This window comes from Streptococcus pseudopneumoniae (assembly GCF_001073085.1).
GTDB classification, from domain to species: Bacteria; Bacillota; Bacilli; order Lactobacillales; family Streptococcaceae; genus Streptococcus; species Streptococcus pseudopneumoniae_M.
The window spans coordinates 57672-114847 of record NZ_JVFV01000008.1 but is presented as its reverse complement, the minus strand read 5'-3'; the positions used below and the strand labels follow the sequence as shown (position 1 = coordinate 114847).

Sequence of the window (57176 nt, the reverse complement as noted above, 5' to 3'; positions counted from 1 at the left end):
GTTCTATAGCTGCTTCAATGCTTTCCTTGTTAAATCGGACCTGAATAACCTTAGAATCTTCTAGAACCACGTCCTTATCTTCTGCCCCGTAAAAGGAAATACTCCCAAGAACTATGCCATCTTTTGCAAAGAGATAGGGAGCGTAGGGAACAGCATTACTATCAAGCTTGAAGCCTTTTTCAATGGTGACTGTTTTATTGCCTGCATACTTTTGGAAATTGCCATCTGTCAGGAGGTATTCGTAGTCGCTAGCACCATCACCTTGTCTTACATAGATATCAAATCCAGCTTTCATCAGATCACTTGCTTTGGTTTCTGCTAACGTGATTTTACTTTCATTAATTTGCAAAATTGGTGTTTGAGGTGGCAAACCAATCGTGAGATTAAACATAACTCCTACTAGAAATACCATAAAGGTTATAAGGAGGGCAAGTAAAGACTTTCCAGTCCTTTTTCTTGCATTGAAAAGAGCCATTATAGCTGGGAGGAGGATCATTTTAGCTAAAATAGAATTCCCAACACCACCTCGATTTAAGGTTTGAAAAGCAAACATCCCCGCAATTGCAATCAGGGACAGGTAGACCAAAATCTCACCTAGTTCCAGTTTTTCTGTTCGAGTTTGTTGATTTACAGGAGTTTCGTACAATGACTGCCCATTCTCTTTCCTCTTTTTTAGAAAGAGATAAAAGCCCAGACCGAGTAGCAAATTAAAGATTGCGAAAACTATTAAAGTACCTATAATCACCGTTCTACCCATTGCTCTCTACTCCTTTATGTTCTCTCTCAAATCTTATCTTTCTCTTTAATTCCCAATTCCCAACTAATAAAACCAGCAAGAAGAAGGGGCCGCCTTCTATGACCACAATAGGCATAGCCAAAATAGCAATCATCAAAAAACTAGCTTTCTTTTGACGCCAACTAACGCCCCATTCTCCGTTTATCAGTCCACCCAAATAGTCTATGTAGTCAGTAAACCAAGTAAATAAAGGTGGGTGAAAATCACTTATCCTTAGGTAAATGAAGAGGGCTGAATTTAAAAGGATGTAGAGAATTCCAAGAACTAGAATAATCTTTTGACTAGTTCGAGTAGCCTCTAGAACGATTTTTTCTCTCTTCTCTGGCTTTATTTTCTTTAGACTTGGATTCTTACAAGAGAGTTTTTCAAATCTAAATTCCAGAAATCGGTAGAGATAATACTTCTTTATATCACGCTTCATAAAACCACCAATCTAGGAAGGACACTCAATTATAAATCATGGTTTAAACATCTAATTTTAAGGAATTACCTTCTAGAAAGACTGCTTTTGACTCAGTGATTTTGATTTTTTGATCTTCTGAAAAGCCAATAGTTTCACCGTCCTTTAAGGTGACATCACTGCCTAAAACATACTGAAGAATAGACAAGAGAAAATAATATAGGTCATCGCTATTCATAGGAGACTCGATAATTTCAATCTCAGTTTTTCCAAACTCTTTCAAACCATAAGTGTAAATACTAGTTTTATCTCCCTGGTTGAAGAGTTGAAGGGGAAGCATTTCTTCTTTCAAAAGGTCAGCCAGGTCTAGATAAAGATCTTTGGGTAAGAGCAAGGTGGTAGAACCCTGATAAATACCAATAGATGATTGACTAGTTTTTAGGATAGAGGCATTGACTTTAGTTAATAGGGAATAAGTTTCTACTGGCGAAAGATTGTCAGACAAAATAGAAACAATGGCGTGTTGTGTGTGCTCCTGTGTTTCCTTCTCAACATCCTGCCAGAGGTAAGAATAGGCATACAATTCTTCAAATTCTTGACTTGGGATAGGCAAATCCATTAAAGCCAGCGCAACGAGAGCACCATCAATCACAAAGGTTGCACTAGAATCATCCCCAGAAACTTCAGAAATTTCAAGCGCCCAGTGAGATTTTAAATCCTGAACGACCTGGTCTAAAGAATAGGCCTGCTTGCCTTTGAAGAGGGGCATGGACTAGGTAAGGGTCTTTTTCTTCTCTGACTTTTCTTTTTTACTAGCAAATAGATTTTTCAAAAATTTCATAGGACTTCTCCTTTTTTACATATCAGTTGGGAAGCAAAGCTATCTTGGTCAAAGTGAGTCGAGATACCAAGTTTCCTCATCCTCAAAACTGTAAAATTTCTCATCAAGTAGCCAATTTCCATCCACCAATCTAAGTACAAACTGATGCTTCATTTCTAAAGCTTCTTGATAATGGGTGATGACTCTTGCTTCTTCAGCTTTTGTCATGATAAAATCGACAGAAAAATCATTCGTTTGAACATAGTTATACTCACTTGGGGAGCCATAAGAATTCCGAACTCCTCCTTCCAAGTATTTTTGAGTCACTCGTCCAGTTAGAAGTTGCATTTGCCTCTGAAAATAGTCATCCATAAGTTCATTCCACTTGGGATGAACTTGATTTGCTGGGATACCAAGGCCTTCTTTTTCCTTATCCAGTGCTCTGTTACGCTCAAAAATTTCCTCTTCTAACAAGGTTAAACTTTTGAGTAAATTAAGCAAGGGTGGGATGATTATTTCTGCCAGAGTTTGATTTTTTTCAGGGGTATTTTTATAGTTTACTCTCATGATAAACCTCTTAATTTTTCTGGATTAATTGGTTTAATTCTAGGTCTGAAAGAAAGCCTTCCATGTAAAGTTTCCTAAGTAAATCTTTATCTACGGTAATTTCATAATAGTCAGTCACAAACTCATGAAATCTCTCAAAGCTATCAAAAAGGTAAGAGAGCAACCATTCTCCGCCATCCTGCTCTTGGTAAGTGTGTTGATGCGCATGACCGTCATACCAGATAAAGAAGGTTGTTTCATCTTTTTGGTCTTCTGAATAAAGTGAGAGATACTTTTCATCCAGTCCTTTATAAAAACTATCAATGACGTCTTGATTCCACTCGTCAGCAGCAAACTGGCTTAAACTACTTTCATGATCAAAACCTTTTATGAGGATCATTTTAGCAGTCAAAATCACATCTAAAGAATCACCAGAGCCATTGTCAATAAGGTAGCGAACTCCATAGTCTTCCTCAGTTTTAAACACGAGTCTGAGCCAATCCTCACTCGGATCTGTCAGATATTCGTCAATGACTAGCAAGGCATCTAAACGAGTCTTTATATTGTCCCAATCAATCTTTCTCATCTCTAAAAACCTCCATCTTATCCTTGCGATTTATCAAGATCACAAGCCCTATAACGAGCTGTTAGATAGCCTGAAAAGCTAATCTGAGGGATATTCCACTCATTAGGCAAATAAATCGAACAATCTACCTGATCACCTAGAGGGGAACTTGCTGAGAAGACATATCTTCCCAAATCTTCATTATTAGAATTTCTTTCAACTTGATTCAACCTGCTAGCATTGAACCAGTCTTTAAACAGTAGCCAGATTTGCTCGGCATCTTCGTTTAATAGGGAGACTTTCAAGTTGTAGCTGATTCCGACCCTACATCTTTTTTTGAATCCTGACTCATCAGCCTTACAAACCTTTATCGATCCCTTATCATACTTCCAGTTATCACTATCAAATAGGGAAAATTGAGCAGATAGATTGTCTTTAAATCCCTGCATAGTATCTAATAAATCTTTGGAGGCGGCTTCGAATAATTCTAGTTCTTCCATAGTCTTCTCTTTAATTTTCATAGCAAATCACAATCCGATTTAATCTGCATCAACCCAGATCTGGTATTTTTGACAATGTAGGCATCTGAAAAGGTAACCACAGATAGGCCCGTCTTTGACCAAGTAGTCTTCTACCTCTTGATATTCTTCACGCGCTTCATAGTCTGCCAAGACTTGCTCAGCGATTCCCATGTCCTTCAATTCTCGTGTTCCAACTGTACCTAAGTAAGCGCAGTAATCTTGACAACAAGATAACCAATATTCACCCTGCCAACTAGAGTAGCCTGGGGTCTGACAAAAAAGTAGCTGATTCTTTTCTGGATCCAATTCACCCTGCCACTCGGCATCTTGGATAAATTCCGCATCGAATTTTTTGGCCGCTTGACCGTTTGCAATACAAAATGGGCAAAGGTATTCTATGTTGTCAATACAGTAAGGAATCAAGTCATAATAAACAGTGCTTTCTTTCCCACAAGATGGACAAATCTTGGCTTCTCCCTCTACAAAAGCTCCCGTTGCTAGAGGATCTGGATGGTAAATAAAATGTGGCAAAGAGTGTGATAGCTCTTTTCTCTGCTTCTTCTCTTCTTTTCTTAGAGGACGAGGAAGGGCAAAACGATCGCCATGACTCTGACTCATTTCTTGTAAACGGCTCAGTTTCTTTATCTGTTTTCGATCAGGTTTGTCTAAGATTTCAGTAAATAAGCTATAGGCCCTAGTGTAGAGACCCAATTGTTCATAGAGGTCAACTAAGACTTTCTTCGCTTCTAAATCATCAGATTTAGCTAATTCATCAGCCAAATCATAAAGGGCTGCAACACTTGAAGGATTTCCATCTTGGTCTAGGTATTGCTTTTTTAAAGTAATATACTTTTCTAGAAATGGATTCATGGGAATACCTTTCTAATGGAATATAAAAACCTTAACAAATAGTCACTAAGACATTCCCCTTATGGTTTAAGATTTCCTTGTAAAAGTCTTTCATTTTGACAAAGCAGGTTAAAATATCATCCTTGATTTCTTCCTCTTCCTCAAGATAATCCCAAATATCAGGATACAAGTCAGCTTTCTTGCATGCTTCCATACTAAAGTCTGCCAAGGCTCTGTGCATATCAAAACTTTCTAGAGCTTTTACGATCTCGGCTATCTTGTTTTTTTCAGTATAGGCTATGTACTCAGACACTTCTTCTAAAGGAGTTACTCCTAAGACCGCTTCTCTCAAGGGATTATCGTCCAAAAATTCTGAACTACTAAATCCTGTCATGACAAAGACCAAGGCATCCCACATTTTGTCAATATCTATTAAGATATCATGACTATCAGCGGAATCCTCAGCAAAATCTAACAAGTCATCTCCTTGATTGGAAAGACCTTTTATTTGTTTTAATTTATCGTCCGGTAAATATTGATAATTGGCAATCATTCCCATGATTTTACTCCTTTGAATCAGTTAGTATCATTCGGATATTTCTAGCTCTATTTCCCAAGAAAGTGCTATAATGGAGCTAACAAAAATGTTCTGTATTCATTGGAAAATAAGAGGAAACAGTCATGTTCACTAGTATTATTTTGGGTTTTTATGCTCTTTTCTTTCTATCCTTGTCCTTTACTATCTATCTCTATATTAGACTTGTAGTTGCGGTTAAAAAAGGCAAAGACATTCCCAAATGGATTTATAAACTTGGCCATGCTGTTCAAGGAAGAATTCATGTTGACTATGAAGAAATCACTGATGCTAATGCCCTTAAAGAGATTCATTGGTTCTTGCTGATCTATTTAATCGTAAATCTACTCCTATTGGCTGGCTTCTACTATCATGGCAATAGCTTCCCGCAAGCAGTTTATGAATGTTTGAAAAAACAATTTTTCATCGTACTTGTTAGTATGGTTTTAAAAAGTATTGGCAAATTTGTTGTACTAGCTATAAGAAAAAACTTTCATAACAGTCATGCCTATGCATCAACCAACGCTGTTATTGGGACAGCTTTTTTAACGAGTTATGTTTTTATGTTTTGCATGATGATGAGTGGTCTTCCAGCTCAACCTGTTCCAGTAACCATTCAAGATACTACTGTCATTATCGGAGAAACCAAGGCTTCCGAGCTTTTGGACCAAGGCTTTACCTTGGGAGATAAAGGCGCAGAGAGCTTGATTACCAATCCCAAAAACGACCACTTCTACTACGGTCAGCTTCTCGAAGTCAAGCGGGATGATCAGTCCTATGGCTTTATGAGCCTTACTCCTACGGGAAGAGATACCGATCAGCTCAAAAACTGCGTCATCACCTATTACAGAACACCTAAGGATAGCAAGCAACTAGAAAAAATTTCCATCAATCATGTCAAGCTAGCAAATCTCAAACTCCAAGATTTTCAAACACGAAAGTTAATCGATATCTTTCAACTAAATCCTGCTGATTATAATGTCTCTGATAAGGATACCAACTTTATCCTAACCATCCAAACAGCAGATTACGACCTCTGGAAAAGGTACAGGATTGAAGCCAAGTTCAATTCAGATGGTTCCCTAGACAGCTATGGTGTCAGAGCCCAACACAGTCAATGGGAATGATTGACCATTTCTCCCTTTATCACATAAGCATTAAACTGGAAAAATATCGTCAACAAGTTTATAGGTTTCGATGAACCGAAGGCCAGAGGAACCTTTATCTCTAGTGATTTCTTGATAAATATCTTCTAAATTTTGGGCAGGTGCCAGCATCCAAAGACTGAAAGGTCTAAGTTTCACCTGTCCAATTTTTTCAATATTTTCTAATAATTGCCCTAAATCTTTGTGATTGAACCAGCAATCTGTAACGAGAGCAAACTTTGTATTATCCATCTTACAGGAGATATGACTGGTCAAAAAATCATCGATGGTGGGCTTTTTTGTTTGTAAGAGGCGCGTGCAAGCCAAATGATACTCAAGCTTTCTAGGACTCTGCTCAACCATAGATACAAAGACAAGACCATACTCATCTTGGAACTTAACAGCAAGGATATCTCCTTCTTCAAAATAAGGTTTACGTTTAGTTTTGGCTTTAGTGACCTTTAGAGGCCTAGGATTTTCAGTTTGCAACTGGATAGCAAGTTTATCCAAGACCTTTTGCCTTTGTTTCAAAGCCTTTGAATCTATTTCCAACCAAAATGGATCAGCCCCTTTTTTGATAAGCACCAAGGTTTTATCTCTGATATCGTCTGTCAGGTGACCAATCTTCCACAGTGAGTAGGCAAGAGCAGTCCAATAAATTTCTGTAAAAAAGTCAGTTTGACAGTAATCTTTCTCTGCATCGAGGATATCCTTGATAATATTGGACACATGATCACCGTCTCTATAGCGACCAACTACCTCATTGTAAATGTCATACCCTTGATCACTGTCAATGATTTTAACGCCATCAATAGCCATTCTCAACTCCTAATGCTCAATCGACATCTTATTGATAAATCTCAAAACTTATTTAATCTTATGCTTGTTCATTTTTTCTTGGAAAATATCTGTAAGAATTTGGCGCAATTCTTGAGCTTCCTTTTCAGGAAGTTGGCCTTCTCGTTCAGCAACGGCATACAACTCTGGATACTCGATCGAGATTCTCTTAACAGTACGTGTAATGGCATGTTTTCTAACAAAAAATGGAATTCGTTTAATCATATCTTGAGGAATTAAAGCGATAATCTTATCGGCAGTTTCCTTGTCGTTCAGCTTAGAGAAAGTTAGTCCCTTTTTAATCATTTCTTGTTCTTTTTCTGTAAAATCTTTAATATCCATTGTGTCTCCTTATGACTATTTTATTTACTACTATTATACTATTTTTTTAATTGGTCGAATGAAAAATCTCTATAAATCACTTCTTTGCCAAGAACGGAATCTGTCGTAACAGGTAGTTTTTTCAGCAACTCTTGGATATGAATATCTTTGGGAAGAGGATTCAATTCTCTCAGACTATTTTCTTGAAGATGTGCTGCAAAGATAAACTCCCCCTTTTCCCAATCCATAGCACAATCATTGATAACATCTACTGGAGAGAGGTCTAGCAGTTCTTGCTCTTGCGCTATAAACGTTTCGTAGATCAACTCAAAAATAGCTTCCTTATCAATTTTTACAACTCTTAATGTATGTTCATCCATGCTTGCTGTCCTCTAATCATATCAATTTAGCTATCATTCGATTGGTAACTTCTTATCCCACTCTTTAAGCAAATCATCCTTTTAGAGTTGAACCCATTTATCATTGTCCATAATAAATGGCTTAGCTAGACCTTCACCTGTATAGTTTTCGTATTTTGTATCTAAATATTTGTAACAATCTTCCTTGGTCGCAAATTTGATGGCTTGATAAGGTTCCTCAAAGGTTAACTTTTCGACAAAGAGATAGCCATCCTCGCTTGGTACAAGAATACCAACATGGCCGATAAAGAGAGATTGCCCATCCAGATCATCATGAACGACTACGGAGAGCATTCTTGCATTTTCATTAAACTTGAATTGAGAAAGGAACTGTTCCATCTTAGCAACATGAACCTTGACATCGGTGGTTGCTTCGGTCTTGACTCTTGAGAATAGAATATCAAAGGCATCCTTGTCTTCTGAACCAAAGACTTTTCCCTTATCAATAGCATCATTATCGACAAACAAGAGGGAATCATCTTTCTCTAACTTCGGAATTTCGATAGAATTTTTCAATAAACAATAACTGTTAATCCGACAGTTGGTACCTACAAAATCACCTTTTTTGGGAGTCCAAAGATTGCTTATCTTTTCTACGTCATACTCGGTTTTGGTAAATGTAGAAAAATCTCCAACTAATCCAACTGAACCGACAGTATTGTTATAATCATTTACAAGGTTGAAAAAAGCATCCACACTGTCCTTATCTAAATGCGAAGCTAAGGCTTTTCGAACTTCTTCTTCACTTTCCTTGCTATTGAGATTGCTATAGGTTCCTTTGTAGCTCTCTTTATCTGAGCTAACCAACTTAGTAGTTGAACTATTCTGTTTTTCCATAGATTGGTTTTGGTTTGTACCACAGGCAGCTAAAGTAAAGATAGCTAAAGCACAACAGCTCATTAATCTGATTTTTTTAGATACTTTCATAAAATGTTTCCTTTTTAACTAAGATTTTTCAGGTAGATTAGCTTCTCTTATATTATAGTTCAATTTTATTTTAAGTCCAAGCATTTTCTAAGTAAAGTAGATTTTAAATCATTAAAAAGGAAGCTGGCACACAGCACGCTCCCTAATAAGTGAAATATCTATGAAACATTTAATTTTAGTCACCTTTTAGTTGTACCTGTGTATGAGCTATAAGATCACCTAGATGTCGCTTATCTTTCCTGAAAACCATCATTGCTAGTAAGGCAACTGCGAGGAGAGTAGCTAAAAACGAGAGGATAATAGATAAGAAATCAAACTCACTATAGAAACTATGTATCGTGCCCATATGACCTATTTGCCAAGGTAAAAATTTAATAGTGTTTCTAAGCAAGCTAGCTTGCACAGTTTTTTTCTTGTAAACCAATTGAAGTCCTGCTTTCGCCTTCCCAAAACTCCCATTTTTTGTATAATCTAAGAATGTAAAAAGTAGAGTGATTGGCAAAACAGAGGTAAAAAATACAAGACACTGCGACTGAATTTCTGTAAACTCTGGGATACCATTAAAAAAAATAATGTAAAAAAGCATAGAACCTAAAAACAGAAGTGCTAAATAAGCTAGTATGAAAAGATAATCAAATAGTAATTCAATCATTCTTTTTTTAAACGAAATAGAATTGATTGCTAAAATCTTCATCATCATCGCCTCCTTTATTATCAACTATTCTTTTCAAAAGTTTATTATTCTTTCGGTTGAGAATAGACTTGGATATGCTGACCTAGCACCTTAATTTCTACTGGTAAATTATCGGATTTGTCACCATCAACATCCGTTTCTAACTCAGTGTCTGAAGAGATTTTGATATGACGAGCTTTTATGTACTCGATGTGATCATTTTCAACGACATCACCTTTTAATAAATCAGGGATAACTGACAATTTAGTAAGGATTGACGCATCTTTTAGTATCAAAATATTGGCATAATCATTCTTATCTTCTTCAAAAATCTTCTTGTCAGCGAAATAATTTGTAAGAAGAACTAAAACATGACTTGCTGGGCCCATGTAATTACCATTTTCAGTCTCAACTGTAATGTTAAATGCTTGATCTGTAACCACAGACTTTACAGTATTAACCGCATAGGCTAGCATACCAAACTTTGTTTTATCTTCAATTCCAACGTTATGAATGGCTTCTGGTAGTGAGCCAATACTAAAAATATAGCCAAAATAGTACCCATTGGATTTTCCGATATCAATCTTATTTGTAGAATTGAAATCAAGCTCGTCGATAGCACCGTCAATATCTTGATTGATTTCTAATAACTTTGTAATAAGATTTCCAGTTCCTCCAGGTATAATTGCTAGTTTAGGAATATAGTCTCTTTCAGCGATACCTGAGATCACTTCATTGACGGTCCCATCTCCACCAAAAACAAGAACAGCATCATAATGATCTTTAGAAGCTTCTGTGGCGAAGTTGGTTGCGTCTTGAGCTTTTTGTGTAATTCTGGTATCGACTTGCTCGAAGTAATTTTTAGCCTTATTTTCCAACTTTTCCTTATAATCTAAAGCCTTTTCTCCACCAGAGGTTGGGTTGATGATTACCATAATTTTATTCATTCATTTTCTCCTCAATATCTATTTACTCTCTTAGGATGTCAATATAAATTTTTAATACACTTTATTATATAATGAAATTTCTAAAAACAAAAATTGAAAGTAGTAAACTAAAATAGATACAATCATGAACTGTCTAAGAATTATTCTCTCAAAATTGGAAAAATAGATTTGTGGAAAAAATTCTATCAAGTTACAAAATGAAGAAATCATCTCATTTACTTTTTTTCATATACATCAGTTTTTAATTTACTTTAAAAAAATCTATACTTCTATTATTTTTTTAGCCACAAATGTTGTAAAAAACTAATATCTTTATAGGGTTTTAAATCACATACTGCAAGTTCAATCTTTGTCATTTCTTCTAACCAGTTTTCTTTGCTCTTAAATTCATTTGGTTGTAGACTGTAAAATGTTCGAATCCCCAAATAGTTTTCTAATTTAAGACCAGACAAAGCTAATATTTCCTCAATCGTATAAGTAGAACCACTTGCAAAAGATAGGCTCTCAAAATTTTCACCATTGAGTAAGCTAAATGCTTGATTGATGTCATTAGCAAAAACAACACTTTGTAGAACTTTTCCAACGTGATTATGCTTGATAATTGAAATCAATCCATCATCTTTTAAAATTCTTTTGAACTCCAGAAGATAGTCTTTTCGGTCATTAGGATCTATATATTCTAAAACATTATGGCAAAGGACAAGATCAAAGGATTTATCCGTAAAACGAGCGAGTTGGGCAATACTTCCCCACAATTTTTCATAGGATGTGGAAGAGTTGGCATAGAGCATTTCCTCATTAGGTTCAACAGAAGTAACTTGATTCTTGCGAGAGAGAAATTCACTGACCAAACCAAATCCAGATCCAAAATCAAGAATATTCTTACCTTCCAGATGAGCAAGTTGGGCAAAGGTTATTTCATATTGAATCTTTCCCCAAGGTTGTTTTAACATATTTCTATAATGTTCAAGATCAGATTTTTTACTTGTCATGTCTTACCTCATTAAAACTGATATTTTCTTTACAATCATTTCTTCTAATAATTTACAGTAAACTACCGGATTTTCAGTGATCTTGCGACAGTGATCATATCCTTGCCAAATGTGACATGTGGCATGAGGATACTTTTTGGGGAGAACTTTTTTAGCAGCTATCAAGTCGAATTCTTTTGATCCATAAAAGAAAACACAACTTTTTTGTTCCTCTGGCGTAAGGTTAGGCAAAGCCACAAATGCACAATCATGGGAAATATGTTTGATGCTTTCTTCATCCATAGCAATGAAAGAATCCGCCATCATCTCTCCTTTTTCTCCATAAAGTGAAACCATCTTATGAACAGCTATATCTCTATTTCGCAAGGCTTTTCTATGATTTATTAACAATAAATACCTAGTAAAGACATCAAGCAAGGGCGCATTTGTCCATAAACTAACCCCTTCAAAAACAAGTTTCTCAAACTTGATGTCCTTGTAATTCAACAATTGCAGTAACACAACACCACCCAAGGACGCGCCAAAGGCTAAACGCAAGTCTTTTATATGGTGTTCCTTTAGATAGTCATAGATCATCTGGCTTTCCTTAAGAGCTGACTCGTAAGTATCCGAAGCTGATTGCCCATGTGCAGACAAATCCGGAATGATATATCTAAACTCTTGCCCCATCTGATCTGCAATGAGGGACTTCATCCCTTGAGCCGATGATAACATCGGGTGGATTAACAATATCGTATCTTTCTGATTAGAATTAAGATCAAGAATGTTCATTATCTATCACCAGATTTCTTTCCTTTTTAGCCCTTATCCTTAAAGAACTTATACCATTCATTTATGATTTATTCAGATAAATGCAACAATTATAATACCTTCACTTGAACCCCTTGCTTGTCGAAGGTTTTTTTGACATGTTCAAAATTACTGCTTATGATAGTCGCTTGCTTCAGATTTGGAAACTGTTGCAGTTCTTTAAGACTAACTTCATTTAAATCGAAACTATCATCTTCACCGTCCCACTGAGGTATCAAATTCAGATAAATTTCATTTCCTCCATCCATATAGATTTCTTGAACTTGTTCAGCATATTTCTTAGGTATAGGAAGATTCATCATATATTCAAGGGCCGGCTGAATTATCTCCATACTTTCTGTGTCGATGTTCAACTCACTGGCTTCCTCTGCAAAATCAAAAATATTAAAAACAGGTTTCAAAATCTCTAAATCATACATTAAAACCTGGATAATGGCTAGTTTAAAATTTATATTGTCAAAGCGTAACACTTCTTCGTCAGTTTCTTTTAACTTGTAACTTTCCCGTTCGTGTTTGACCTCTGGAAAGTAGGAAATAGAAAGTGTGTCAGTGATGGTCTCTGCAATTCCATTAAAATTCGTTCCATAAGGAGTCCATAAAATCAGGTTAAAATCCCCTACTCTATGCCTATCAGAAAAGAAATAAGGAGATTTTCCATCTGATAATACCACAGCTTGACATGGTTGCTTTGGCAATTCTTTCTCTCCAGTCATAGATTTTACAACATCGCCATAGTAGAGGAAAACAGTAGAAATCAAATGTTCCTCATCAATGTAGGTATTACATTTTTTTAAATGATTATTAATTGAGAAAGAATGTTCAAATACAATACCAATATTGTCATAAATGTATTTGATAAACTTCCCATCTTTTTTGACAACCTGTTCAGGCTTTCCCAATACAGCTTCAATATCTTTCAAGGACAAAGGAAAAGCTAAGCTGGTTCCGTTAATAATCATTGAATTGTTTTGAAGATTGATTTCAAGTTTTTTGTGTGTCGCTTTCTTAAAAAAATGAAACATATTACTACCTTTTCTTAAGTTTCTTCCAGATAAATCTTGACCGCTTGGTATTCCTGCTCTTTAGCATAGGCAAACACCTCTGAAGCTCTAATGTAATCAAAGATATTTTCCTCTAAATCTTCATCCCAGGTTGATTCACTAAATATTTGATTGTCTTGACTTGCTTCATAGAAAATATCAAGGTGAACTTGATAAAACTCTTCATCTTCATTTGGAGCTTGTCTTACTAAGGATAGTTGAAACATTGGCTTATCAGATATAGCTGTAAATGTCCCTGTTTCAAATAAAATCATCTCATCCTCAATAGGCTGACGACACAAGTCTTCAAAGATTGCTACCATTTCCTCTAAGGGCATCTTATCGGTGATTCTTTCTCTTAAAAATTCAAGTGATTGCTTCATATTTTTTCTCTTTCTAGATGGTTTTCGTTCTTAGAATAATCCTATTAAAAAATAGAATTCCTACACCCTTTATTATACTACATTAACAGAAAAAAAGACTGAACCAGATGGCTTTCAGCTTGGTTTCAGTCTAGATCTTTTTGATAATCGGAATAGCCACTGTAAGGACGTCTATCCCAAAATTAATTCCCTGTAAAAGGGTTAATAAATACATATGCTAGGAAGCTATGGAAATCATAAAATCTCCTAAGAACTAACCTGGCTCATCTTTTAATCCAACTTGATAGTTTCAGATAGGATAATTGCCCCAGTACCACTGACATCAAAAAATCCCACATCATGTTTTGAGGCTAACATGAGCATTGTCTTATAGGCTGTTTCTGCTTGTGACCATGCAAATCCTGCATAGATAAGATTCTTACCAATACTATAGTCAGTAAAACGACTTTCCAGCTCTTGGTCACTCTCTAAAGCATCATCCATATCAAAGTCACCATTCATAGGAGGAAATAGTTTTATCATGTCCAGAAACCAACTTTTTAGTTTGCTTGAACTAACTTCAATTGAATCATAATCGTGGTCTTCCTTCCACTCCACTTGCTCCTCATACCATTCTAAAAATTCAGCTTTACTAGCTGGTGCGATTGATTTCTCAAATACTACTAAATCATAAGACATAGCTATACCTTTCTCTTTTATTATCATTACGCATATTTTCTCAATATCCTATACAGCTTCTCTCAGCTATGCAAACTTTCAATCATGATTAAAACTAGAGATTGGGGATTGATTTCAAAGCCATCAGCAGTAATTCTGTCATTAGAAAACTTGACCGCTTGATCATGATCAAGAAAGCGATTGCTACTAAGATACTGTTCAATCTCATCCAAGAGAAAAGCACTTTCTTTTAAAGATTTATCTTCAAAACCATTCGCATAATGGATGCTCTTCATCATTCGTTTGAGCTTAGTTTTAGGATAGCATTCTTTAAGTTTATCCCTTAAAGAAAGAACAAGATCCTCAAAGGATTAACTATCTATATCATCCTCTAACAAACCTGATATTATATTCTTTTCGTACATATCTTCGATTAGTTCTTTCAAAGCCTGTTTCAGGACAAGATTGCTTTCTTCAGAATTTGGTGTCATATAAAATTCTTTATCCATTAACTTTCTCACTAAATATATTAAAAATTATGATTTCCCACAAAAATATTTCAGTAAACTTTTTAAAAGCGAGCATTTTCAATTTGCAGCTCACCTTCTTCAGAAATTCTCACGAGCGACTTCTTCAAAATAGTCAGCCAGATGATGGTAAATAGGCATATTTTCTTCTGAACCATCTTGCAAAACTGCAAATACCTTCACTTTATCATCATTGACAAATACGAAATTATGTTCCCCAAAATAAGCCTGATACCCCTTGTCAACTAAGGTCCAGAGTTCATTTTTTTTTAAACCGAAAATATCATTTTTCACTAGGTAGGTTTTCCCGATTTCCATTTTCATGATACCCTTTCTCCTTAAGAAACCAGATAGTGCTAAATGTTTCTCTTTACTGTTCAAGCCGTCTACGCAAGCAGTAGCACAAACTCACAAGGAACTTTGGTTGACTATTACATATCTTCCATCGCTTCTTTCACATATCCTTCTACATTTTCTATCTCTAAAAATGAAGGATCCAGGTGACACAAGAAGTGCCAATCTTCGGAACCGTGTTTTCTGTAGACAATCGCTTCCCCGTCTTCACTTCCGAAAAAACTTCTATCAACTTCAAATCCATTGCCTTCTAAAAAGTCTTTTGCCTTTCGAAAGTTTCCTTCTCTTGCTTCGACATAAGCTTTGACTTCATCGTTGTTAACGACATAGGCATCTATTTTTGAATACCCTTCGATTACTTTATCATTTTTAACGGATAGATTCGAAATCTCTTTCCAAATAATATCCACATTTTCCTCAGAATTAAACGAAAATCTAGATAAAGGGACAATATTTCCATTGAAGACAATTTCCATATAATCCGGCAAGTGTTTTGGATTCACATACTCCACTTCAAACCCATCTTCATTTTCTAAAGTATAACCAGGAATTTGAGCTACAAAAGCTTTACCCTCATCTAAAGAATCAAAAGCAACCAAATCTTTTGAATAATGATTTTGATACAATTCCAATATAAGCATCTATCATCCTCTAATTTTAACTGTTTCTATTAATTCTCATCATTTTTACGTTATTACTATCTCAGCCTGTGGTACTTCTGTTGAAAAATAAAAATAAGACATTAAATTTTGTCAATCTACTTCTTAAACTTTAATTCAAGTATTTTATTATAACCTTCATAAAAACGATCTCTTGTTACCACTTCACCTGGCTATTTCTCTTCTAGAAGTTCATAAATTTCAATTGGTCTAATCCCTTCTTCCGCCAAATCTTGAAGGAATAGACTGCATAGCCTCATCTCACCTTTACTCGATTGTTTTAATAAAACTCCGTATATAGGAATCTTAGTTAATAGATTATAGGTACTCTTTTTCATAATATTTATCTCCCACATAAATTCTGATTAATTAGCAAGCCTACTTGACAAAATGATGCTGCTCATAGCTTGACTTAATTTTAGAAAAGAGGCCAGTAACAAACTTAAGCCCAGCCTCTTAGATAATCATTTTTCTTTGTAGCAAATAATGTATGCTTTGATGAAATCACTACCCACGACAATGGTTAACGGAACACTCAAAACAACTTCATCAGTTTTGCCATTCTCATACTCTTGTCTTTCTTCAGGAGAGTATAGGTACATAGCTATTGAATAGGTGTTCCCAGCCTCCAAGTCAAGATCCATACTGATATTTTCTGATTTGATATTGATTGTTTGATTCAGTCGAGTCTCAGTCGTTTTATAAACGCCCTCAATTGTATATCTCCCTGGAACTAAAGCAACTACCTTTTCTAGGTTTTCTCCAGTTATTGGATTAAAGTCAGCAAGATTCTGTCCATTAATTTTAGTTTTTGAACAGTATAAATGAACAATAGCTTTATCACTATTATCACTAACAAAGCTAACAGCTTTTTTCTTTCTATTGCTATATACAATCATAAATCCAACAAAAAGCAAGAGCCAAAGGACAAGAAAAAATACAATAATATAAGTTGAGTTCATCATCTATCTCCTATATTTTCTTTACTTTTTAACTACATTATAGCACCAATCATTGAACAAAGCAAAAAGATATACTAAGTCCAAGTAATTGTTTTTGGACTTCTCTTTCATCCCCTTTTTGTCACCTTAAAATAGGTGTTTCTACAAGCATTTTTAATTATATTAACTGTATGAGGTAGATAGATAAATCTTTAATCAATAATTTTTATAAAGCGCTTGCTCATGACCTTACGTCATGATGTATAATATATATTAGGAGGTGAGAATGATGGCAAAATTCAGAGCAATTCCAGAAGGTTTTATGACAGTTGGGGAAGTCGCAAAGAAAATGGGAGTTACAGTCCGAACTCTACAATACTACGATAAAGAGGGACTACTTTCCCCATCAGCAGAAAGTGAGGGAGGACGTAGACTTTATACTGATAAAGATCTAGTTATGCTTCATCAGATTATATCCTTGAAATCACTTGGTTTTTCTCTCAAGGACATAAAGGGGCGTTTGAACTCTTTGAAAACTCCAGCTGAAGTTGCAAATGCTCTTACAGAGCAAGCAGATGATATTCGACAGAAAATAGAACAACTTCAGGCATCATTGTCAGAAATAGAGCAGTTAAAAGTTGAAGTTTTACAAATACAGACGGTTGACTTTAAAAAGTATGCAGATATTATTGTCAATTTACAAATGAAGAATGAATCTTACTCTCTGATTAAACGTTTTGATGATGATACGCTGGACCGCATACGCAGTCGATTTGACAAGAAAAGCGGAGTAGACTTTATGGACAGATTTAATCGCCTAAGTGATGAGATTGTGCGGCTCCAAAAAGAAAAGGTGCCAGCTGAAAGTGAACAATGCCAACAAGTTGTACAAGAATACTGGAGCTTGATCATGGAGTTTACAAATGGAGATATGACTATGCTTCCGAAGTTGATGGAAGTCGGTAATATTGATACCGCTACTAACGCTTGGGAGGAAAAGCAAAAGATCGTTAACTCATATTTAGAGCCCGCTTTGCAAGTTTATTTTTCAAGACTTGGAACCAATCCCTTTGAGGAGGTGTAGCCATGAAATACGCAATAGAGGTTCGTGGATTAGAGAAAAAATACGGAAGTAAGATTGTCCTAAAAGGTCTTAATTTTCAAATCGTAAAGGGAGAAATTTTCGCTTTACTTGGTGTGAATGGTGCTGGGAAAACAACAACGCTTGAATGTATTGAAGGTCTGAGAAAATATGATGGAGGCACTATTGTTGTAAACGGCAAAATGGGAATTCAACTGCAGTCATCTTCTTTGCCAGCTCATATCAAACCTATGGAGGCGATAAAGCTCTTTGCAAAATGGAATCAGACAAGCATTAATAATGCCATGCTGAAGGCTCTTGGAATAAAAGAAATTGAGAAGTCACAATATCTGCAATTATCTACGGGACAAAAAAGAAGACTACATCTCGCTCTTGCACTTATCGGCAATCCCGATATTATTTTCCTCGATGAACCGACAGCGGGACTTGATGTTGAAGCAAGACTATCCCTCCACGAACAAATACGGAATCTCAAATCACAAGGGAAAACAATCATTTTGGCAAGTCATGATATGGCTGAAGTTGAAACCTTATGTGACCGCATTGCTATCTTAAACAGTGGAAAGATTGTCTTTTGTGGCACTCCTTCAGAACTGACAGACAAGGTTGGAAGAAGATATTATATCCATTTGAAGACTCAAGAAGCAGAGAAGTCTTTTGAAACGACCAATATTGAGGATACCTTAATTTCATTATTGAATGAATGCAAGCAGAAAAAAATTCAGATATTGGATATTAAGGTTGATCGTGGCAGCTTGGAACAGCATTTCATAAAAATGGCAAGGAGGTAATCAGAATGAACTGTTATTTATATAGTCTAGTATTACAGTGGAAATTAGATATACGAAGCAAATCTCTCTTGGTTACTTTCTATATTGTACCGCTTATTTTCTTTCTCATCATGGGTGGTATTTTTACTTCTGTTATGCCTGAAATGGGAAGCACGCTCATACAATCTATGATAGTCATGAGTGTCTCAATGGGTGCCTTTCTTGGCTTGCCATCTTCATTGGTCGAAATTTATGGAAGCGACATTAAAAAGATTTATAATGCTAATGGTGTCCCTATTTATTTAGGATTGGTGAGCATACTTCTCTCTGCCTTTGTTCATCTGATGATGACCTGCATTGTAATCCTGCTACTGGCCCCTATTTTATTTGAAGCAAGTCTGCCGACACAACTTCCCTTATTCTTTCTTGCGCTGTCCATCTACATGATTGTGTCATTATGTATTGGTAGTTTACTAGGGCTTACTTTAAAAAACCAAGCAAAGCTGACCATGATAGCGCAACTTGTATTTTTACCTTCAATTATGCTTTCGGGGATTATGTTTCCTATTAGCTTACTACCCGATTTTCTCCAAATATTAGGGCGAGTTTTCCCAGCTTATTGGGGATACAGATTGATGCTAGAGAATGATTTTAGTCTTGAAAACCTGTGGTATCTAATTCTTGTATCTTGTATTGCAGTAATGACTTGTATCCTCCTCTTGAATAAACAAAAATCTGAGTAAATACCTGAATAGTGCAACATGAATCCATGGCAACATTAACTTTAAATAAAGAAAAAGCGACGAGATTGTTTCTTATCTCGTCGCTTTGCTATTTTTCAGTTGTCAAGCTCATGTCTTTGTCAAGTTTGTTTCCAACTTTTCTTCTAGTAAAACGATAACTCTTTACCCAAGGATTTGCTCAACTTCCTTAACCTTATCTTTCATAGTTTGATATTGACTAGTTAGTATTCATTATGATATTGAAACTTCTTTATCCCATTGTCTAAGAACATCTTTTAAAGGCTCATCTAGATAGGAATAAGCCTTTTCCTTAATCCACTCAGGAATTCCATAAGCAGCCTCTGCTATACTTCCTGTGATGGCAGCAAGAGTATCACTATCCCCACCAAGGGAAATCGCATTTCGAATCGCATCTTCAAAATCTGTACTTTCTAGAAAGGCAATGATCGCCTGAGGTACTGTATCCTGGCACGTTTCATTGAAACGATACGTAGAACGAATTTCATCTAGTGATTGAGAAAGGTTATACCCATACTCTTGCTCTATGTGTTCCTTGATGCGTCTCTTGCACTCTATAGGGTTATCATTGATTGGTTGCTCGTAATCCCCACTGTAGCCTCCAAAGTAATAACGACACATAAAGATAGCATCAGCGGTTGCCATAGCTCCCTTGATGCCTTCTGGATGGTTATGAGTCACTTCTGCAGAAATTCTCGCAAGAGCTCTACTAGATGGCCAAGTGCCTGTTCTTGCACAGAAACCACAATCCATGATCCAAGCACAGGGAGAAACGCGCATGGCAGAACCATTTCCAAAACTATTATATGGTTCTCGATCGTTGCCCTCAACCCAATTACTAAATCTTGCACCGTAACCTGCATCAGGATACATCCTACCATATTTCTTCATGGCGTCAATAAAGTTATCCTTCTGACCGCCATTCATAATGGCTTCTGCAACAGCACAGGCCATAACCGTATCATCAGTGAAAAAACAATCATCACGAAATAATGGAAAATCTTTCGTTTTAATATTGTCCCATTCGTAAACAGAACCAACAATATCTCCAACTATTGCTCCTGGCATATATACCTCCTTCTAAATTTTTAATTCTCATCTTCTCTAATATTCTTTTTTCTCCATAATTAAAATAGATATTTTTATAGCCATTCCTATGATAACAATACTGACAAAGACTATTCCAAGAAAAATCATTCCCCTCGAATTGTTTAAGAAGAACTCCACAACATTAGTCAGTAAATCTGATTTTGCTTTTAAAAGACTAGATAGAGCAAATATTATAAAGTAGGTTAAAACCATAATCAGCCTACCTTTTTCAGCACCATATTTAAGGATAAACGGAAGTTGAATAGCTGATATCAGAATACTAGCAACTAATGTAATTAGTGAGATAAATATGATATTATCTATCGACATCTCACTTTTAATCACTAATTGAAGAAATAAACATACTGAACCGAATAATCCAAACACAAATGCAAAAAACAATTTACTCAATACAAAGCTACTCTTTTTAATAGGCATTGAAAAGGCAAATTGTTCAAACTTCGATTTCGTATCATAGCCAAAAGCGATAGCAGTTAAAATTAACGGTATCATTGTACAAATAAGCGGTATCATAAAAATTTCATTTTCATATACCCCATACACAACGAGTACAATACAGAGAGTGATCGATAATAGTAGTGTTTTCTTTAAAGTAGCTATATCTTTTAATATCAATGCAGTCATTACCTTTTATCTCCTTTCACAAAATATATCATAATATCTTCGATAGACGGTTTTTGTAATCTGATTCCATCTGGAACAAGATTTCTTTTAACAAGTAACTCTTGTCCAAATGAGTGTATCCTTCTCCCAATTATAGCTTCCTCATCAAGGTTTTCAACTTCTTCATTAGATAAAGTACAGATGCCATAGTTTTCTTTGAGTTCATCCTTTGGTTCAACAAAAAGAACTTTACCATCATTGATAAAAGCAATATAATCTGCCACCTTCTCTAAATCTGATAGGATATGTGACGATATTAAAATTGTATGATTTTCATCTTGCATAAAGTCAAGAAGAAAATCTAAAATTTCTTCCCTAACTATCGGATCCAAACCACTCGTAGCTTCATCCAATATAAGAATTTCTGCATTATGAGATAAAGCTATTGCCATCGATAATTTCATTCTCATTCCACGAGAATAACTTTTAATAGCCTGTTTTTCAGATAAATTAAATTTCTTTTTTAGTTGATAAAAAAAATCTCTATCCCACTTTGAATAAACCCTGGAACAAAATTTTTCCAAATCAACAAGTGTCATCTCTTCTGGTACTAGTAAATCATCAAACACTACTCCGATTTTATCTTTCAATTCAATACTGTTAGGATTATCATAACCTAAAATTTTAATTTCTCCTGAATCTTTCTTAAGTAATCCTAACAATAATTTTATAGTTGTACTTTTACCTGCTCCGTTTTGACCAATGTATCCGACGATAGTCCCTTTAGGAATAGACAAATCTATCGGTCCTAATGTAAAGCCATCAAACTTTTTAACTAAGTTTTTAATTTCAATAGCATAATCACTCATATTTCCCCTCCATGTAACTACTAAACATCTCTACCAACTCATTATCGGATATACCTGCAATTGCTGAAAGCTCAACAATATCTTGCAACTTTGATTCAATTTGTTTCAAATATTCCTCACGAATAAGCTCTTTGTTCTGAGCCGCAACAAAATTACCTTTACCTTGAACTGAATTAATGAAACCATCAAGTTCCAGTTCATCAAAAGCTCTTTTAGCAGTTATCATACTCACTCGTAGTTCTTTTGCTAAAAATCTGATTGATGGCAATTGCTCGCCAACCTTTAATTCTCCCGAAATAATCTGAGCTTTTATTTGATTTTTTATCTGCAAATAAATCGGATCATCATTTGAATTATTAATTTGTATATTCACACTCCATATCCTCCTAATCATCCAACTGTTATCTCTGTTTTATCTGTTTATATTATACCATAACAGTTGTACGAGTTCAAGATTTAATAATGAATAGAAACTATTTTATAGTTTAAAATAATCATTTTTCATTTACAATTTTTAATATAACAAAAAGCCTTGAGAACAAGGCTTTTATAAATTTTTTTCTACAAAGTTTTAACGTTTTTACCAGCAACAGCACAGGTCATAACCGTATCGTCTGTGAAAAAACAATCCTCCCGAAATAATGGAAAGTATTTCGTATTAATATTGTCCCATTCATAAACAGAACCTACATTGTCTCCAACTATTGCTCCTGGCATCCGTTTCCTCCTTATGGCATATCAGATTCATTACACATTTCCGATGAATCACTCTTTAAAAATGGAACCACCAAATCAATCCATTCTTGAGGCAGGTAAGCTGATAGATAGCCATGGTTATACCCCTTTGCTTCATACAGGATCGTATTAGGATGTAGCTGCTGAAATAATTTCGCCGATGCTTTCACACAGTTCAATTCTTTTTCACCATAGATATACAGAACCTGAGTCTTGCTAGCAGAAATCGTCTTCTTCAGCTTGTAACGCCCCATATAGGTTTTGTAAATGGTCACCAATGTTTTGATAGGTATCCTTGGCATATCCTCCAAATAATAAGCTTTTATTTCCTCTGGATAAGCCAGTTTAGGATAGAGTTTGTTCATCATGCTTAATTGAAGTTTGCAAGAAAATTTACTGAACATCAGTTTACCAAATAGAGCTACTAGAAAAATGCTGATTTTAGCTAACCTTGGTTGAGAAATACAGAGGCTTCCGTCTATGATGGCCTTCTCAGCTATCTCGCTGTCTAATGACAAAAGCTCCATGGCAATTTGACCACCGAGCGAAACACCACCGAGCGCAAACAATTTCCCACCACAATTTGCTTTGACATAGTCTAGGATCTCCAAAGCAGAATCTTCCGTAGAAACATAATCGAGTTGATATTCTTCGCCGTGGCCATTCAAAGTGGGTAGAATAACACGGTAGTCTTTTGATAATATCCGTGCTTGACGAAGATAATTCCACCAAGAACTGCCACCGCCATGTATCAGTAAGATAGGAGGCAAATTCTTATCACCAAATTCATGGAATTTCATATTTAAACTCCTTACTGTGAGACTTTCAATAGATACATCCTTGTCCAATCAGTTTAAACAAGCAGTGATGTCTCTTCAAATAGAAAGCTCTCTATAAAATCCTCTAAATAGCCAATCATTACTTTCAATAATGTATGTCCAGTACTAAAATTCAAGATATTTTTTCCTTACTAATTCTATTACTTGCTAATATTGTATAAATTAAATAAGCTATAAAAATGATAATAAAAGTAAGATTAATCTTCAACACAAAATAGAGATTTAACAAATTTGCGAACGCATGAAATAAAATACAATACCCCACAGATTTCGTTTGACGGTAAAGAAGCCCTAAAACAAAACTTAAAAATAACGTATATATAAAAAATAAAATAAAAGGAAATCCTTGATGACTTTCTCCTACTATAAACCATAAAGGCAGATGCCAAATCCCCCAAATTGATCCTACAATCAAATTAGATTGCCAATATGTATATTTTTTATCAAGTAAGGGTTGTAGTATACCTCTCCACCCTAATTCTTCATGTCCACCACCAAAAAATATTAATTGAATAAAGAATAGTGGCATCAGATAAATGGATACTTGATTTAATTCTAAGGAAGAAATAGAAAATAGTATCAAAATTGCTAACAAATGAATAATAAAATAAATACTACTATTTTCTTCCTTACTAAATACAAAATGTTTAAATTTTATATTATTCCTTTTCAAATAAAAGCCACTTGCAATAGCTGGTCCAAGTGCACCTACTATATGTAATGTTCTACCTATAATCGTTTCTAATCCAAAAATATGTGATTGAGTAAAGATGGCAAGAAGCCCCCAAGATATATAAGTAATTCCAAATGTAATATAAAGATAATTTTTTAAATTCCTTTTATCAATTTCTGTCATTTTATCTCCATATCTTGATTATTTTACAAATAACATTTTTTACTGCTTCTTAGTTAGTTTCGCTATATAACTACCTATATTCTATCACAAAAACATAAAAAAGCCTTACATTCAAGGCTTTTCATATTCCCTTTCGTTCAAAGGTTTTAAGATTTTATCAGCAAAGCTACACATTTAGCGATTCGAACTTACCGTATCATTTCGTCGTAAACTCCTTACTCTACGACAGCTATACCTCAGGGCACCTTCTCGACCTTCGGTCTCACCTTGTCGCATGGGCAGATCGTCTGCTTCTACTTCTCTGATGCCTCAGCTCGTACAAGCAGTGATACCGCCTCAACATGGTGCATTTGTGGACTCAAAAGGTTCGGGGAACCTTTTGAGGATTATCTGCATTTTACCAACAAGCTTACTGCCTCAATATGTGGTGCTAGCAAACTTCTATATTAAAGAACGAAAGTATGTAAAAGTGATTTTGGAATAATACTATAGAACGGAACTATTAAAATTTATTTAGTAAGGAAATCCCCTAACTCACTGACCAATCCTTGCTTTATAGAACAGAAATCAATACTCTGAACTTTCGTCGCACGTAATGTAATTTTTTCTGCAGTAGTATAAAAATCTAATTCATCTTGAGTGAAGAAATCTAGTGCATCATATCGACGTATAGGTATAAGTTTTTCATTATAATAAACCAGGATTTTAATCGGATTGACTCGTAATACCTCAGCCACCCCAGAATCCGCAGTTGCGAAATAATGGAGATAAATCACATCTGAGTTTTCAATACAATTGAATAAAGTACTTTGTTCCAATAGTCTTATATGAAAAATATCCCATGCTGTATTATGTATTTTATCAATTAACTTCTTAGCCCCTAGCTGCAACTTTTTGAATATTTCTTGAACAGCACTATCATTTTTCAAAAAAAGTATTAATAAAGTCATTTCCAATTCTAAAAATACGCATAAATCCTCAAAACAATAGCGTTTAAACTCAGCGACTTTAGCTTTTGTAGAAAGATTTTTTGTATTTTTCAAAATGAATGCTTTCAATATATAGCAACACACTGCCTCGTACTGTTGTATCACCTCATCATTGCTTAGGTAGTTTTCTGCATCTTCCCAGATTTCTTTCATCCAAATATATTTATCTGGTTTTAGAGTCTGAGGCATATTAGATTGAAATACTTCAAAATTAGTGCTATCAAAATAAACATAACTTTCAATCATTTTGGCTAATAATTCACGATTTATTGGGGTGGTATATCTTTCCATTAAAGCATTTGAAATATTATTTGTTAGACGCAACGATTTAATCTCGTGTAAAAATTTAATTAAATTCTCCTTATCTGGGACATTTCTTCCTCTATATAAATCATGTATGTAGGTAAAAATGTTTAAGTCATAATTGACAATTCTGGCAACGGGTAAGAAATTATCCTTATCATTCACAGTATTTTTATCAATAACCCAAATTTTTTGGTAATCTCCCAAACCAATCAGATTAAACTTTCCATAGCTAAATGATTTGCCTATATTACTAAAATTTGACTTTTCTTCATCAAATAGAAAAACTCTACACTCATGAAGGTTCCATCTATTGAAAACTTCTATTTTCTGTATGGTCGTTTCACACTTAACTAGTTCCTGAATAAAAGGATATATTTCAAGCATAGGTGTTTAACCTCCAAAAATACTTAGTTGTCTTGTTCATAACCAATAACTTCTTTCCAATAATCATACTCATCACAAATATACAACATTGCATTAAATAACTTCAAAAACTCTTGTTCTTCGATTTCTTTCTCCCACCGACCATGACTAATCATATGTCGATTTGGTTCATCAAGTGTAAATCTATTAGTATCTTTGAAGAAACTATACAGCCAATGCATCAGTCCTACATCGCTAAACGACTTATCAATAAATATATTATCAATTTCTTTAATCGCTCGGTGACCTACTGGTATTTTTTTCTCTAATGAAGTCATTTCTGAAATTCTATTTAGTGCACCATCAATTGCCAAACTTCCCAGAGTATATGCTGCATAAAAGTTTCGATTAAAGTAGCAATCAACCATTGATTTTACAAGAGGAGCTGAATAACACGGCGAACTTTGTAAGTCAATAATAAAATCCTCATTTTTTAGTTTATCCCTAAGCAGCTCTAACCATTCGTCCTCCAAGGTATTCCATTCCTCAGCAAGTAAACGTTGATAAACATTTCTATCACGAAAATAAATAACCCATCCATTTTCTGCCAGCAGTTGAACTCGAGAAATAATCTGCTCAATTTCTTCTTTTGTATAAACCGAAGGCAGTGATTTTAAAAGTTCATTGATGCCACTAAAAAACTTTGAATAATCAATTTGATAGCTAGCAATTAAATTTTTTGCAGAATCTGCAATGTTTTGAATTGCTTGCAAGTGTGTACTTGATAACGTTTTATTGTACGACGCAACCACTTCTGACATGACATTAATAGCGCTTTTTTCCACTTGAATTAATGAAGGCAGACTTACTAAAGGAGTCGTCAAATTAGCAAAATTTACTAATTTAGCTGAACTTAATACATTTGAAGTTGCAATTAATTCTGAAATAATGTTAGCATTTACAGTTGCTTGAAAGTTACTAAAGGTATCAGCCAAAACAGAAATAGATGTAGTATTTTGTCCCAATTTTATCTTCTCAGAGACGTTTGTTGAGCTGTCTAAGGGAATTTTTTTAGAGTCTATTTCAACTTTCTTCACTTTAATACTATCAGTCATTTCGTCCTCCCAAAACAGCTTATTCATATTGTTTATTATACCACTAAAACTACAAAAAGACCTTAACCATTAAGAAGTTCAACTCGAACAACCACTTTGATACTAATTTCTCCTGAACAATAAAAATTTTATTTTCATAAAATCTTACTATTTTGATTTATAGAAAGATTTTAGAATTTAACAAGCAGTGATAGTGACTAAACATAGTGCCAGAAATCTTCTAAATTATAGAACGAAAGTATATAATATACTGCCTTTTATTAAAGACCTATTTATAATAAATGTGTAAAATGATTTATTAATAGTTTATATCTGTGCCTAGAATCAAAGTAAGGATAGGAAGCAGCTTTTTCCCTCTTATTCCACTCTGCAATTTTATCCCTTAGATTAGCTACAGATTTATGTAATCTCTTATTTGGAGACTGGTTTAGATTTGAAACTGTTTCAATAATACGCTCTATTTTATCGTCCTCTATAAATGATAATGAACTTCTTATACTAGTTGTATCAAGTTTAACAGTATCTTCTTTTTTATCTTCCGTACTATCTTCTTTATGTTTAGCAACTTTAATTCTACTGTTTTTTAAACTTTTTCTATCAATATGAACCTCATTTACATCATTTTGTGGTAATGGAACGATAAGTTCACTTAAGTCTTGTCCAGTATTCTTACGATACCAATAACTATCCTTTGGAATTGGGATTTCAAATTCTTTACATTTCTTGAGTAAGTCAGAATAACTTAAATCATATTTCAACGAAACTTGTTTCGCACTTATCTCCCAGATTTCTTCATAGAGTTCTTCTCTAGAAAAGGTCTTTATCATCTTCATTTGAAACACCTTTGCCCTTATACTTTACATCACTGTTTTTATATTTACCAAGCGAAAACGCAAATTCAAAAACTTCTAATTCTTCACTTCTGCATTTTCGCTTAATATAAAAAGTAAATCTTGTTTTAAACCGTTAAATTCCTCTATAATTTTATCTAAACTGGCTTCAATATTTTCAACACGGATCTCTGATAGTTTACCGTGATTGTATGAAATCATTCTTTCGGCGATAATATGATATGACCAGCTCTCAGTAAAACGTCTGTCTCTTTCTTCGTTATGAATAGCAAAACCAATTGGAAGAAGATTGTTTCTAAGACCTATAGCAACTGCCTGTGAACTTATACCTAAATAATCACTAGCAATTTTTAATGTGATTTTATTTAATTTTCTAATATCTTCGTCGGTATATTTCGGCATGTTAGTACTCCTTTGTTATAATACAAAATGCAATATCATCTATGTAAAAATATCTTGATAGAATGCTGTATAGTCCTTTCCTTAACTATAAAAATAATATGTGGCACATAGTACTCCGAAGGCTAATAATCTATTCAATTAAAATTTACTATCAATCAAAACTAATCTCCTCGGATTCATAGTTACGATGTTTTCTATGAATTCCAAAAATCTTTTTCGGTAAATTATCTTTTACTATTGTTCTTTACTTTTTCTGTAAGGTGAAACACACCATTTAAAAGTAAATCCATTAATTAGCTCCAGATTTAGATGTAAATAGTTATTTATTATCTAAGTCAAAACCAATCTGCCAAAATCCCATATCAAGTATTTTCATTTGAGGATATAGCATATCAGCAACAATAAAATTCTTTTGAACTGAATCTAACTGTTCTATGTTTTTTTCATAAAAATCTACTAGTTGTAAAATAGATTTAATGTTATAGGTTCCACTTGCAATCTTTCGTGATCTTATCCCAGAAACAAAATATCTATCATATGCCGGAACACAACCGAGTGTGCCCATCAGTATCTTTGTGATTAGTGTTTCTGATAAGTTGTTTTTTAGTGCTGAACCTCTCGCTTCACGCCTGATTTCATCATAATAACTAGCAATAAATTCATTAATTTCCTTTAGCAATTTTTGGTTAGTTTCATTTTTAAAATCTTTACATTCTATTCCTGCTAGAGAATCATATTTTTTGCTTAAGATTTCTCTTACTACAGGTATATGTACTCTATAATCCTTTTGTAATAGAAATGAAGAACCTCGATACATCCCCCAACTTGCTAAATAAAATGCAAGTTGTAAACTCAAGTAATCAAGATTCACATCATTCTCTTTTCGAGCTGTCATAAAATGTGAATAGCAATGTTCCCATGAACGATATCTATCATGTTCATCAGCTTTTAAATCGTTATAAAATTCAGTTGATGATTTAATAATCATATCGATTGTTTCCATAATTCCTGCTTTCCTAATCAACTTTCAAATATATAGCGTTTTCATTATTTTCTTAACCTATTATATCATTATTCAAAACAAAAAACTGCAACTTACTCGTTGCAGTTACACACAGATTTACTTCTGTTCCCTTTAGAAACTCATATTTTCATTTTCAGGCATAGTAAAAACATCGTTTTTTCAAAATAAGGTTTTACCATTTCTTTCCATCTAGCCTTGTTAAATTTGATTGAGTTTAAAGGAGATAGGCCATAATTTCCCAATGCATAACCAGCTGTCACTTTCTTAACTTCCGAGACCTGCTTATCAGAGTCAGTCTGTACTTTTGAAAGAGCGATGCTTGTTTCCACAGCTGTTTTTATTGTAGCTAGATTGACTTCCTTATCTGTGATAACTTGAACAGCTTCATGCTTAGCTACTTGGGCTACTTTATCTAATTCCTCGTTCTAAACGGCAAAGGTTAATTCTCCACTTGCCTGACCACTTAATTTGGCTTAGTTTATGTGTTCAGCACTATCAGCTGGCTTTGCTTGGATAAGATTGGTGGCAGGATTTTCAGTTCTCACAACCTCATCTGCATGAACAAGTTGTCAACCTAGACCAACAACTGCGATCATCAGTGTTCCAATCGCCACTGAACAAAATCAAGAGACTTGAATATAAAAAACGGGAGAACTGACGCATCAGTCCTCCCAGACATAAACAAGTATGTCACATTCCAATATACCTATGTTACTACAATTATTTTAACTATCTAAAAAATCTTTCAAAATTTCAAAAACTTCATTTCGATTCAACAAAATATCATCATTTTGAGGAATAGTTGATATCACAGACTCAAGTTCTATCACAAAACGGTGCATATCTGCTTTCACCGTGTCACTAGAGGTTATATTTGATAGCTTTTCACTCCCTACTAATAAAGCTGTTAAGCGCGTAATGTCGTTCAAATGTTTTTTAATGGCTTTACTTAAACCTTGAGTACCTGTGGCAGAGCGTTCTCTCATATCCAACCAAGCTTTAGCCTTGAAAATAATTAAACCACGATTACTCAATACCGAGTATCCCTGAATGGATTCTTTTTCATGCACTAATATATTATAATAATCCTTATCCAATAATAAGGCCGACAAACTAGCATCTTCATCAAAATGTAAGGGTGTTTCTCTCCCCTCCTTCTTTAATGGGTATTCTGGTAAAATACTAAATAGTTCAATCATAGAAGGAAACTCAGGTTTATTTGTTGTAAATCGAAATAGCTGTGCTTTTTCATCCTTCTGACTTCCTTGATATTCTCCCAATTCTAAAAAGTGATTCAAGGTATCATAAAATTCCTTATTTTTTAATTCATCAATGATTACCATATCATAATCTTTTGTTGTCCGACTTTTAAATCCTTGCGAATCCAGTATAATAGATGTTGCAGTCCCTCCAATCAAAACATAATAGTCTTGAAAATTCGCAAACATTTCTTGAAAAATAGCTTTCGTATTAGCTGACATCATCTTCTCCTAGATACTGTAATATATTATTTTTTAGTGCTTCAATCTCTTCCTCCACACGTGGATCATCATCATCTTTTAAGGTCAAATAAAGAGAAATAGGATCTACAAACTGTCTATCTTGATTTTCTTTAAAATCGTTCCAAAATTCAGATACAAAAGGGCGATATCGCCATATTTCTAATACCTTGCCTTCTAAAACATGCTGAGATAATGGCAAGGATAATTTATTGAATTGTCTCTGTGATATGACATAGCTACTATTTTCATACGATTCAGCTAAAAAAGTCAAATAAGATAAAGCATAAGTACCACCGTATAGAAGCCTAGAAGCAGATTTTATATTCTCTAGATCTACATTGGGCAATAAGAGCCGTTTTTTGATGGGATTAAATAAATAGGACTCTGATTTTAAGAATAATTCTTTCTTTGATGCTGTATAAGTGTAAAGTTTATTTGGCTTATTTAACCAATCTAAAGTTTTAAAAGTCCTCAAACATCTATAAATCGTTGAGTTTGGAAGCCCAGTTACCTGTGAAAGCATATCAACATCTACTTCTTTTTGACCTTTTGTCAATAAAAAGGCAATCCAAGTTAATTGTTCACTAGGTGTTAATTCTTTAGATGCTACAACATCATCATTAACATTCAATACTAATCCCAATGGAGGAAAAAAGAGATTTCCCTTGAAGTCTACAAAAGGAACTCTAGCTTGAAGGAGTTGTTTTTTTTCAATGTCAGATAGCTTTGAAAATACCAAAATAACGTCCATGCTAGCCTTTTCACCCATATTACGAGCTTGAGTAACAAATGAGTCTAAACTTCCTCTTCTCTTTTCTTTAATCAATAAAAATGACTCCTTATGAAACTTCATTTGAGCATATTGAAATCTTTTTTCAAAACTAATTGGTAAAGTTAAAGCTATTTTTTCAACACTTACATTAATATAAAACGATTGAAAAATAGAAATTATCTTTTGAACATTCATTGTTTTTCCTTTTTATCATTTTGTACGTATTTTATCATTTTAAATGATAAAATGCAAGTTTTTTGATAATAAAAATCGACTTACAAAAGATAAAAAAAGCGAGAACACTTATTAAAATGTTCTCGCTGAACTATTATATTTTATGACGTATCTATTTTTTGTCTACGCAGTCGACATCCAAACAGACGTTCACATCAATGTACTTTTTTTGAACCTTTTTTATGTCAAAATCACTATTTTCAATAAAGACAAAATGCTTGAAAAAGTGCTTAAAATAAAGGATTTTTACCCGTTGCTTCGTTGTAGCAACACTACACACTCCACATGCTGTATCTGTGGGACTCAAAAGGTTTGGGTGAACCTTTTGAGGATTAACTCGGTTTTACCAACAAGCACACACACTCAACATGTGGTAATATTCTGCTTTCATACTAATAAACAAAAGGCAATGAAAATCATTTTAAAATGATACTGTGGAACGGAAAGATTATCACCCCTTCCAAAAGAAACGACATCCATAACTCCACTTAAAATTACAATTGATAATTCTCTAACATTAATCATTTAATTATAAAATCGTTACTTTCAATAATGGATAAGCTGATCTAAAATTTAAAAGACTTTTCATTACTAATTCTATTACTAGCCAATATGGTATAAATTAAATGACCAATAAAAATGATGATAAAAATAACATAGCAGGCAGTCTTACAACTTACTACTTTTCATATGATAATTTACAAATTTCTTTCCAGCCACTCGATCTTTTTAAAATCCTTATTGTTATTGTGATCATTTCGATAGGAGTCTTGAGAAGAAGCTTTGTAAATACTTAAATACTGCTCCAGACTTGGAAGACGAAAAGTGATGCCTTCGATTTGAATAAGCTCTATATCCGATTCCGAAACTCCTGCAAAATCAGATAAGGAATCGATACTTCCAAATTCAACACTCACTCGATCCTTTTTGAATTCATGCTCATGAATATCTATTAAGACGTAGCCTAAGTCTTTCATTACTTTCATTATCTTGTCCCAGTCATAAATTCTGAGATGATCAGGTGCTTCCCAACCTCTAGGGTCACCAGGCACATGAATGTCAATGTCAGACGGCCCCCAATTTTCTTTCGTTCTAAACTCTAATCCCAAAGAACCCATCAGTGTCGGTGTAATTCCGACTTGGTTTAAATGGAAACAAATGGTTTTAAATTCTTCAAATAAGAGACTCATGTTTATTTTAAACCTTTCATATAAATGTTCGTTTACACTTTAGTTACCTAAATCAAGATTTAGATAATGAAAACTAGTCAATTTTCTCAATAATGTTTCCAAGTTTATTTAATACAAGACATGAATGATCATTTAGTGGAATTATGGGAACATTAACGAGTTCTTCAGCAGCACAGGGAGAAACACGCATAGCAAATCCTTTTCCAAAGCGATTGTAAGGATCACGATTGTCACTATTGATCCAACTACTAAACCGAGCACCGTAGCCCGCATCGGGATACATTTTTCCATATTTCTTCATGGCGTCAATAAAGTCATCTTTCTGACCACCATTCATGATTGCTTCTGCGACGGCGCAGGTCATAACAGTATCATCTGTGAAAAAATAATCCTCACGAAATATGGGAAAATCCTTCGTTTTAATATTGTTCCATTCGTAAACTGAACCTACAATGTCACCAATATTTGCTCCTAGCATGGTATTCCTCCTTACGAACTATTGGTTTAGACTGACATTTCTACTTGCCATACTCTTTTATTTTATCAGCATATTCGGTTAAAAGATTCTTTGAGTAAATTTTTTCATTTTTTGAATTTCTAACTTCTTTCCAAAGAATGGAAGCTACTTTTAGTTTATTCGAGTAGTTGCCACTATTTTCGTCTGCACAGAAATCCTTTAAAAATTGATTCCATTGACAAACCGAATGGTTATACTTGGCATAATCTGAATCTCCATAATAGACTTTTAGCATATCTTGGATTGTAAAACTCAAATCATTTTCTCTTTTTACTTTTCTCCAAGCAGTCGCCATATCGGCAGTAAACTTAAAGGGCGAAACATCTGTTAAATTTGAGAAATATTCTCTAAAGTGTGCATTAAAGGAGAATCCACATTCAAGCAAGGGCGTATTTAAGGTAAGGACTTCTACTCTTTTCTTTTTGTTTTTTACTGATGATTTTTTAATCAAAATCCCCTTAAAGTACTGCTCAATAATATCATTAAGTTCCTGTTTTGTCCCTCTATATTCAAGCCCTAATGACTTGCATATCTGTGAAAGTTCATCCCGATACCAATAGTATTTACTAAACTCATCAAAGGATACGATTTTATCAAACTCAGGTCTACTTTTTATCAAAAAAACACCTACTTCCTCAAAAACGATTTTGGATTACATCTTAAAAGATTGAAATTTTACTACCTTTGTAAGGAAGAAATAATCAAGATTTTAAACCAGATTTTCCATAAGATTAAAAATTTAACTTATGTGTTTACTTTTTTATAAATAAAGATATATAGGCTTACAGATAAACTTTAATCAATCTTATCAAGATCTTCTTCTATATTTTTTCCTTTCTTTATACTAACGTAAGAAATACCTCTTCGTATCGCACCTAGCAAATAAGTTAAATAATGATCCAACTCATTGTAGTATATATGACCTACTAAATTTTTTCCAACATAAAACCATTCAATATCATAATCATAATTCTGATTGTTCTAGTTCAGATATTCAAAATAATTCCATTCATCGTCCGTATAAGGTTTTTTGTGAGATTCAGGCTCTGACTCATAAGAGTAAGGAAAACTTATAGCTTATAAATGATTTGTAGTTCTGAAATTTCTTTTAATTTCCTTTTAATTTATTATCTGCACTAGTGTCAGACAAAATTTTTTCCCATTCTTCAAAAAGTTCTTTTCTCTCTTCGAATGACATTTCAGCTAAATCTGGAACATCTGATCCTATAACTTTCGCCGGCCCTGAGCTAGTCATTATATATCCAGGATTTCCCTCTACCTCTATAAGATTAAATTTGCTTCCACAAGATTTACAGTATATATCAGATAAGTCATGTGGCGATTTCCAATTGTTTATTCTACCGCACATGCAAGGCAATTCTATGGTTTGATCAGATTGTATTAATCCTTCCCTTATAAAAAAATAATACTCATTATTCCTTGTATTAACATACCCCATCAAATTTTTAATATATTCTTCTATTTCTTCAATGATTTTTTCACTATATTTTGTACAAAATATTGTTTCTAACGTTTTCGAAATAGATGCCATATATACTGTTACAAGAAATTTAATCATCGTTTCAATAATTTCATATTTTAATTCATTAAAATTTTCTGTGCTTAATAAGTATGGTCCTAGATTACTTCCAAAAACTATATCTGTTTGCTCTGCACTTGAAAAAAATGTCGAAATATAACCAATATGCGTAAATTCTGATGAAAACTTAAATAGATTCTTTAATTCGTCAATAAAATTCGTGTCTGATATTAATCCAATTTCTCCAAAAATAAAATCTAGTTTTTCTCCGAACGTCTTTTTAGAGCATTTGGTAATATTTGATTCAACTCCCCTTACTCTCTGATTATAGTTCAGATTATCAAACTCATCTAATGCATGTGTTATTTCTTCATTGAATAACGACTGACGAATAGATTTAGTTGCATACAATTCAAAGCTTTTTAATGATGTTAGTACATGAAAATTCATTTCTTTTTCATCTAATAGAATCATTTGGTAAGCATCAGATACCAAACTATCAAGTGTTTGTCTAGTAATCGTGACAAATTCGCTATAATCAATAAACTCCTTTTTCAAAAAATGAACATTCTTAACATCAATTCCAGTTATATCGTCTCCTTTAGATATTAAAGAGAATTTCTTTAATACTTCAATATCATTTAGTAGAATTCTAGGTATTATATCTCGAAAATAAAATTTTGAACTTGCATTAGTTTTAAATTCATCATTTACATTATCTGAAATCTTTATCTTATTTTCTATGTCTTTTTCAAGATGTATAATATTATTTATAAAATTATCAAGTAATTTATTTGCATAGTTTATATTATTATATAACACTTCGTAATTATTCAATGCAGCCGCACTTCTTTTTTCAGATAAATTTGTTGCAATACTTTTTATTACATCTTTCTCATTCATCATATAACTTTATCCTTTCCAAACAAATTCTAATTAGTCATTTTTTGATTTAAACTAACCTTATTCTCTCATTGATACCTTGTAAAAAAGCTATAACTGCTGCTCCAACCATCGGTATTCCGTATGGGCTTAACAAGAATCCTACTATCAATGCTTCTATACCTATTGAAAAATCCTTTTGAAACAATGATACGACTCCAACAACGACACACATAAGCATCAGCAAATACAATATTGTTGTTCCTACGGCAAGTAAAAATGTCAGAAATGCAGTGAGGATACTTAACACCAAGCTAATTGGAAACAAGATTATTTTTAATATCCATCTCATAAATACCCTCCATTTCTACTAAATCATTTTAAAATGCTTTAAAGCATCCATAATAGCTTCCTCTTTTTCCATTGTGCATTGTGAAATAACCTGTTTCTCTTTATTTTTGATTTATTATAATTCTCCCTTAATTCAATACCACACTTCTTTTTAATCTGTGCAATATAAAGTGTTGGAACTTTTAATCCAAATTTTTCTAATATATATATATATATATTCCTTGATTTTTGCATAAGTCGCTTTACTTTCAGCAGATGTCAAATCAAGCTCATCCAGCTTAATTTCAACATCTATATGCTAATCGACATCAAGTTTGGACAAAAGCGCTACCGCCTCAACATGGTGCGTTTGCGGGAAAAGATCAACCGGCTGTACTTTCTTCAATTCATAGCCCAACTCTTGGTAGAGTTTGATATCACGCGCCATGGTTGCGACGTTACAGGAGATATAGGCGATGCGTTCAGCTCCTGTTTGGGCGCTTGCTTTGATAAAGCTTTCTGTCAAGCCCTTGCGTGGTGGGTCAACCAGGATGGCAGTTGGTTGGATGCCTTCCTTGAGCCAATTCTTCATGGCATTTTCAGCTGTATCACAAACATAATGAGCATTGGTGATACCGTTCAACTCTGCATTCTTCTGGCTATTTTCTACTGCTTCTGGGATGACTTCGACACCATAAACTTCCTTGACATGCTTAGCAACTGACAAGCCAATGGTCCCAATTCCTGAATAGGCATCGATCACCACATCATCTTCACTTAACTCCGCAAAATCAATGGCTGTCTGATAAAGTTTCTCTGCCATTTCTGTATTGACCTGATAAAAGGCTGGTCCAGAGATTTGGAAATCATTTCCCAACATTTGGTCCGTAATGTAATCTTGACCATAGAGAACTCGCCATTCTTTCCCAAAAATAGCATTGGTATTCTGGTCATTGATATTTTGCATGACAGACACAATCTCTGGGAACTGCTTGATGACTTGTTCAATCAACTGTTCAACTCGGAAAATTTTAGGACGAGTGGTCACCAAAATGACCATAATTTCTCCAGAATGATGCCCACGACGAACGACAAGGTTACGAATCAAGCCAGACTGTTCCTTCTCATCATAGGGTTTTAAGTCATAACGACGGAGCAAATCACGTAAAGCCACAATAACCTGGTCAATCACTGGATCCTGGATATAAAAATCTTCAAGAGGCATAAGATTATGAGAATTCTTACGGAAGAAACCAGTCTCTAGGACACCATTAACGCGACGAACAGGAACCTGAGCCTTGTTACGATACTTGACAGGATTTTCCATGCCAAGAGTATCAGCAACCTCTATATCCGTGATTCCAGCAATCTTATAAAGACTGTCTTTTACTTGCTTGGTTTTAAACTTGAGTTGCTCTGGATAAGCTAGATGCCCCAAGTCGGCTATGCCTGAACGTAGGTAAGCCAAATCTAAGTCTTGATTACGATGTGGAGATTGCGTAAGGTATTCCTCGACTTTACCAAAGCCAATCTTCTTGTTGACTTTAAGGACTCGCATAAGGATTTTCTCAGTCGGTAGAGCACTCTCTACAAAAAAGACCAAGCCATCTACCTTGGCAACACCTGCTCCTTCATGGGTTAAATCGACAATCTCTACTTCTACAATATCATTTTTCTTTAACATATTTTTCACTTTCTATGTGCCGAAAAAAAGATGGCAACTGTTCTGTTACCATCTATTATACCATGAATTAACCTAAGCACCAAAACTCTTGAAAAAGTTTACAATTGCTTGCCAAATAGCACTGAGAATATTGCCACCATCCTCCAATGCTTTATTAGCATCAAAGTTAAGGTCAATATTGCTGAAACTATCACCTGCTTGCGCAACAATGCTTTGTTTCAAATCTTTTAGAGTCTTTGTGAAGTCTTCGTTATTCAGAATATCACTCTTTGAAAGATTAAAGGCAAAGTTGATGATGATATTGATCTGATTTCCTGTTATAACCTGATCTAGCTTATAATTTTTCAATGTATCTTCTACAATTTTACGAACATCATCTTCTGTAAGTTCACCCTTAGACTCTTTAGCCTTAGCAATAGCAGCCTTAATATCAGCAAGGGCTACGTTCAGTTTATTGGCATCAAAGCCTGATTTGTCCTTGTTTTCATCGTTAATGTCTGACAAGGCCTTGAGCTCTTCCTGAGCTAAGTCTTTATTTTCCTGAGGCAACTGAACACCATTAGACTCAAGGGAATAGTAAATACCTGCTAAAGCACTTTCCCCTGTTACAGGAATTGGTGCAGCAACAGTGATACGCGCGTGCTCTACACCCAAGGTAACAGCAGCATTACGGTACATGTCTTGAGTGACTTTTGTGATATTTTCAGGTGTTTCAATCTTGACTTCAAGTGGAGATTTTTCTCCTAATTTTTGAATTTTTGCTGATGAATAAAGTTGAAGACTAGAGTCATTTGCGACATTCATAATCTTTGAGTAGACATCTGGTGTCATAGTCTTCAAGTCTTTAGTATCTTTAGAGGCATCGTAGCCCAGTTTTTTAAGTGTTTGATTTTTTTGATCTTCCGTTAATGAAGAACCCAAGACGTACTCAGGTTGAACATAAGTTTCATCAATTACTTTTTGAACATCAGTGGCTGCTTGAGCGCTTTGCAAAGTTGCAATTGCTAAAAGAACAGCAGCACTAGTCAGAAAGAATTTCTTTCGCATGAGACGTTCCTCCTTTTCCACTCTAGCATATTAAAGTATCCTTAAAAAAAACTTATAAAAGCACCTAGAACTTCTAGATGCTTAAAACAAATTAAAAAATTTAATAATGTAGAGGTTTAGTTGAACCTGTCTAGAGTAATAATAGTTCCCACCATCTACATAAAGTTCTCCACCCTGAAAGATGGAAATTGGATTGATATAGCGATAGGTTTTCCCACTTGTATTTCCTAAAGTTGGCGCAACTGTATCTCTCGAATATTGCTTGGCTAGGGCAAGTGTATTTTCTTTCCCGTTTTGGGCGATAAAATCGATATAAGCTGGACCAAAGTTATAAGCCTGTACAGCAGTCCAAACATCTACTCCTTTTTTTTGCGCTAAATAAAGATTTTCAGTCAAGGTTTGAATTCCCTGACGAATACTACTCCTATTGTCAGAAATCGTATTTGTAGTACCGCTAGCAGACTCACTAGACTGCATGACGTCACTTTCTTTACCTTTTGTTTCGGTATAAATCATGGCCAAGACTAGTTCTTCATTTGCTGGCGTATCTTGCTCACTTAAAACTTCTCGTACCAAGGATTGATAAGTCATGACCTGCTTAACATCCTGATACATGTGAAAAAGTTTATAGCCAGTAAATAAGATAAGAACAAGTAGCAAGACCCTTCTTATAAATTTAAACATTATTTGCTTTGTATATCCTCGATGTTTTTGATTAAGATAGAGTAGGTTCCATTGTCATTTTGGATAAATTCGACCGACTCAGCATCTTGATAAATATTATTAGGAACAATTAACTCAATACCATTTGACAGGGAAAGTTTTTGGTTTTCAAATTTCTTTAATTGGCGACTAGCATCGATTTCATCAAACTGAACTGGCTCTGGTACTGCTTCCTTAACTTGATCAATAAAGCTAAGGCGTGCCGTCAGATTGTTGTCAAAAAGGTCATTGGCCAATTTTTCAGGAGACAATTCATTGCTTTCTTCAAGGTTGTTGAAAATAGCAGACTTGACCTTGGATTGAAATTGAAAATCATCTGTATTAAATGTTTCAGCAATTCTCTGAGCTGTTTTTTCCAGTTCCTTGATTGACTTCTTAGGTGAAATCTTTGGCTGAGCCTGAATCAGATTCTCAGAAAAATAGTTCAAAAAAGTTCCGTTATACTTGATTCGTTTCTCAATCAGGTGATATTTTCGGCTTTGAAGATTGACCACCAAAGCTTCGTCAGCCCCTGTACCAAATCCTGGTAGATTGTTTTGAGTCAGCTTGATTGGATTATCAACCTCTCCTCCAAGGTGAGTCAAGGTTTCTCGCAGGGCAATTCGCAAGAAAGCGAAATGCTCTACTCCTTCTTTAGAAAATTGCACAAACATCAAGTCATTGGTCTTGAGATTTTCAGAAATGCTAAACTCCTCTTTCCAGAGATTTGCTAGCGCCACCGATGTCTCCAACAAATCGTCTGTAATGTGATTGAAGAAGGGATTTTCTTCTTCGAAAATCCCAGTCTTAGCTTCATCTGAATACACACGTTCAATTTTCTTGCGCAGGTATTCTTCGATTTTTGGAGTGATATTGAGAAACTTATCCGCTAAAAACAACTCGGTATCATCCGGACTGAACTGATGGATAATAGCTTTCTTAATATAAATGTCCATAAAAATTTTAGTCCTCGTATAATGGGAAGGCATCTGTCAAGGCTTTGACTTCGCTTCTCACTTCTTCTAAAACAGCCTCATTTTCTGCATTCTTAAGGGCTTTAATGATAAACTCTGCCACTTTACGGCTTTCTTCTTCACCAAACCCACGTGCAGTAGTTGCTGCAGCTCCGATACGAATACCACTTGTCTTAAATGGTGACAATGTTTCGTAAGGAATTGAGTTTTTATTTAGGGTAATATTGACTTCATCCAGCAAGTTTTGAGCAACTTTTCCGTTCTCTACAACCTTAGTTACATCAACTAGGAAAAGGTGGTTTTCAGTTCCGCCAGAAATGATACGGAAATCAGGGTCTTGCAAGAAGATTTCTGCCATAGCCTTGCTGTTCTTAATAACATTTGCTGCATATTCCTTGAAGGCTGGGTCCAATACCTCTTTAAATGCAACAGCCTTAGCAGCAACAACGTGCTCTAATGGTCCACCTTGGATACCTGGGAAGATAGCTGAGTTAATTTTCTTAGCAAGATCTTCGTCGTTGGTCAAAATCAAACCACCACGTGGACCACGAAGGGTTTTGTGGGTCGTTGTTGTTGTAATATGTGCATAAGGCACTGGACTTGGATGAAGACCAGCAGCAACCAAGCCAGCAATATGAGCCATATCTACCATGAGTTTAGCACCAACAGCATCTGCAATTTCACGGAATTTTGAAAAATCAATAATTTGAGAGTAGGCTGAAGCTCCTGCTACGATTAATTTTGGTTTCACTTCTTGTGCTTGTTTTAAGATAGCATCAAAGTTCAATAGTTCGGTATCAGGATCAACGCTATAAGAAACAAAATTGTAGGTTTGTCCTGAGAAACTTACTGGAGCTCCGTGAGTCAAGTGCCCACCTGCTGCCAAATCCATTCCCATAACCGTATCGCCAGGCTCAATCAAGGCCATGTAAGCAGCACAGTTGGCTTGGCTTCCTGAGTGGGGTTGGACATTTGCAAACTTGGCACCAAAAATTTCTTTTGCACGCTCAATAGCTAGATTTTCGATAACATCCACTACATCAGTACCACCGTAATAACGACGTCCTGGATAACCTTCGGCATATTTATTGGTCAAGATAGAACCTTGAGCAGCCATAACAGCCTTAGAGACTACGTTCTCTGAAGCGATCAATTCAATATTATTTTGTTGGCGTTCTTCTTCTTTAGCAATAGCATTCCAAAGATCTGCGTCATATGCTTTAAAATCATCTTTGTCAAAAATCATAGGTCTTCTCCTTTAATCAATTTAATAAACCGTTTCTGCATCTTATCACAAGTATAGCCAACTTTTTCATAAAATGCATGCGCACCCAGACGGTGGTCTGCAGAGTTTAAGCGAATAAACTCATATCCGCGTCTTTTTGTTTCTTGCTCCAACCCTTCAAGTAAAGCTTTACCAATCCCCTTCTCTTGTCTTTGAGGTAAAACTGCCAAGGCCAAGATATTAAATCCTGCCTTGGAATAGAGAGATTCATAAACCTCTGCATGAACGTAGCCATGGAGTTCATGACTAGCATCATCCTCATAACCTAGTAGAAAATGATGTGAGTCTTTGGATAATCTAGCTAGTTGACTAGCCGTTTCCTCTGGACTAAAAGTATAACCTAAAGCTTCTTTGTTAATGACACAAATCGCTGCAACATCTGTTGTTTTCAAATCACGTAGCATATCATACCTCCTCAAAAGGAATGGCTGGTATCTTGGCAAGGATATCTTCTCGAGTAATCGCTCCTTGGCGAAGAATCTTTACCTTGTCGCCAGATAAGTCTAAAATAGTCGAATCCTGACCCGTTAAAAAAGCATCATCTTCTAGTCCCAAGACCACTTGGTCAAAGTTTTGAAGAATCTTGTGAAAATCTACTCCACTTGATTGACCTGAAATATTGGCAGAAGGTCCGATTAAGGGGCCAAACTCACGAATCAACTCCAGAGTTACAGGATGACTCGGCATGCGAAATCCAACTGTCGTCAAATTTGAATTGACCCAGTAAGGAACCTTGTCATTAGCTTCTAAGATAATGGTCAAAGGGCCTGGCAAAAAACTTTCAACCAATTGTTGTAAATAAGTTGGGTGATTCTTAGAAAAGTTCAAGATATCGTCTAAACTAGCAACATTGAGATTGAGAGCCTTATCTCTTGGACGACATTTAAGCTGATAAACATGGTCAACAGCCTTTTCATCCAATGCTTTTGCAAAAAGTCCATAAACTGTCTCCGTTGGCAAAACAACAGCTCCACCATTTTCAAGCTCGTGCTTAATTTTCTCCATCATCAATGACAACCATCCTATCTTGGCCAAATTGGTCTTTGAGAGTTCGAACTCTTTTCTCAGGAAGATTTTCCTTAAAGAGAGCAGGTACACTTTGACCTTGTTTGTAGCCAATTTCAAGATAAATCTTACCACCATCACTTAGATAGTCCTTTGATTCTTCCGCAATTCTGCGATAGATCGCTAGACCATTCTCATCTGCAAAGAGGGCTAAATGTGGCTCTGAATGGAGAACATTCAAACCAACTTCTGCCTCATCTACTCGAGATATATAAGGTGGATTGGATACAATTATATCATATTTTGAAGAAATTTCGGAGAAACAATCAGATTTAATAAAGGATAATGTTAGACCTTGATTATTAGCGTTTTCCATCGCCAAATCCAAAGCATCCTGAGAAATATCGGCAGCTGTGATTGTCCAATCTGGTCTATTTTTAGCTAAAGCAAGAGCGATAGCACCACTCCCAGTTCCAATATCCAGAACTTTGAGATTATCCTTCGGATTCTCAGCTAGGATGAGCTCCACCAACTCTTCTGTCTCTGGACGGGGAATCAAGACCCGCTCATCGACCTCTAACTGCATCCCAAAAAATTCTGCATGACCGATAATGTACTGGGCAGGCATATGTGCTGCTAATTTCTTGTAAATTTCCTCTACAAATTTGTAATCTTCATCTATCACCTCTTGCTGGAGTGCAAAGACAAAGTCAGTAAAAGAGAGATTTTTCAGGCTACGATAGACAAAGGAGAGGCTTTCTGCTTCCTCTCCTTGTGCTATCAACTTTTCCTCAAAATCCTTAAAAATTTGAGCTAGTTTCATTATTTGTTTAATTCTTCCAATTTTTGCGTTTGATCATAAAGAACCAAGGCATCCACAACTTCATCTAGTTTACCAGACAAAATAGTATCAAGTTTTTGAAGGGTTAAGCCAATACGGTGGTCTGTCACACGGTTTTGTGGGAAGTTATAGGTACGGATACGTTCTGAACGGTCTCCTGTACCGATAGTAGACTTGCGCTCTGCGTCCTGCTCATCTTGGGCAATTTGAGCAAAGTGATCTGCCACACGCGCACGGATGATCTTCATAGCTTTTTCACGGTTTTTCTGCTGGGTACGTTCTTCCTGCATTTCAACCTTGATATTGGTTGGCAAGTGAACGATACGAACGGCAGTCGCAACCTTGTTGACGTTCTGTCCACCAGCACCAGATGCGTGGTAGATATCCACACGAAGGTCTTTTGGATCAATATCATATTCTACCTCTTCCACTTCAGGCATAACGAGAACTGTCGCTGTAGAGGTATGCACACGCCCTTGGCTTTCTGTCACAGGGACACGTTGCACACGATGGGCACCAGACTCATACTTAAGCTTAGAGTATACAGACTGACCTGATACCATAGCAACCACTTCCTTGAAACCACCGACACCGTTCATAGAAGCCTCCATGACTTCAAAGCGCCAACCTTGGGCTTCAGCATATTTTTGGTACATGGTTAGCAAATCACCAGCGAAAAGTGCTGCTTCGTCTCCACCAGCTGCTCCTCGGATTTCAAGGATGATGTTCTTGTCATCGTTTGGATCTTTAGGAAGGAGCAAGATCTTCAATTTTTCTTCGTACTCTTCTTTTTCAGCTTTGGCATCTTTGAGTTCTTGCTTAGCCATTTCTTCCAAGTCCGCATCTCCGCCTGATTCTTTAATCATCTCTTCGGCATCAATGATATTTTGAAGGACTTGTTTGTATTCGCGGTAGGCAGTTACGGTATCACGAGTAGAAGCTTCCTCTTTTGAAAGCTCCATGAAACGCTTGGTATCAGAGACCACATCAGGGTCGCTCAGCAATTCTCCCAACTCTTCATAACGGTCTTCTACAGCTTGTAGTTGATCATAGATGTTCATTTTTTTCTCCTTATTTTTCAATTGTTAAATCGTATATGGCTACTACTTCGTTCTCAAATATTTCCCCAGTTTCTTTAAATCCATAACTGAGGTAGCAAGATCTTGCATGTTCATTTTCTGCTTCATAAGACAACCAAAGTTTATTGGATAAACCTGCTGGCGCTGTCCGAACATAGTCTAGCACCTTATCCATAATTGGTTTAAAATATCCTCGATCTTGAAAATGCTTATCAATCATGAAACGAAATAGTAAATAATTTTCATTACTAATTCCGATTTTTTTATCATAAGCTAACATCACAAAACCTATGATTGCATCATTATCGTAAACTGCCAATGGAGCTACAAAATCTCCATTTTTAGTGTAGACATATGCTTCAGCTAAACTAATTGCGTTGGTAGCAATAAATTGTTTTTGATATTCCTTAACATCCAAATGCAGAACATCAAAATAATTTTCCATTGTAACATCTCTTAGTTCAATTGTCATAGTCTTGTTCCTTTTTAGATGTTATCAGTGGTGCGAAATAATGTTTACGGCAAACCGAGATATAGGTTTCATTCCCACCTATCTGGATCTGCTCACCATCATAGACTGGCAGACCATTCTGCGTACGCAACACCATGGTTGCTTTTTTCTTGCAATACTGACAAATGGTCTTGATTTCGTCAATCTTATCTGCTAAGAGCAGAAGATATTTTGAACCTTCGAATAGTTCATTACGAAAGTCATTTTTTAAACCAAATGCCATAACAGGTATGTCTAACTCATCCACAACACGAGCTAAGTCGTAAACATGGTGACGCTTTAAAAACTGGGCTTCATCGACAAGTACACAGTAAGGCATTTCAGGTAAATCTCGGATAAATCCAAAGATATCCGTTGTTTCCTCAATAGCAACTGCTGGTCTTTTCATCCCAATTCGACTTGAAACATAGCCAACACCGTCACGCGTATCCAGAGCCGAAGTCATAATCACAACTCCCTTTCCTTGCTCCTCATAGTTATAGGCTACTTTGAGAATCTCAATCGTTTTTCCTGAGTTCATGGTCCCATAACGATAATACAACTGTGCCATGCTTCTATTTCACGTCCATTTCTAAATTTTTGCTACATTCTAGTATACCATATTTTCTCAAAGCTTTAAACGGCAAATTGTGGTAAAATAGAAGAAATCAAATAACTAGTGGAGGACGCAATTATGCCATTTGTACGCATCGATTTATTTGAAGGACGCACGCTAGAGCAAAAGAAAGCCCTAGCCAAGGAAGTTACGGAAGCTGTTGTTCGCAACACTGGTGCACCTCAGTCTGCTGTTCATGTCATTATCAACGATATGCCTGAAGGAACCTATTTCCCACAAGGTGAAATGCGCACTAAGTAAAGCTTAAGCAATCTGCTTAGGCTTTTCTTTATAAGTAACATTCATTGAAGAAAATACTAAAATTTGTTACAATTTTAAGAGATATTAGTCTATACAAACAAATAAACTATAAAGGAATTGAAATGATTACACGGGAATTTGATACCATTGCAGCCATCTCGACACCGCTTGGTGAAGGTGCTATTGGGATAGTCCGCCTAAGCGGAACGGATAGTTTTGCCATTGCGCAGAAAATCTTTAAAGGCAAGGACTTGAGCAAGGTTGCTAGCCACACTCTTAACTACGGTCACATTGTTGACCCTCAAACTGGTAAGGTCATGGACGAGGTTATGATTGGGGCTATGAAATCTCCAAAGACCTTCACTCGTGAAGACATTATAGAGATCAATACCCACGGTGGAATCGCCGTAACCAATGAAATTCTCCAACTGGCTATCCGTGAAGGGGCTCGTATGGCAGAGCCTGGTGAGTTTACCAAGCGTGCCTTCCTCAACGGTCGTGTGGACTTGACTCAGGCTGAAGCTGTTATGGATATCATCCGCGCCAAGACTGACAAGGCTATGAATATAGCGGTCAAACAATTAGACGGTTCTCTATCTGACTTGATTAACAATACTCGTCAGGAAATCCTCAATACACTAGCACAAGTAGAGGTTAATATCGACTATCCTGAATACGACGATGTTGAAGAAGCCACTACTGCTGTTGTCCGTGAGAAAACTTTGGAGTTTGAGCAACTCTTAACCAATCTCCTTAAAACAGCCCGTCGTGGGAAAATCCTTCGTGAAGGGATTTCAACGGCTATCATTGGTCGTCCAAACGTTGGGAAATCAAGTCTCCTCAACAACCTCCTACGTGAAGACAAGGCTATTGTAACGGATATTGCAGGGACTACTCGAGATGTCATCGAAGAATACGTCAACATCAATGGTGTACCACTTAAGTTGATTGATACTGCGGGTATTCGTGAAACAGATGATGTCGTGGAACAAATCGGAGTTGAACGCTCCAAAAAAGCTCTCAAGGAAGCTGACTTGGTACTACTTGTCTTAAACGCCAGCGAACCTCTAACTGCCCAAGACCGACAACTTCTTGAAATCAGCCAAGATACCAACCGTATCATCCTACTTAACAAAACTGACCTACCTGAGTCTATTGAAACTCAGGAACTTCCTGAAGAGGTCATCCGTATTTCGGTCCTAAAAAATCAAAATATTTATAAGATTGAAGAACGGATTAACAACCTCTTCTTTGAAAATGCTGGCTTGGTCGAACAAGATGCTACTTACTTGTCTAATGCTCGCCACATTTCTTTGATTGAGAAAGCAGTTGAAAGCTTACAAGCTGTAAACGAAGGCCTCGAACTAGGAATGCCTGTTGATTTGCTTCAAGTTGATTTGACACGTACTTGGGAAATCCTCGGAGAAATCACTGGTGATGCTGCGCCAGATGAACTCATTACACAGTTATTTAGCCAGTTTTGTTTGGGTAAATAACATAAAAACTAGGTCAAAAAAATACTAGTCACCTAAAAAGAGGTTGGGACAAAAAGATCCCGACCTCACTTTTTATTATCAATCATAATTTGACGCGGTAGCTGATTGAACTTTTTGTTCGTCTTTTAGACTCCAAAAAGCTCCTAATCATCCTCGCGGGGCTGGGACTACGAAATCAAGACTTTGTCTATCGATTTCTGTCCCACCGCCTTTTCTTTCACGTTCTAAGTTATATCCTACCTTAGCTGATATTTGAAACAAAAATTACCAGTTCTTTTCTATTTTCACTTAGTCTTTAGGTAATTTGCCAGCTTTTTCAAGCATTTTTTTGATTAAATAAGGCATCTTGACATTTTCACGACCTTTTTTCTCAATTAATTTTTTAACAAATTCTGGCATTTGTAAGTCTTGTGATTCATCTAAAATATTCTTAGTTTCTTCCGAAGGGACTAATTCATCAAAGGTTTCTTCTTCTGGGAGGAATTCTCTAAATTCTTTATGTTCATTAGCTCGGATAATATTGACCAAGGCATCAATCAAACGAGAATCTGTATTTGGCATTGGTGGACGATGGTAGTTCACCTCCAATTCCTGACACAAGTCTTGACATTCCACATCGTTGTCAAACAATACTTCAATATGCTCACTGATAAAACTAATAGGCACAAAAATATAATGCTCTGGATGTTCTTCCTGTGCTCTAAGATATTCCAATACATCTGGTTTAATCCAAGGAATACCAATATCACTTTCGCTCTGCCAAGTGTTGGTATATTGCTCTGGTTTCAAGCCTAATTTCTCAGCAATTAACTTGCTATTTTCGAAAATCTGGTCGATATAGGGATCACCAAAATCCAAGGCAAAAATGGGCACACTGTGGGCAGAAAAGATGACTTTAAAGCTATCCTGTTTCACCTTTTCTTTTAAAATCTTAGCAATTTCAGCTGTCCAATAGTTTAATAGTGCTTCTTCTTGATACCAGTCCTTAATAACTAAAAACTGAATTTGTTTGCTTTCCAGAAACTTTTCGTACCCCATGACAGAGTAAAAGGAATAGTGTGGCTCCAAAATCAAGCAAATACACTTTTCAATTCCATCTGCTTCCATTTGCCGAATTATATCTGGAATAAAAGGGGTTGAAAATTTATTGGCAAAATAGACACTATATTCATTTCCTAACCTAGCTTCTACCAAGGCAACTTCTTCACGGGTAATTTTTTGAAGTGGAGTTCCTCCAATTCGAACATAATTATCATAGAGTGTTTGAATCTCGTGATCTTGAGGTCGAACTCCACGACGAATGTTGGTAAAAAAGTCGGCTACTCCTTCAAAGGTAATCTCTTCTGGTGAACCAAATGTCATCATTAAAATCGCTTTTTTCATATTTGCATCCTTGTGATATTTTTATCTTTTTTATTGTATCACTAAAGTGGCCATAAGTAAACGCTAACATAAGTATTTTATCTCCCTTCTGACTTTTGTTTTTCTCTTCTTTCTATGATACAATGGTTTTAAAAGAAGGAAAAAAGGAGTTACGATGAAATATCAAACATTGTTGGAGCGTTTTTTGACTTATGTCAAGGTCAACACTCGTTCTGACGAACATTCAACCACTACACCAAGTACCCAAAGTCAAGTAGACTTCGCAACCAATGTCCTCATCCCTGAGATGAAACGTGTTGGTTTGCAAAATGTCTACTATCTACCAAACGGTTTTGCTATCGGTACTCTTCCAGCTAACGATCCTAGTTTGACTCGTAAGATTGGTTTTATCTCACACATGGATACAGCTGATTTTAATGCTGAAGGTGTTAATCCGCAAGTTATTGAAAATTATGATGGTGGCGTTATCGAGCTTGGGAACTCTGGTTTCAAACTAGATCCAGCGGATTTCAAGAGCTTAGAGAAATATCTAGGGCAAACCTTGATTACAACTGATGGAACTACCCTTCTCGGGGCTGATGATAAATCTGGTATCGCTGAAATCATGACAGCTATCGAATACTTGGCTGCTCATCCTGAAATTAAACACTGTGAAATCCGTGTTGGCTTCGGACCAGATGAAGAAATCGGTGTCGGTGCCAATAAATTTGATGCAGAGGATTTCAATGTTGACTTTGCCTATACAGTTGACGGTGGACCTCTTGGTGAACTTCAGTATGAAACCTTCTCCGCTGCAGGTGCAGAACTTCACTTCCAAGGTCGTAATGTTCACCCAGGAACGGCCAAAGGGCAAATGGTTAACGCTCTCCAATTAGCCATCGACTTCCACAATCAACTTCCAGTTGGTGACCGACCAGAATTGACTGAGGGTTACCAAGGTTTCTACCATCTCATGGATGTAACAGGAACTGTTGAGGAAGCGCGTGCCAGCTACATCATTCGCGACTTTGAAAAAGAAACCTTCGAAGCACGAAAAGCTGCTATGCAAGCTATTGCTGATAAGATGAACCAAGAACTTGGTAGTGATCGTGTTACTTTAACATTGACAGACCAGTACTACAACATGAAAGAAGTCATCGAAAAGGATATGACTCCAATCACCATCGCTAAAGCAGTCATGGAAAGTCTTGATATTACACCAATTATCGAGCCTATCCGTGGAGGAACGGACGGTTCTAAAATTTCCTTTATGGGAATTCCTACGCCAAATATCTTCGCTGGTGGTGAAAACATGCACGGACGTTTTGAATACGTTAGTCTACAAACAATGGAACGTGCAGTCGACACCATTATTGGAATTGTAGCTTATAAAGACTAAAGAGATCGGGAAAAAATTCCCGACCTCTTTTTTTATCAGCATCCTACTTTTGACACGGTAGCTGACTGAACTTTTTGTTATTCTGCTACTTTTTCTCTTGTTTCTGGAGAGCTAGTTGCAGGAGTTAAGTTCGTCTCAGCTTGTTTATCGTTTGTTTCTTTATTGGCTGTTTCTGTGCTAGCTTCAGCTAGCTTGACTTTGGATTGAAATTCTTGGTTTAATAAAACGATTTCTTGAGCAAGAGCTAAAAGAGCTTGCTTGTCTTTGCTTGCGGCACTAAGCTTATCAAATAAGGCATCCACTTTTTCAAAGTCTGCATCAGAACCATTATTCATTTCTAAATAAGTATGAAGGGCAATGACACCATTATAAAGTTTTTGGTAGAGAACTAAAACCTCTGGGTCTTGGTTGACATTCTCACGTTCATTCTGAATGGTTTGTGAAATACGCTTCAGAAGATCTTGAACTTGCGTGTTTAATTCATCAAGGTCTGCGTCATCTTTATCTAGAGCAGCTTTCAGATTTTTCACTTCGTCAGCAAGTGAAGCTTTAACTCCCTCTTCTTTGACTTGAGCCACTAATTCTTCAGCTTTTGTTAAGAGTTCTTCTACTTGATCTTTCCGAACATGATTGCTTTGTTCCTCAGGCTTAATATCATCATACAAACCTTTCAAAAATTCATAGACTGCCGTTTTAGCACTATGACCATCCACTTTTTCAGTGTCTAGGATCGTTTCAGAAGGTTTATGAGCAACTGATTCATTCTTCACTGCTTCTTCTACCTCTAATTTTGTTTGATAGATTTCAGGGAAGAGTTTGTTCAAGTCAGTTGCCTTAAGGAAAGATTGTGACTGATAAAGAGTCCAAGTTAAGTTGGCAACTTTATTTCTAAGAGTGTCATTTAAACGACCATCTGACAAATGTTGATAGAAATACTTGATGTATTCGACTGTCGTAACACCAGTACGATCATTAAAATCTTGCAGAGCTTGTAGTTTAGCTTCAACTGCATCTAAACCAGCCTCATCTTGAGCCAATTTATTTTCTTGGAGTTGAGCCAAAAGATCCTTTTTAGGAAGTCCATAAGCATCCGTATCCAAGGTATTAATCTTATCTACTAAAGCTTGATATTTCTTGTCTAATGGACTGATTTCTGTTGGTTTTACACTAGAGTCAACGTGGATATACTGCTTGTCAAAGAGATCTAAAGCAGCCAGATAACCAGCTGTTGAGTTGGTTGAGAGATTCTTCATATTTTCAGAGAATTGTCCCAAGGCAAGCTCAATTTGTCTTTGTAAAATTGGTTTATCTTTATAGACTTCACGACTTTCTGCTAGAAGTTGATCAACCTTATTTTGAACAGTAGCTTCATCAAAGGCTCCTGGTTGGTAGTTAGATTGCAAGGCAGGAATCTTATGTTTCAAAGCCACTTCATAGCCTTTAGTTTGTACTTTGATGTAGTGATTATGATCACCGTGAGGAATGACGAAGCTACCATTTTCAACCTGCAAACTATAAGGAGAAACGCCATCACGTAAAGCAGTTGTATAGAGTTCGTTTAGGAAATCAAGCTCTGCATCACCTGTTTGGAGAGGAATACGAACGTGTTCCTTTCGAACTGCATAAGGGTGAATGTGAGTTGGGTCATAAGCCTGGTCTGGATTTCCAAATACAAAGAATCCATTTGAAATTCGGATCGCTTCAAGCGGAACACCATAGGTTTTAGAGATATAAGCTATCTTTTCTTCATCGCTGGCATCTCGAGAGAAACTTTCTACAGTCTTGGCAAGAGGTTTTACAGGCTCTGCCTGATGGTGCCCATGCAAATGTTCTTGTGCTGCCTTAATCTGTTCTGCTGATAAATCTTTTTTAAAGAAATAGTGGGCATGATCTCCATGTGAAACTACAAAACCTTGCTCATCTTCTCTAATCACACGCTCAGCTGCAAAGCCATGATCATGTTCATCTTCATGATGCTCCTGTTTCGCTTCATTCTCTTTATGAGTATTATGATTATCTTTTGGAACTTCTGTTTGGACATGACCATGCAAATGCTCTTGCGCTGCCTTAATCTGTTCTGCTGATAAATCTTTTTTAAAGAAATAGTGGGCATGGTCTCCATGTGAAACTACAAAACCTTGCTCATCTTCTCTAATCACACGCTCAGCTGCAAAGCCATGATCATGTTCATCTTCATGATGGGTGTTATGAGTTACATTTTCATGGTCACGCTGAACTGTTGGTTTATTTTGATTTTCTAACGGTTTTGTTGGTGTTAGAACACCTCCAAGTGGTATCAAACGAGCAATTTTTTGCTCCAAAGCAGACATACTACTATAAGGAATGAAATGGTAGTGATTACCGTGTGGAATCGCAACTCCTGATGGTGTACGACTAGTAATTTTAGCTGGGTCAAATACCAAACCATCAGATTCTTGATAGCGTTGACTAACTGGTAAAGCATATAACTGAGCGAGAAGACTTTGGAGGCTATCCTCTTTATCTACTGGGATGCTTGTTGCTGGGCTATCAGCTTGAGAACTTGGTGTAACACTTGGATTTGGTTTATAATCAGTCAGGCTTGGTTGACTTCCTCTTCCAGCTAGATAGGCTTGAGCTGCTGCTAATTCACTTGAAGATAGAGCACTCTTTGGAACGTAGTGATAATGCCCACCATGAGGAACGATATAGGCATCACCTGTATCTTCTATGATATCTGCAGCATTAAAGACATAACCATCATCTGTTGTATATCTACCTTGTGCTCTGGCAACAAGAACCTCCTTACTTGCACTGCCACTATCTGATGTATGTTCTTGTTTTTGTTGCTCGATTTGGTCTTTCGTCCGGACATTATCAGCATGGCTTGCATCTTTTAGATAGACATAGTATTTGCCATCCACTTTGATGATATAGCCACCTTTAATCTCATTGACAATATCTTGATCACGCAACTGATAGTTCGGATCCTTCATAACCAGTTCTTCACTAAAGATGGCATCATAAGGAACCTTACCATTATAATAATGGAAATGGTCACCGTGGGAAGTCACATAACCTTGATCAGTGATTTTGGTAACAATCTGTTCAGCTTCTATGCCTTCCTTCTTGCTAACTTGGTCTGGTGTCAAAGTTTCATTCTTTTTAGCTTCAGACTCTTTACCATCAACGTAGGATACACGGTTGTCATCTTTTTTCTCAGGTGCTTGATGTTGATTTAAAGCATAAGCACAGACACTTAAGGCAAGGACCACTGCAGATCCCGCTAGATATTTTTTATTAATCTTCATAATCTCCTCATTTCAATTCTTCAGCTAAGATAGCCATATTTTCTTCTAGATTTTCCAAGTAGGACTTGTCATTTTGTGGGTCTGCCTCTAAAGGATTGAGGGTTTTAAGACTCACACCTGTTGATTTGACAAGAGTGTCCGCTACCTTAGATGATGCATTGCTCTCTGTAAAGATGGTTTTGACCTTATAAGTCTTTACAAATTCCTGAATTTCAGTCAATTGTCTTGGACTTGGTTCTTGATCAGGAGATATTCCTGCAATCCCAAGCTGATTTAGTCCAAATCGTTTTGCCAAATATGAAAAGGCTGTGTGTTGGGTCACAAATGTCTTTTGATTGGCCTTTTCAAAGATTGGTTGGTATTTCTTTGTCAAATCATGAGCTTTAGCACTAAAACTTTGTGCGTTTTTCTGATAGGTATCCTTGTTGGCACTGTCCAGTTCGGATAACTTATCAGCAATAATCTGTGCTTCTTCAGCAACTTTTTCAGGATCTAACCAAGTATGAGGATCATACAAGGTTTTCTCATCAATCCCATCTCCTGCCTGCATATCTTCTAAGCCAGGCACGCGCTCCAAGGTCATACCTTCTGATGCTTCTAAGACCTTTACCTTGGATTTTTGCAGGCTTGGATCCAAACTTCCCGCCCATGACTCTAGTGTATGAGAATGATAGACAAAAACATCGGCATCATAGATGGCTGCAATATCATTTGCAGAAGGTTCAAAGGAGTGAATTCCGCTACTTGACTGAATCATTCGAACATCATTCAAGTCACCAGATACTTCCTTGACCATGGCATAGATAGGATAAAAACTGGTCACAATCTTCATTCCCTTAGTTTCATCACTCTTGTCTTGGCTGGTCTTTTGTCCACATGCTCCTATGGTAAGGGCAAAGAAGGCAAGCACAAGCCATAGGATACTTATTTTTTTCATAACAACTCCTTAACTAGTATTTAACCGTTTAATTAACTAGTAAACATTTTACTCCTAAAAATTTAAAATGTCAATATTTTTTCTACATTTTCATGAAAAAAGTGAGAACTAGATTTCATTATTAGTTCTCACTAGTCATTTTTATCATTTGACTTTTAATTGTTTTAGAACTCCTTGATTCATTTTTTAAGACAGCAAATTTCAGCTTTTTAATAAAGAAAAGGACATTATTCAATCAAAAATCGAACAATATCCTTTCGAGTAGATTATAATGAATAAAAATATTTTAAGGTTTTATTTGTTTTAGTGTCTTAATGTCATACATCACTAATTCACCATTTTTATTGTAAAACTGAACACCTTCTGGCTGAAAAATTAGAAACTTAGGATCGATTTGTGCAATTTTTGCTAACTTTTCTATATGTTCATTTAAAGTTACTTTATCCAATCCGTAGTCTGGTAAATCATCGTCACTTTCTTCTTTGGAGTTTTCTTTATCTTCAACCTTGTTTTCTGAAGGAATTTCGTTGGTTGTACCAGTCTCATTTACGCCTATATTATTCTTCGGTTGCTCCTCAGTTTTATCTACAACAGTCTTATTTTTATCAATATTTTTAAGATTGTTTGAATCAGGTTTTGATTCTTCATTATTATTCGTAAACGTCCCATTTTGGGATTCTTTTTCTTTCATTCTTTTAGCTATCAACTCTTGAGCTTGTTTCCATTCTACTTCTGACAAGTCGGATTTAGTGATACTTCTCAATGAACCACCTCCCGCTCTTGGAATACTAAATGATTTGTCTTCCCATACAAAAGTTTCTTTTGCCAATACATCTTTCGGATCAAAAATATAACCATCTGGAGTTGCAAATCGACCTTCTGCAAGAGCTTTCTGAACTTCTTCAGCAGAATGGATAATTTGCCAATTCTGCATTCCAGCGTGTTTTTCAAGAGGCGTTACATTAGCAATAACAGATCCAGCATCATCATGACCTGGTTTTGACCAAACTTCAGGACGCACATCAGGATGTTGCATTACATATTTTATAGTTGCAATTTGCTCACTATTTAACCAAGAATAAGGTACGACGTGAATGTGATCGATATGAGGAATAATGAAAGAAGTTCCAGTATCATACGTAGTATTGGCTGCATGCATAGGCAAGCTAGATACATCAACAGCTAATCTTGGTTTAATTTCTGTTTCTACAATATCATAACGATAATTATCTTTATCTTTAAGCATTAGTTCCTGCTCAGAAAAAGCTATTTGAGTAAGATCGAGTTCTTCACGTGAATAAAAATAATCTTTACCACCTTCATTAATTATATAACCAACTTTACTATTTCTAAAAATTTTATTAGTTACTTTTTTATAATCAAACTTTGGTCTTTCCTCCTCATCTGAGTGTACTGAAGAAATGATGGAATCTGGATTTTTACCAGTTTCTTGAATCCATTTGGCAACTTCATCCAATTCGAATTGTTCTAATTCACCATATCCCATATAATGGAAATGATCTCCGTGTTTGGCAATAACACCTGATTTATCAACCGAATCGATGGAATCTTTGGTAAATATGTATCCATCACTCGTATCATAAGGTTTACCATCTAAACCTTTTCCATAAGCTTTGATTGGTTGTCCTAAGAACTTATGAACTACTTCTTTTGATGCTAAAGGTTTAATATCTGTAACAATTTCGTTTAATCCATTTTGCCCTTTTAACGGAATCATTCTTGCAATCTTCTGCTCTAAATCAGACATTTGTGAATAAGGAATAAAGTGATAATGGTCTCCGTGAGGCACTGCGACACCGTTAGCTGTACGTTTGATAATTTGTGCCGGATCAAAGACTAGACCATCCGATTCCACATGGCGTTCTGATAAAGGTTTCGCATACAATTCACTTAAAAGTGTTGAAATGTCTTCCCCTTGATTTTGATGATAAGTTGGTGTGACAGTCAGATTAGGAGTCTCTGTCAAACTTGGTTGAGCTGGCTTAGAATTATCACTACTTGGTTTACTTGAACTTGTAGAGGAATGTGCACCTTGTTTACCATTCCAATAAGCTTGAGCAGCAGCCAATTCTCCTGCTGACAAATCACTCTTAGGGATATAGTGGAAATGATTGCCGTGCGGTACAACAAAAGCGTCTCCTGTATCTTCAATCACATCTGTCGGACTAAAGACATACCCATCATCCGTTGTATAGGCTCCTCCAGTTCCTCGATTCGGTGCCGGCGTATTGAAATTAAAGTTTGGTTTAATGGCTGAACTTGGTTTCTCAGAACTGCTTGGTTTCGGATTATCAGCATGACTTTGAATTGGCTGACCTCCAA

64 protein-coding genes and 5 pseudogenes (2 of these 69 cut by a window edge) are annotated in these 57176 nt (G+C 35.7%); 7 read left to right on the top strand and 62 right to left on the bottom strand.

Annotated elements, in window-relative coordinates; genetic code table 11:
- The 8 genes from ADH90_RS01205 to ADH90_RS01170 all read right to left on the bottom strand — a co-directional run.
- Positions 1-757, bottom strand: the 5' portion of a protein-coding gene (locus ADH90_RS01205; protein WP_049529616.1) for a hypothetical protein. 260 nt of this gene lie to the left of the window's left edge; the window shows 757 of its 1017 coding nt (coding positions 1-757); it begins with the start codon at positions 755-757; its stop codon lies off the left edge, out of view.
- On the bottom strand, positions 750-1217 hold the full coding sequence (locus ADH90_RS01200) for a hypothetical protein (protein ID WP_049529615.1): 468 nt from the start codon (positions 1215-1217) through the stop codon (positions 750-752). The genes ADH90_RS01205 and ADH90_RS01200 overlap by 8 nt, the downstream gene beginning before the upstream one ends.
- A gap of 43 nt (positions 1218-1260) precedes the next feature.
- The gene (locus ADH90_RS01195) at positions 1261-1965 is read right to left on the bottom strand and encodes a DUF4261 domain-containing protein (protein ID WP_049529614.1); all 705 of its coding nucleotides are present in this window, start codon (positions 1963-1965) and stop codon (positions 1261-1263) included.
- Positions 1966-2085: 120 nt separating this feature from the next.
- Positions 2086-2583 (bottom strand): hypothetical protein, encoded by a 498-nt coding sequence (locus ADH90_RS01190; RefSeq protein ID WP_049529613.1) that lies wholly within the window; start codon positions 2581-2583, stop codon positions 2086-2088.
- Between the two features lie 10 nt (positions 2584-2593).
- The gene (locus ADH90_RS01185; protein ID WP_049529612.1) at positions 2594-3148 is read right to left on the bottom strand and encodes a hypothetical protein; all 555 of its coding nucleotides are present in this window, start codon (positions 3146-3148) and stop codon (positions 2594-2596) included.
- 17 nt (positions 3149-3165) lie between these two features.
- Positions 3166-3648, bottom strand: a complete 483-nt coding sequence (locus tag ADH90_RS01180) for a hypothetical protein (RefSeq protein WP_193389830.1) — start codon at positions 3646-3648, stop codon at positions 3166-3168.
- 18 nt (positions 3649-3666) lie between these two features.
- Positions 3667-4518, bottom strand: a complete 852-nt coding sequence (locus tag ADH90_RS01175) for a CbrC family protein (RefSeq protein WP_049529610.1) — start codon at positions 4516-4518, stop codon at positions 3667-3669.
- 31 nt (positions 4519-4549) lie between these two features.
- The gene (locus ADH90_RS01170; RefSeq protein WP_049529609.1) at positions 4550-5056 is read right to left on the bottom strand and encodes a YfbM family protein; all 507 of its coding nucleotides are present in this window, start codon (positions 5054-5056) and stop codon (positions 4550-4552) included.
- Between the two features lie 122 nt (positions 5057-5178).
- Here ADH90_RS01170 and ADH90_RS01165 point away from each other — a divergent pair, with 122 nt between their 5' ends.
- Positions 5179-6198, top strand: coding sequence for a hypothetical protein (locus ADH90_RS01165; RefSeq protein ID WP_049529608.1), 1020 nt, complete (start codon positions 5179-5181; stop codon positions 6196-6198).
- Between the two features lie 30 nt (positions 6199-6228).
- Here ADH90_RS01165 and ADH90_RS01160 read toward each other — a convergent pair whose 3' ends face one another.
- The 17 genes from ADH90_RS01160 to ADH90_RS01090 form a co-directional block, all read right to left on the bottom strand.
- Positions 6229-7035, bottom strand: a complete 807-nt coding sequence (locus ADH90_RS01160; RefSeq protein ID WP_049529607.1) for a hypothetical protein — start codon at positions 7033-7035, stop codon at positions 6229-6231.
- A 48-nt stretch (positions 7036-7083) separates the two neighbouring features.
- The gene (locus ADH90_RS01155; RefSeq protein ID WP_049529606.1) at positions 7084-7395 is read right to left on the bottom strand and encodes a hypothetical protein; all 312 of its coding nucleotides are present in this window, start codon (positions 7393-7395) and stop codon (positions 7084-7086) included.
- A 38-nt stretch (positions 7396-7433) separates the two neighbouring features.
- Positions 7434-7754 (bottom strand): hypothetical protein, encoded by a 321-nt coding sequence (locus tag ADH90_RS01150; RefSeq protein ID WP_049529605.1) that lies wholly within the window; start codon positions 7752-7754, stop codon positions 7434-7436.
- Between the two features lie 81 nt (positions 7755-7835).
- Positions 7836-8720 (bottom strand): DUF4300 family protein, encoded by an 885-nt coding sequence (locus tag ADH90_RS01145; RefSeq protein WP_049529604.1) that lies wholly within the window; start codon positions 8718-8720, stop codon positions 7836-7838.
- A 175-nt stretch (positions 8721-8895) separates the two neighbouring features.
- Positions 8896-9417 (bottom strand): RDD family protein, encoded by a 522-nt coding sequence (locus ADH90_RS01140; protein ID WP_049529603.1) that lies wholly within the window; start codon positions 9415-9417, stop codon positions 8896-8898.
- Positions 9418-9458: 41 nt separating this feature from the next.
- Positions 9459-10340: a diacylglycerol/lipid kinase family protein gene (locus ADH90_RS01135; protein ID WP_049529602.1), complete on the bottom strand. Its 882-nt coding sequence runs from the start codon at positions 10338-10340 to the stop codon at positions 9459-9461.
- 272 nt (positions 10341-10612) lie between these two features.
- Positions 10613-11332 (bottom strand): class I SAM-dependent methyltransferase, encoded by a 720-nt coding sequence (locus tag ADH90_RS01130; protein WP_049529601.1) that lies wholly within the window; start codon positions 11330-11332, stop codon positions 10613-10615.
- 3 nt (positions 11333-11335) lie between these two features.
- Positions 11336-12103: an alpha/beta hydrolase gene (locus ADH90_RS01125; RefSeq protein ID WP_049529600.1), complete on the bottom strand. Its 768-nt coding sequence runs from the start codon at positions 12101-12103 to the stop codon at positions 11336-11338.
- An 89-nt stretch (positions 12104-12192) separates the two neighbouring features.
- Positions 12193-13164 (bottom strand): DUF6892 domain-containing protein, encoded by a 972-nt coding sequence (locus tag ADH90_RS10590; RefSeq protein WP_049529599.1) that lies wholly within the window; start codon positions 13162-13164, stop codon positions 12193-12195.
- A gap of 14 nt (positions 13165-13178) precedes the next feature.
- Positions 13179-13565, bottom strand: coding sequence for a hypothetical protein (locus tag ADH90_RS01115; protein WP_049529598.1), 387 nt, complete (start codon positions 13563-13565; stop codon positions 13179-13181).
- 270 nt (positions 13566-13835) lie between these two features.
- Positions 13836-14243, bottom strand: coding sequence for a hypothetical protein (locus tag ADH90_RS01110; protein WP_049529597.1), 408 nt, complete (start codon positions 14241-14243; stop codon positions 13836-13838).
- 62 nt (positions 14244-14305) lie between these two features.
- Entirely contained in the window at positions 14306-14521 is a 216-nt protein-coding gene (locus ADH90_RS11455; RefSeq protein WP_204373577.1) for a hypothetical protein, read from the bottom strand.
- A 72-nt stretch (positions 14522-14593) separates the two neighbouring features.
- A complete protein-coding gene (locus ADH90_RS11450; RefSeq protein ID WP_204373576.1) occupies positions 14594-14731 on the bottom strand; it encodes a hypothetical protein in 138 nt (45 codons plus the stop codon).
- Between the two features lie 99 nt (positions 14732-14830).
- Positions 14831-15073 (bottom strand): hypothetical protein, encoded by a 243-nt coding sequence (locus ADH90_RS01100; RefSeq protein ID WP_049529596.1) that lies wholly within the window; start codon positions 15071-15073, stop codon positions 14831-14833.
- Positions 15074-15180: 107 nt separating this feature from the next.
- Positions 15181-15744, bottom strand: coding sequence for a hypothetical protein (locus tag ADH90_RS01095; RefSeq protein ID WP_049529595.1), 564 nt, complete (start codon positions 15742-15744; stop codon positions 15181-15183).
- A 191-nt stretch (positions 15745-15935) separates the two neighbouring features.
- Entirely contained in the window at positions 15936-16100 is a 165-nt protein-coding gene (locus tag ADH90_RS10695; RefSeq protein WP_239681978.1) for a hypothetical protein, read from the bottom strand.
- A 126-nt stretch (positions 16101-16226) separates the two neighbouring features.
- Complete coding sequence (locus ADH90_RS01090; RefSeq protein ID WP_239681977.1) at positions 16227-16727, bottom strand: hypothetical protein; 501 nt, start codon at positions 16725-16727, stop codon at positions 16227-16229.
- 262 nt (positions 16728-16989) lie between these two features.
- Here ADH90_RS01090 and ADH90_RS01085 point away from each other — a divergent pair, with 262 nt between their 5' ends.
- The 3 genes from ADH90_RS01085 to ADH90_RS01075 are packed head-to-tail and all read left to right on the top strand — an operon-like array spanning position 16990 to position 19318.
- Positions 16990-17787, top strand: coding sequence for a MerR family transcriptional regulator (locus ADH90_RS01085; protein ID WP_049529593.1), 798 nt, complete (start codon positions 16990-16992; stop codon positions 17785-17787).
- Positions 17788-17789: 2 nt separating this feature from the next.
- Positions 17790-18596 (top strand): ABC transporter ATP-binding protein, encoded by an 807-nt coding sequence (locus ADH90_RS01080; protein WP_049529592.1) that lies wholly within the window; start codon positions 17790-17792, stop codon positions 18594-18596.
- A gap of 5 nt (positions 18597-18601) precedes the next feature.
- Positions 18602-19318 carry an ABC transporter permease gene (locus ADH90_RS01075; RefSeq protein WP_049529591.1) on the top strand — a complete coding sequence of 239 codons (717 nt, stop codon included), beginning with the start codon at positions 18602-18604 and terminating at the stop codon, positions 19316-19318.
- Between the two features lie 231 nt (positions 19319-19549).
- Here ADH90_RS01075 and ADH90_RS01070 read toward each other — a convergent pair whose 3' ends face one another.
- The 33 genes and pseudogenes from ADH90_RS01070 to ADH90_RS00915 form a co-directional block, all read right to left on the bottom strand.
- Positions 19550-20404, bottom strand: a complete 855-nt coding sequence (locus ADH90_RS01070; protein WP_049529590.1) for an ADP-ribosylglycohydrolase family protein — start codon at positions 20402-20404, stop codon at positions 19550-19552.
- Positions 20405-20440: 36 nt separating this feature from the next.
- Positions 20441-21070, bottom strand: coding sequence for an ABC-2 transporter permease (locus tag ADH90_RS01065; protein WP_049529589.1), 630 nt, complete (start codon positions 21068-21070; stop codon positions 20441-20443).
- Positions 21070-21918: an ABC transporter ATP-binding protein gene (locus ADH90_RS01060; RefSeq protein WP_049529588.1), complete on the bottom strand. Its 849-nt coding sequence runs from the start codon at positions 21916-21918 to the stop codon at positions 21070-21072. Before ADH90_RS01060 ends, ADH90_RS01065 begins: the two co-directional genes overlap by 1 nt.
- Positions 21911-22291, bottom strand: coding sequence for a GntR family transcriptional regulator (locus ADH90_RS01055; protein ID WP_049529587.1), 381 nt, complete (start codon positions 22289-22291; stop codon positions 21911-21913). The genes ADH90_RS01060 and ADH90_RS01055 overlap by 8 nt, the downstream gene beginning before the upstream one ends.
- 212 nt (positions 22292-22503) lie before the next feature.
- A pseudogene (locus ADH90_RS10690) lies at positions 22504-22635 on the bottom strand (ADP-ribosylglycohydrolase family protein); the annotation flags it as partial.
- An 11-nt stretch (positions 22636-22646) separates the two neighbouring features.
- Positions 22647-23453 (bottom strand): alpha/beta fold hydrolase, encoded by an 807-nt coding sequence (locus ADH90_RS01050; protein WP_049529586.1) that lies wholly within the window; start codon positions 23451-23453, stop codon positions 22647-22649.
- 151 nt (positions 23454-23604) lie between these two features.
- Entirely contained in the window at positions 23605-24348 is a 744-nt protein-coding gene (locus ADH90_RS01045) for a CPBP family intramembrane glutamic endopeptidase (protein WP_049529585.1), read from the bottom strand.
- 509 nt (positions 24349-24857) lie between these two features.
- Positions 24858-26027, bottom strand: a complete 1170-nt coding sequence (locus ADH90_RS01040; protein WP_049529584.1) for a hypothetical protein — start codon at positions 26025-26027, stop codon at positions 24858-24860.
- A 23-nt stretch (positions 26028-26050) separates the two neighbouring features.
- Positions 26051-27121: a hypothetical protein gene (locus ADH90_RS01035; RefSeq protein ID WP_049529583.1), complete on the bottom strand. Its 1071-nt coding sequence runs from the start codon at positions 27119-27121 to the stop codon at positions 26051-26053.
- A gap of 272 nt (positions 27122-27393) precedes the next feature.
- The gene (locus ADH90_RS01030) at positions 27394-27954 is read right to left on the bottom strand and encodes a hypothetical protein (protein WP_239681976.1); all 561 of its coding nucleotides are present in this window, start codon (positions 27952-27954) and stop codon (positions 27394-27396) included.
- Between the two features lie 75 nt (positions 27955-28029).
- Complete coding sequence (locus ADH90_RS01025; protein WP_049529582.1) at positions 28030-28374, bottom strand: hypothetical protein; 345 nt, start codon at positions 28372-28374, stop codon at positions 28030-28032.
- A 319-nt stretch (positions 28375-28693) separates the two neighbouring features.
- Complete coding sequence (locus ADH90_RS01020) at positions 28694-29377, bottom strand: hypothetical protein (protein ID WP_049529581.1); 684 nt, start codon at positions 29375-29377, stop codon at positions 28694-28696.
- 140 nt (positions 29378-29517) lie between these two features.
- Positions 29518-29667, bottom strand: a pseudogene (locus ADH90_RS11055) (DUF4343 domain-containing protein); the annotation flags it as partial.
- A gap of 33 nt (positions 29668-29700) precedes the next feature.
- Positions 29701-29769, bottom strand: a pseudogene (locus ADH90_RS11765) (hypothetical protein); the annotation flags it as partial.
- A gap of 354 nt (positions 29770-30123) precedes the next feature.
- Positions 30124-30384 (bottom strand): hypothetical protein, encoded by a 261-nt coding sequence (locus ADH90_RS11520; protein ID WP_049529624.1) that lies wholly within the window; start codon positions 30382-30384, stop codon positions 30124-30126.
- A 30-nt stretch (positions 30385-30414) separates the two neighbouring features.
- A pseudogene (locus ADH90_RS11515) lies at positions 30415-30879 on the bottom strand (hypothetical protein); the annotation flags it as partial.
- Positions 30869-31867 (bottom strand): hypothetical protein, encoded by a 999-nt coding sequence (locus ADH90_RS01000; protein WP_049529579.1) that lies wholly within the window; start codon positions 31865-31867, stop codon positions 30869-30871. The gene ADH90_RS01000 and the pseudogene ADH90_RS11515, both read right to left, overlap by 11 nt.
- 737 nt (positions 31868-32604) lie before the next feature.
- Positions 32605-33096, bottom strand: coding sequence for a nucleotidyltransferase (locus tag ADH90_RS00995; protein ID WP_049529578.1), 492 nt, complete (start codon positions 33094-33096; stop codon positions 32605-32607).
- Positions 33097-33169: 73 nt separating this feature from the next.
- A complete protein-coding gene (locus ADH90_RS00990; protein WP_414717258.1) occupies positions 33170-33574 on the bottom strand; it encodes an ADP-ribosylglycohydrolase family protein in 405 nt (134 codons plus the stop codon).
- A 40-nt stretch (positions 33575-33614) separates the two neighbouring features.
- Positions 33615-34232, bottom strand: coding sequence for an SAP domain-containing protein (locus ADH90_RS00985; RefSeq protein ID WP_049529577.1), 618 nt, complete (start codon positions 34230-34232; stop codon positions 33615-33617).
- 489 nt (positions 34233-34721) lie between these two features.
- A complete protein-coding gene (locus ADH90_RS00980; RefSeq protein ID WP_049529576.1) occupies positions 34722-36059 on the bottom strand; it encodes a hypothetical protein in 1338 nt (445 codons plus the stop codon).
- Positions 36060-36105: 46 nt separating this feature from the next.
- Entirely contained in the window at positions 36106-36387 is a 282-nt protein-coding gene (locus ADH90_RS00975) for a CD1845 family protein (protein ID WP_001267286.1), read from the bottom strand.
- Between the two features lie 18 nt (positions 36388-36405).
- Positions 36406-38049 (bottom strand): annotated as a pseudogene (rlmD, locus tag ADH90_RS00965) (23S rRNA (uracil(1939)-C(5))-methyltransferase RlmD).
- A 72-nt stretch (positions 38050-38121) separates the two neighbouring features.
- Positions 38122-39096, bottom strand: coding sequence for a DUF1002 domain-containing protein (locus ADH90_RS00960; protein WP_049529573.1), 975 nt, complete (start codon positions 39094-39096; stop codon positions 38122-38124).
- Positions 39097-39177: 81 nt separating this feature from the next.
- Positions 39178-39780: a lysozyme family protein gene (locus ADH90_RS00955; RefSeq protein WP_049529572.1), complete on the bottom strand. Its 603-nt coding sequence runs from the start codon at positions 39778-39780 to the stop codon at positions 39178-39180.
- Positions 39780-40754: a nucleoid-associated protein gene (locus ADH90_RS00950; RefSeq protein WP_049529571.1), complete on the bottom strand. Its 975-nt coding sequence runs from the start codon at positions 40752-40754 to the stop codon at positions 39780-39782. The genes ADH90_RS00955 and ADH90_RS00950 overlap by 1 nt, the downstream gene beginning before the upstream one ends.
- 7 nt (positions 40755-40761) lie before the next feature.
- Positions 40762-42018: a serine hydroxymethyltransferase gene (glyA, locus tag ADH90_RS00945; RefSeq protein WP_049529570.1), complete on the bottom strand. Its 1257-nt coding sequence runs from the start codon at positions 42016-42018 to the stop codon at positions 40762-40764.
- Complete coding sequence (locus ADH90_RS00940) at positions 42015-42461, bottom strand: GNAT family N-acetyltransferase (protein ID WP_049529569.1); 447 nt, start codon at positions 42459-42461, stop codon at positions 42015-42017. Before ADH90_RS00940 ends, glyA begins: the two co-directional genes overlap by 4 nt.
- A 1-nt stretch (position 42462) precedes the next feature.
- Positions 42463-43065, bottom strand: a complete 603-nt coding sequence (locus ADH90_RS00935) for an L-threonylcarbamoyladenylate synthase (protein WP_049529568.1) — start codon at positions 43063-43065, stop codon at positions 42463-42465.
- Positions 43049-43885: a peptide chain release factor N(5)-glutamine methyltransferase gene (prmC, locus tag ADH90_RS00930; RefSeq protein WP_049529567.1), complete on the bottom strand. Its 837-nt coding sequence runs from the start codon at positions 43883-43885 to the stop codon at positions 43049-43051. The genes ADH90_RS00935 and prmC overlap by 17 nt, the downstream gene beginning before the upstream one ends.
- Positions 43885-44964 (bottom strand): peptide chain release factor 1, encoded by a 1080-nt coding sequence (prfA, locus tag ADH90_RS00925; RefSeq protein WP_001028810.1) that lies wholly within the window; start codon positions 44962-44964, stop codon positions 43885-43887. Before prfA ends, prmC begins: the two co-directional genes overlap by 1 nt.
- Before the next feature lie 10 nt (positions 44965-44974).
- Positions 44975-45454: a GNAT family N-acetyltransferase gene (locus ADH90_RS00920; protein ID WP_049529566.1), complete on the bottom strand. Its 480-nt coding sequence runs from the start codon at positions 45452-45454 to the stop codon at positions 44975-44977.
- Positions 45444-46043 carry a thymidine kinase gene (locus ADH90_RS00915; protein WP_049504679.1) on the bottom strand — a complete coding sequence of 200 codons (600 nt, stop codon included), beginning with the start codon at positions 46041-46043 and terminating at the stop codon, positions 45444-45446. Before ADH90_RS00915 ends, ADH90_RS00920 begins: the two co-directional genes overlap by 11 nt.
- A 123-nt stretch (positions 46044-46166) precedes the next feature.
- Between ADH90_RS00915 and ADH90_RS00910 the strand changes: the two genes are divergently transcribed.
- Positions 46167-46349, top strand: a complete 183-nt coding sequence (locus ADH90_RS00910) for a 4-oxalocrotonate tautomerase (RefSeq protein WP_001117401.1) — start codon at positions 46167-46169, stop codon at positions 46347-46349.
- Between the two features lie 122 nt (positions 46350-46471).
- Entirely contained in the window at positions 46472-47845 is a 1374-nt protein-coding gene (gene mnmE / locus ADH90_RS00905; protein WP_049529565.1) for a tRNA uridine-5-carboxymethylaminomethyl(34) synthesis GTPase MnmE, read from the top strand.
- A gap of 288 nt (positions 47846-48133) precedes the next feature.
- Here mnmE and hemH read toward each other — a convergent pair whose 3' ends face one another.
- Complete coding sequence (gene hemH, locus ADH90_RS00900; protein WP_049529564.1) at positions 48134-49228, bottom strand: ferrochelatase; 1095 nt, start codon at positions 49226-49228, stop codon at positions 48134-48136.
- 154 nt (positions 49229-49382) lie between these two features.
- Between hemH and pepT the strand changes: the two genes are divergently transcribed.
- Positions 49383-50606: a peptidase T gene (gene pepT / locus ADH90_RS00895; RefSeq protein WP_049529563.1), complete on the top strand. Its 1224-nt coding sequence runs from the start codon at positions 49383-49385 to the stop codon at positions 50604-50606.
- Positions 50607-50683: 77 nt separating this feature from the next.
- Here pepT and ADH90_RS00890 read toward each other — a convergent pair whose 3' ends face one another.
- From ADH90_RS00890 to ADH90_RS00880, 3 genes are all read right to left on the bottom strand, one after another.
- A complete protein-coding gene (locus ADH90_RS00890) occupies positions 50684-53896 on the bottom strand; it encodes a pneumococcal-type histidine triad protein (RefSeq protein WP_049529562.1) in 3213 nt (1070 codons plus the stop codon).
- Positions 53897-53903: 7 nt separating this feature from the next.
- Positions 53904-54833: a metal ABC transporter solute-binding protein, Zn/Mn family gene (locus ADH90_RS00885; protein WP_049529561.1), complete on the bottom strand. Its 930-nt coding sequence runs from the start codon at positions 54831-54833 to the stop codon at positions 53904-53906.
- A gap of 286 nt (positions 54834-55119) precedes the next feature.
- A protein-coding gene (locus ADH90_RS00880) for a pneumococcal-type histidine triad protein (protein ID WP_049529560.1) crosses the window boundary here: on the bottom strand, positions 55120-57176 show its 3' portion. 1024 nt of this gene lie beyond the right edge of the window; the window shows 2057 of its 3081 coding nt (coding positions 1025-3081); its start codon lies off the right edge, out of view; it ends in the stop codon at positions 55120-55122.

What these genes read in the sequence shown, in the direction of transcription:
- ADH90_RS01200 (WP_049529615.1), bottom strand. Translation starts at nt 1,217, where the DNA reads ATGAAGCGTGATATAAAGAAGTATTATCTCTACCGATTTCTGGAATTT.
- ADH90_RS01195 (WP_049529614.1), bottom strand. Translation starts at nt 1,965, where the DNA reads ATGCCCCTCTTCAAAGGCAAGCAGGCCTATTCTTTAGACCAGGTCGTT.
- ADH90_RS01190 (WP_049529613.1), bottom strand. Translation starts at nt 2,583, where the DNA reads ATGAGAGTAAACTATAAAAATACCCCTGAAAAAAATCAAACTCTGGCA.
- ADH90_RS01185 (WP_049529612.1), bottom strand. Translation starts at nt 3,148, where the DNA reads ATGAGAAAGATTGATTGGGACAATATAAAGACTCGTTTAGATGCCTTG.
- ADH90_RS01180 (WP_193389830.1), bottom strand. Translation starts at nt 3,648, where the DNA reads ATGAAAATTAAAGAGAAGACTATGGAAGAACTAGAATTATTCGAAGCC.
- ADH90_RS01175 (WP_049529610.1), bottom strand. Translation starts at nt 4,518, where the DNA reads ATGAATCCATTTCTAGAAAAGTATATTACTTTAAAAAAGCAATACCTA.
- ADH90_RS01170 (WP_049529609.1), bottom strand. Translation starts at nt 5,056, where the DNA reads ATGGGAATGATTGCCAATTATCAATATTTACCGGACGATAAATTAAAA.
- ADH90_RS01165 (WP_049529608.1), top strand. Translation starts at nt 5,179, where the DNA reads ATGTTCACTAGTATTATTTTGGGTTTTTATGCTCTTTTCTTTCTATCC.
- ADH90_RS01160 (WP_049529607.1), bottom strand. Translation starts at nt 7,035, where the DNA reads ATGGCTATTGATGGCGTTAAAATCATTGACAGTGATCAAGGGTATGAC.
- ADH90_RS01155 (WP_049529606.1), bottom strand. Translation starts at nt 7,395, where the DNA reads ATGGATATTAAAGATTTTACAGAAAAAGAACAAGAAATGATTAAAAAG.
- ADH90_RS01150 (WP_049529605.1), bottom strand. Translation starts at nt 7,754, where the DNA reads ATGGATGAACATACATTAAGAGTTGTAAAAATTGATAAGGAAGCTATT.
- ADH90_RS01145 (WP_049529604.1), bottom strand. Translation starts at nt 8,720, where the DNA reads ATGAAAGTATCTAAAAAAATCAGATTAATGAGCTGTTGTGCTTTAGCT.
- ADH90_RS01140 (WP_049529603.1), bottom strand. Translation starts at nt 9,417, where the DNA reads ATGATGAAGATTTTAGCAATCAATTCTATTTCGTTTAAAAAAAGAATG.
- ADH90_RS01135 (WP_049529602.1), bottom strand. Translation starts at nt 10,340, where the DNA reads ATGAATAAAATTATGGTAATCATCAACCCAACCTCTGGTGGAGAAAAG.
- ADH90_RS01130 (WP_049529601.1), bottom strand. Translation starts at nt 11,332, where the DNA reads ATGACAAGTAAAAAATCTGATCTTGAACATTATAGAAATATGTTAAAA.
- ADH90_RS01125 (WP_049529600.1), bottom strand. Translation starts at nt 12,103, where the DNA reads ATGAACATTCTTGATCTTAATTCTAATCAGAAAGATACGATATTGTTA.
- ADH90_RS10590 (WP_049529599.1), bottom strand. Translation starts at nt 13,164, where the DNA reads ATGTTTCATTTTTTTAAGAAAGCGACACACAAAAAACTTGAAATCAAT.
- ADH90_RS01115 (WP_049529598.1), bottom strand. Translation starts at nt 13,565, where the DNA reads ATGAAGCAATCACTTGAATTTTTAAGAGAAAGAATCACCGATAAGATG.
- ADH90_RS01110 (WP_049529597.1), bottom strand. Translation starts at nt 14,243, where the DNA reads ATGTCTTATGATTTAGTAGTATTTGAGAAATCAATCGCACCAGCTAGT.
- ADH90_RS11455 (WP_204373577.1), bottom strand. Translation starts at nt 14,521, where the DNA reads ATGATGAAGAGCATCCATTATGCGAATGGTTTTGAAGATAAATCTTTA.
- ADH90_RS11450 (WP_204373576.1), bottom strand. Translation starts at nt 14,731, where the DNA reads ATGGATAAAGAATTTTATATGACACCAAATTCTGAAGAAAGCAATCTT.
- ADH90_RS01100 (WP_049529596.1), bottom strand. Translation starts at nt 15,073, where the DNA reads ATGAAAATGGAAATCGGGAAAACCTACCTAGTGAAAAATGATATTTTC.
- ADH90_RS01095 (WP_049529595.1), bottom strand. Translation starts at nt 15,744, where the DNA reads ATGCTTATATTGGAATTGTATCAAAATCATTATTCAAAAGATTTGGTT.
- ADH90_RS10695 (WP_239681978.1), bottom strand. Translation starts at nt 16,100, where the DNA reads ATGAAAAAGAGTACCTATAATCTATTAACTAAGATTCCTATATACGGA.
- ADH90_RS01090 (WP_239681977.1), bottom strand. Translation starts at nt 16,727, where the DNA reads ATGATGAACTCAACTTATATTATTGTATTTTTTCTTGTCCTTTGGCTC.
- ADH90_RS01085 (WP_049529593.1), top strand. Translation starts at nt 16,990, where the DNA reads ATGATGGCAAAATTCAGAGCAATTCCAGAAGGTTTTATGACAGTTGGG.
- ADH90_RS01080 (WP_049529592.1), top strand. Translation starts at nt 17,790, where the DNA reads ATGAAATACGCAATAGAGGTTCGTGGATTAGAGAAAAAATACGGAAGT.
- ADH90_RS01075 (WP_049529591.1), top strand. Translation starts at nt 18,602, where the DNA reads ATGAACTGTTATTTATATAGTCTAGTATTACAGTGGAAATTAGATATA.
- ADH90_RS01070 (WP_049529590.1), bottom strand. Translation starts at nt 20,404, where the DNA reads ATGCCAGGAGCAATAGTTGGAGATATTGTTGGTTCTGTTTACGAATGG.
- ADH90_RS01065 (WP_049529589.1), bottom strand. Translation starts at nt 21,070, where the DNA reads ATGACTGCATTGATATTAAAAGATATAGCTACTTTAAAGAAAACACTA.
- ADH90_RS01060 (WP_049529588.1), bottom strand. Translation starts at nt 21,918, where the DNA reads ATGAGTGATTATGCTATTGAAATTAAAAACTTAGTTAAAAAGTTTGAT.
- ADH90_RS01050 (WP_049529586.1), bottom strand. Translation starts at nt 23,453, where the DNA reads ATGAAATTCCATGAATTTGGTGATAAGAATTTGCCTCCTATCTTACTG.
- ADH90_RS01045 (WP_049529585.1), bottom strand. Translation starts at nt 24,348, where the DNA reads ATGACAGAAATTGATAAAAGGAATTTAAAAAATTATCTTTATATTACA.
- ADH90_RS01040 (WP_049529584.1), bottom strand. Translation starts at nt 26,027, where the DNA reads ATGCTTGAAATATATCCTTTTATTCAGGAACTAGTTAAGTGTGAAACG.
- ADH90_RS01035 (WP_049529583.1), bottom strand. Translation starts at nt 27,121, where the DNA reads ATGACTGATAGTATTAAAGTGAAGAAAGTTGAAATAGACTCTAAAAAA.
- ADH90_RS01030 (WP_239681976.1), bottom strand. Translation starts at nt 27,954, where the DNA reads ATGAAGATGATAAAGACCTTTTCTAGAGAAGAACTCTATGAAGAAATC.
- ADH90_RS01025 (WP_049529582.1), bottom strand. Translation starts at nt 28,374, where the DNA reads ATGCCGAAATATACCGACGAAGATATTAGAAAATTAAATAAAATCACA.
- ADH90_RS01020 (WP_049529581.1), bottom strand. Translation starts at nt 29,377, where the DNA reads ATGGAAACAATCGATATGATTATTAAATCATCAACTGAATTTTATAAC.
- ADH90_RS11520 (WP_049529624.1), bottom strand. Translation starts at nt 30,384, where the DNA reads ATGAGAGAACGCTCTGCCACAGGTACTCAAGGTTTAAGTAAAGCCATT.
- ADH90_RS01000 (WP_049529579.1), bottom strand. Translation starts at nt 31,867, where the DNA reads ATGAATGTTCAAAAGATAATTTCTATTTTTCAATCGTTTTATATTAAT.
- ADH90_RS00995 (WP_049529578.1), bottom strand. Translation starts at nt 33,096, where the DNA reads ATGAGTCTCTTATTTGAAGAATTTAAAACCATTTGTTTCCATTTAAAC.
- ADH90_RS00990 (WP_414717258.1), bottom strand. Translation starts at nt 33,574, where the DNA reads ATGCTAGGAGCAAATATTGGTGACATTGTAGGTTCAGTTTACGAATGG.
- ADH90_RS00980 (WP_049529576.1), bottom strand. Translation starts at nt 36,059, where the DNA reads ATGATGAATGAGAAAGATGTAATAAAAAGTATTGCAACAAATTTATCT.
- ADH90_RS00975 (WP_001267286.1), bottom strand. Translation starts at nt 36,387, where the DNA reads ATGAGATGGATATTAAAAATAATCTTGTTTCCAATTAGCTTGGTGTTA.
- ADH90_RS00960 (WP_049529573.1), bottom strand. Translation starts at nt 39,096, where the DNA reads ATGCGAAAGAAATTCTTTCTGACTAGTGCTGCTGTTCTTTTAGCAATT.
- ADH90_RS00955 (WP_049529572.1), bottom strand. Translation starts at nt 39,780, where the DNA reads ATGTTTAAATTTATAAGAAGGGTCTTGCTACTTGTTCTTATCTTATTT.
- ADH90_RS00950 (WP_049529571.1), bottom strand. Translation starts at nt 40,754, where the DNA reads ATGGACATTTATATTAAGAAAGCTATTATCCATCAGTTCAGTCCGGAT.
- glyA (WP_049529570.1), bottom strand. Translation starts at nt 42,018, where the DNA reads ATGATTTTTGACAAAGATGATTTTAAAGCATATGACGCAGATCTTTGG.
- ADH90_RS00940 (WP_049529569.1), bottom strand. Translation starts at nt 42,461, where the DNA reads ATGCTACGTGATTTGAAAACAACAGATGTTGCAGCGATTTGTGTCATT.
- ADH90_RS00935 (WP_049529568.1), bottom strand. Translation starts at nt 43,065, where the DNA reads ATGATGGAGAAAATTAAGCACGAGCTTGAAAATGGTGGAGCTGTTGTT.
- prmC (WP_049529567.1), bottom strand. Translation starts at nt 43,885, where the DNA reads ATGAAACTAGCTCAAATTTTTAAGGATTTTGAGGAAAAGTTGATAGCA.
- prfA (WP_001028810.1), bottom strand. Translation starts at nt 44,964, where the DNA reads ATGAACATCTATGATCAACTACAAGCTGTAGAAGACCGTTATGAAGAG.
- ADH90_RS00920 (WP_049529566.1), bottom strand. Translation starts at nt 45,454, where the DNA reads ATGACAATTGAACTAAGAGATGTTACAATGGAAAATTATTTTGATGTT.
- ADH90_RS00915 (WP_049504679.1), bottom strand. Translation starts at nt 46,043, where the DNA reads ATGGCACAGTTGTATTATCGTTATGGGACCATGAACTCAGGAAAAACG.
- ADH90_RS00910 (WP_001117401.1), top strand. Translation starts at nt 46,167, where the DNA reads ATGCCATTTGTACGCATCGATTTATTTGAAGGACGCACGCTAGAGCAA.
- mnmE (WP_049529565.1), top strand. Translation starts at nt 46,472, where the DNA reads ATGATTACACGGGAATTTGATACCATTGCAGCCATCTCGACACCGCTT.
- hemH (WP_049529564.1), bottom strand. Translation starts at nt 49,228, where the DNA reads ATGAAAAAAGCGATTTTAATGATGACATTTGGTTCACCAGAAGAGATT.
- pepT (WP_049529563.1), top strand. Translation starts at nt 49,383, where the DNA reads ATGAAATATCAAACATTGTTGGAGCGTTTTTTGACTTATGTCAAGGTC.
- ADH90_RS00890 (WP_049529562.1), bottom strand. Translation starts at nt 53,896, where the DNA reads ATGAAGATTAATAAAAAATATCTAGCGGGATCTGCAGTGGTCCTTGCC.
- ADH90_RS00885 (WP_049529561.1), bottom strand. Translation starts at nt 54,833, where the DNA reads ATGAAAAAAATAAGTATCCTATGGCTTGTGCTTGCCTTCTTTGCCCTT.